Genomic DNA, 46,707 nt, shown 5'->3' on the forward strand with positions numbered 1-46,707 from the left:
CACCGGAGTTGATCGCCGAGTAGTGGGCGAAAACATCGGCGCTGCCGTCTTCGGGAGCGATGAAACCAAAGCCCTTTTCGGAGTTAAACCATTTGACGGTACCTGTAGCCATTTTTGTATATCTTTCCGTAATACGGATCCTCCGACTGCCGGAGAATCCCAGCTGCAATGTTCATTTTGCCGCTTTTACAGAAAAAGCAGCTGGCCCGTTTGGGTTTCGCCGCTTGAAATTCAAATGCGCAACACTACAACTACGAATAGTCTACACGGGGATGCTCCCCGGCTTCAAATCGCCGGGGCCGCGCCCGGGTCGAACCCTTAAAGACGAGCGGGGCGGGAGTTTCCTCCCGCCCCGCCTGCCCGGTCCGAAGACCTAGGTCAGAGAATTAGCCGACCTGGATGTTGACTGCCTGAGGTCCCTTGGGGCCCTGCTCGGTCTCAAAGGTGACAACCTGGTTCTCTTCGAGGGAGCGGTAGCCACCGGAGTTGATCGCCGAGTAGTGGGCGAAAACATCGGCGCTGCCGTCTTCGGGAGCGATGAAACCAAAGCCCTTTTCGGAGTTAAACCATTTGACGGTACCTGTAGCCATTTTTGTATATCTTTCTGTAAGACGGACTCTCCGACTGCCGGAGTGCCTTAGCCGCGGTGTCCATTTCCGCTTTTACAGAAAAGCGGCTAGCCCTTTTGGGTTTCGCCGCTTGAACTTCAAAATGCGCAACACTACAACTTCCTCAAGCATACATAATTTTCACCATGGTTGCTACTGTTCCGTGCTACCAGGGTCCGGCGGATTATCACAAGGTAGTTGTTCAGCCCTGAGCAGATGGTCCAGGCCAAGAGGAGGGCAACGGATTTCTCCTGTGCTGAAGCGGCCGGCGGGTCGATCGAGCTGCACAACGGCGCGTTGCCCGATCCAGTCGACGACCGTGCCGGTCGCGCCGCGCAGGTAGAGCGGCCGGATGGCGTGGTTGATCCTGACTCGGTCGCCAAGTCTGATCCGGGCGGCGGCCCGGTTGGCCTCGATGCGCACGAGTTGTTGATGGCGGTGAGCGATCGCTACCGAGACAGTAGCGAGGTGCTCATCAAGGACGCCGGCGACGACGGCGCCGAGGAGATAGCGGATTTGGGCAGGGTCCAAGGGCGTCGGTGCACCCTCTGGCTCCTGCAGGGCAGCCGGGGTTTTCTTGGATACGGGAGTGGGTGCTGAGCGTGTGGCAGCCGGCGACGTCCCGGAGGCCAGCGCCGGCACTGAGCCTGTGGCAGCCGGCGTTGGTCTGGCGCGGGGCTTGGTGCGGCGGCGCTTGCTCATGGTGCATATCCGAACTTCATGCTCCATTTTCCGTCCGTGTCGGCAGCGAACAACCTCCCCAGCAAGGGATGTGGACATCGGGCGGACCGGATCGGTCTGTGGAGGAGTTGTAGTCGGTGTTCTCGTCTCAGCTGTGCCATGCGGCCCAAAGAAGTGGTCGGCCGGTGCAGGACGTCGGCATCGTTCGATCCTGGGCATAACGCTGCTGCCCAAGAGCGGAAGCCCAGCTGCCGGCGGCCGCCGGAGCGCGGAACCCCAGCGGCCGGGAGCCGAACGGCTGCTGTTAGCGGCCGCCGTCGATCTTCCGGCTTCGCTGTTCCTGGGCCGGCTGTCCGTAGGGATATATTCCGACCTGCGGCTCGCTGATCTCCGTGAGCTTTTCGGTTTCCTCGCTGCTCAGTTCAAGTTTCGCCGCGCCAAGGTTGTCCGCAAGCTGTTCGGTGGTGCGCGCGCCTAGAATCACCGAGGTGACCGCGCGCCTGCCGGCCAGCCACGCCAAGGCAACCTGGGAGGCGCTGGCGCCGTGGGCCCTCGCTACTTCCGTCACGGCCCCGATGACCCGCCAGGTGTGCTCGTCCGCGTTGCGCCGCTTCCAGGCTTCCATGCCGCGTTCCGGATTTTCCCCCAGACGGGTCGCACCGGTGGGCTCCTGGTTGCGACGGTATTTTCCGGACAGCCATCCTCCGGCCAGTGGTGACCACGGGAGTAGCCCAATATCCGCGTCAAGCGCGGCGGGGATAATTTCGGACTCGATCTCCCGCACCAGCAGGCTGTATTGCGGCTGGAGTGTGATCGGGGGAGCCCAATGGTGTCCGCGCGCAACATGGACGGCCTTGGTCAACTGCCATCCCATGAAATTGGAGAACCCGTAATAGCCGATCTTCCCACTGCTGACCGCATTGTCGAGAAACCGGAGGGTCTCCTCGATGGGAGTGAGCGGATCCCACGCGTGCATCTGGTACAGATCGATCTGCTCAACTCCGAGCCGGCGCAGCGAATCGTCCAGCGCACGCCGAAGATGCCGGCCCGAGGTGCCCACATCATTGGGCCCGGGCCCCATCGGGAACCGGCCCTTACTGGCGAGAACCACCTGGGCCTTCGCCGCAGGACGCTTCGCAAGCCAGCGTCCGATGATTTCCTCGGACGCTCCCGCGGTATAGACGTCGGCCGTGTCGATAAAATTACCCCCGGCGGCTGCGTAGTCGTCCAGGATCTGGTGGGAGGTTTCTTCCGTGGCTTCCGCGCCGAACGTCATAGTGCCCAATGCGTACTCCGAAACGGCGGTGCCACTGTTGCCCAAATTGCGATACTGCATGATTCTCCTTAACTCCAAAGCATCGAATATGCTCCGCTGCACTTAGTTGGTCGACGGGACACCGCAGCAGCAGTGCTCGGGAACCCTTGGCCGCGGCACACCGGTGTAACGCGGAGCACAATGGGTTTATTCTCTCCACTAAACCGCTCTAGTAGTGTGTGTGTCAGCCGCGCAGGAGGACGAGGCTATGCTGAAGGCAAGTTGCGCCAGCGAGGACTCAGCGGTTTGCTGATGGCAGCGAACCGCTCTGCATGCGGTGCGCCGGGCGGCAACACGGGAATCTTCCCCGGCATTGGGGAGGCCACATCCGCCAGCAATAGGCCGGTCGCCGGAGGCGCAGGATGCAGCTTGCCGAGGTCGGCGATGCGGTTCACGGCCGACGCCGGCAACGGCACACGTCAACTTCGAGGAACCAGTCGAACGAACAGCTAGGGAGCAACCATGGCATGGTCCGGCATTGAGAAGAGCACTCTGGTGGCAACCCTTCGGGCAGCTGACCCGGGTGCGGCCACCCTCTGCGCCGGCTGGACGGTTCGCCACTTGCTGGCGCATCTAGTCCTGCGGGAACAAGCTCCCCTCCAGGTGGCGGAAGATTTGTTGCGGCGTCCCGTAGCGGGACAGGAGCGGAACATGGGACATCTGGTTAGTTCGGCCCAAAGCACGGACGGCTTTGCGGCCCTGATCCAACGCTTCTGCGACGGACCGCCTCGCTGGTCTCCGTTTTCATGGCTGGGCGACGCTGTTTCCCTGGTGGAGTACGTGGTCCATCACGAGGACATCCGACGCGCCGGCCCGGATCCTGCCCCGCCGCGGGACCTGCCGGTCGCCGAACAGGACGCGGTTTGGCAGCGCGTGAAGATCATGGCCGGCATGGGCTACCGACGGAGTCCGGTGGGAGTTGAGCTGGCCTTGCCTGATGGTCGTGGGCGCCGGACCCACAGTGGCTCGGGAGCGGTCCTTATCACCGGAGAACCTGCCGAATTGGCTCTGCATGCGCTCGGGCGCCGTTCCGTGGCGAAAGTCAAAATCACCGGCGGACCAGAAGCCCTGGAGCGGTTCGAGATCTGGGCGGCAGGCTGATCACCGCCGGCTAACCCGTCGCGCGGGGCCAACCCGTAGTGCCGGGCCAACCCGTAGTGCCGGTCCAACCCGTCGCGCGGGGCCAACCCGTAGTGCCGGTCCGCCCCTGAGCGTATGCCCGCGAAGCGTGGATGCAGAAAGACCCGGAGAATCGTACGATTCTCCGGGTCTTGTTTCCGTGCGCGGAAAGGGACTTGAACCCTCACCCCGTTTCCAGGACTAGCACCTCAAGCTAGCGCGTCTGCCATTCCGCCACCCGCGCAGGTGAAGTTTGCGGTGTCCAGGCCGTTAGGAAATCGGCCTTGAAACTCACAAATGCAGCGAGAAAAACGATAGCACGACTTCGCCGGGAATCTTGAATCGGGCTGGAACCGCAGACCTTCGAGGACCGCTATTAGACGGGTCCGGCCGGGGCACAGCTGTAGGCTGTTGGGACAAGTCGCCTAACTCAAGGAGCCCGCCGTGAACCTCGTTCGGCCCGAAGATGAAGTCGTTGGAATCTGCCAGGACCTTATTTGCATTGATACCACGAATTATGGTGACAACCAAGGCCCGGGGGAGCGGAAGGCTGCAGAATATACGGCTGCGCTGATCGAGGAAGCGGGCCTGGAGACCACCGTTTTCGAGTCGGCACCGGGGCGGGCCAGCGTGGTGGCGCGGATGGCCGGCGAGGATCCCAGCGCCGGGGCGCTGATAGTGCATGGGCATCTGGATGTCGTGCCCGCGCTGAAGGAAGACTGGACCGTAGATCCCTTTGGCGGCGAGGAAAACGACGGGATGATCTGGGGCCGCGGTGCGGTGGACATGAAGGACATGGACGCCATGATCCTCTCCGTGCTCCGGGGCATGTCCAGGGAAGGCCGCAAGCCCAAACGGGATCTCATTTTTGCCTTCTTCGCCGATGAGGAGGCCGGCGGAAACTACGGCGCGTCCTGGGCCGTGGACAACAAGCCTGAACTCTTCGAGGGAGCAACCGAGGCCATTTCCGAGGTCGGTGGATTTTCGACCGAAATCGGGGGTCACCGGGCGTACCTGCTGCAGACGGCGGAAAAGGGCCTTTCCTGGCTTCGGTTGACGGCGCATGGACGGGCCGGGCACGGGTCCCAGATCAATACCGACAACGCGGTCACGCGCCTGGCCCGAGCGGTCACCCGGATCGGCGACTACAAATGGCCGGTGGAACTCACCGATACCACCCGGGCGTTCCTGGAGGGCGTGTCCGAACTGACGGGCGTCGAGCTGGACGAGAATAACCCGGAAAATCTGCTCCGAGAGCTGGGAACGGTGGCCCGCTTTGTCGGTGCCACGCTGCAGAATACAGCCAACCCCACGCTGCTCAAAAGCGGTTACAAGCACAATGTGATTCCCGGCAGCGCGGAGGCGCTCATAGACGTTCGGACCTTGCCCGGCCAACAGGAACAGGTCCTGGAAATCATCAAGGGACTGGCCGGGGAAGGGATCGATATCGGCTATGACCACAAGGACGTCTCGTTGGAAGTTCCCTTTGCCGGCAATCTGGTGGACCACATGGTGGAAGCGCTGCAGGCGGAAGATCCCGGCGCGAAGGTGCTGCCGTACACTCTCTCCGGCGGGACGGATAACAAGTCACTGAGCAGGCTGGGGATCACCGGCTACGGTTTTGCGCCACTGAGGCTACCGGCGGAGTTGGATTTCACCGGGATGTTCCACGGCGTCGACGAACGCGTGCCCACTGATTCGCTGAAATTCGGAACCCGTGTGCTGGACCGCCTGCTGAGTAACTATTAGGACGGGACGGATGATGTCGATCGAACAGCTGCTGCCCGATGAACTGCTCAACAGGTTCCGCAGCCGCGCCGGCGCCTACGACGAACGCAATGAGTTCTTCCACGAGGATTTGCAGGAGCTCAAGAACGCAGGGTACTTACGCGTTTTTGCCGCGGAGGACGACGGCGGCATGGGCTTTGGTCTGCGGCAGGTAGCCGCCGCGCAGCGGCGGCTGGCGACGGCGGCCCCGGCCACAGCATTGGGGGTCAATATGCATTTGGTGTGGACCGGCGTCGCCCATCTTTTGGCAGTCCGTGGTGATGACTCGCTGCGCTACGTGCTGCAGGAAGCCGTGGCGGGGGAGGTGTTTGCCTTCGGAAATTCGGAGGCCGGGAACGATTCCGTCCTTTTTGATTCCAGCACCGTCGCTGAGCCGAATGCCGACGGTTCCTATGCCTTTACCGGCACGAAAATTTTTACCAGTCTAAGCCCGGCGTGGACCCGGCTCGGGATCTTCGGTAAGGACAGTACGGGCGCGGAGCCGGCGCTGGTGCACGCGTTTATTACCCGGGACGCCCCTGGCTACACCATCGGAAACGACTGGGACACCCTGGGGATGCGTGCAAACCAGTCAAATACCACTGTCCTTTCCGGTGTGGTTGCCGCCGCAGACAGGGTCTTCCGGAAACTGCCGGTCGGGCCCAACGCTGATCCGCTGATCTTTGCCATCTTCGCCTGCTTTGAGACGCTGCTGGCGGCCGTATATGCCGGCATCGGTGAACGAGCCCTGCAGTTGGGCGTAGAGGCAGCCCACCGGCGGAAATCGCAGAAAAACGGCGGCAGGGAGTATTCCCAAGATCCGGATATCCGCTGGAAAATAGCCACTGCCGCCATCACCATGGACGGCCTTTACCCGCAACTGGAAGCGGTAGCACGCGACATCGATGACCAAGTTGAGCACGGGGCTCAATGGTTCCCGAGGCTGGTGGGACTAAAGGTCCGCGCAACGGAGACTGCCAAGGAGGTGGTGGACCTCGCCATCCGGGTTTCCGGCGGCGGAACGTACTTTGCCGGTAACGAGCTGGGCCGCTTATACCGCGACGTGCTGGCCGGGATGTTCCATCCTTCCGACGACGAATCTGCGCACAGCACCGTGGCCACCGCCTGGCTGGGCCCGTTGGAAGGCTAAACGGTGCGTTCCACGCGCATAATCTTGCGCCGAAGCCAGAACTGACGGCCGCCGCCAATATAGATACAGCTGCGTTCCAACTCCCACTTGCCGTACTCGGCGTGCTCGGTGAGCCGCTGACGCGCGACGGGTAGCGGTTCTGACGGAGCCACCGTCAGCACAAGATACTCATACTGGCGGAGGTAATCGCGTTCCCTGCTGACCGAGCCGGCACTGAATTGTTCCCTCATAGCACTCCATTCTTCCCACAAATCGGGCCGATTCCGGTATCTGCGTCGGGATTTGCACACCTTTTCTGCATCGGGCTGCTGCTCCTCGTCCGGGCTTACAACTTCCGCACACCACTGGTAGCGTTCACCCTATGAGTCTAGATCCGCACGCAGCGTTGCAGTCGTTGACGTCCGCCCTCGAGGAACATCTGGCTGCTGCTTCTGCTCGTCGAGGTGATGATGATCCGGCGGTGGAGGCGGCGTACCTGTCCATAGTTGATGCCTTCGAAATTTACGAGGAAGTACTCTTCGAGGCCTGCAACGAAGTCACACCGTTGGTCATCTACGAAGATGAAGAAGACGACGACGATCTGGACTCGATCGACGATGAGGACGAGGGCGATTTGGAACCGATCGACGACTAAGCGATCAGGAGAGTCCAGTAGACGCCGGCTAGTGTGCCCGGCTGGAAACCTCGTCCAAAACAGCTTCGATCTGTTCCGGCAGGCGCTCCAACGTGGCATCGAGGACCTGCCTAAGCTGCCCTGGTGTTCGGGCCCCGACGACCGCCCCCGCTACTGCGGGTCGTGCGAGGAGCCAACTGAGCGCCACGTCCAACGGCCTCCGGTCTAGCCCCTTGGCCGCAGCGACAACTGCCTCGGTAATTCGAGCGGGGAGGCCCGAAAGGTATGGCTGGACGTACCCGGCCAATACTTCGCTCGCACCGCGGGAATCGGAAGGAATCTTGCCGCGGTACTTACCGGTCAGCACGCCACGCCCCAAGGGAGCCCAACACAGTAACCCCGTTCCCAGATGTTCGGAGGCGGGCGTAATCTCCGCCTCTACGCTGCGGTGCAGCAGTGAATATTCCACCTGATTGGCCACCACGGACGTGCCTGACATCGTTGCCGCGCGGGCCAGCTGCCAGCCGGTGTAGTTGGAGACACCCGCGTAGCGCACCCTTCCGGACGTGACGGCGTAGTCCAAGGCGCTTAGCGTCTCCTCCAAGGGAACGTTGTCGTCCCAGGTGTGGGCCAGCCAGAGGTCTAAATGGTCAGTTCCGAGCCTGGCCAGGGAGGCGTCCAACGCAGTCAGCATCGCCCTGCGGGAGGTGTCCACCATGCGTTTGCCTTTGCGGCGGCTGATTCCAGCCTTGGATATCAGCACCACCTCGCTGCGGGCCACGACGTCGCCGATCATGGCGCCCAATAGTGCTTCGCTGCGGCCTTCACCATAGCTAACGGCCGTATCGACCGTGGTGCCGCCGGCACTGATGTAGGCGCGTAGCTGGTCCCGGGCAGCCTGTTCGTCCGTGTCTGTTCCCCAGGACATGGTGCCCAGGCCAATGGTGGAAACCCGCAATCCACTAGTCCCGACGTATCGTTGCTGCATAAGGCCAGCTTACGTGGCGAGGTTTATCTCCCGCGCAATTTTCGAGCACGCGCGGATAATCTATTGGCCGCAGATGGCCCGCATGTGGGGGCGCCTGTTATGCATTCTGCCGTTAGCGTCCCCGTTTATGCCATAGGGTCAGATGGTGAACTGGATTGAAGCTGCCTTCCTCGGCCTGGTACAAGGCCTAACCGAATTCCTCCCTATTTCTTCAAGCGCACACTTGTTCGTAGTCGGAAAGTTCCTACCGACCGGGACCGATCCAGGTGCCGCCTTTACGGCCGTAAGCCAGTTAGGTACGGAAACAGCCGTAGTGGTCTTTTTCTGGCGGGACATAGTGCGAATCATTAGGGCCTGGTTCGGTGCCCTACGGGGCAAGGTTCCGCACTCGGATCCGGATGCCCGGATGGGCTGGCTGGTCATAATCGGCAGCGTTCCGATTGTGGTCCTCGGTCTTGTTTTTCAGAACGCTATTGAGTCGTCGTTGCGTAACCTGTGGATTGTGGCCACCACGTTGATCGTTTTCGGCCTGATTTTGGCCGTTGCCGATGCCGTTGCGAAACGGGACCGCACGCTGAAGGACCTCAGCGTGAAACACGGCATTCTATTCGGCCTGGCGCAGGCGCTGGCGCTTATTCCCGGAGTATCACGCTCCGGAGGGACCATAACGGCGGGTCTGTTGATGGGTTACACCCGTGAAGCAGCTGCGCGGTATTCATTTTTGCTGGCGATTCCCGCTGTCTTTGGCAGCGGATTGTACGAGCTGTATAAAATCTTTGCGAAACATGAGGGCGCACAGGGGCCTTTTGGACTGGGTCAGACGGCCCTTGCAACGGTTATTGCCTTCGTGGTGGGATATCTGATCATCGGATGGTTCCTGAAGTATATTTCCAGTAATAGTTACCGGATATTCGTCTGGTATCGGATTGCGCTGGGTCTGCTGTTGTTCCTGCTGCTCGGTTTCGGCGTCATCAGTGCCTGACAGTAGGCTGTAGCGGTGAAGTCTTGGAAATCCCGTCCCGTCCCGCAACTCCCGGGAACGATGCCCGCCCTCAACCTGTATGAAAGCCGTGCAGCCACCCTGCTTGCGATGCCGGACCAGGCCTCATCGAGCATGTACGTGTGCGGCATCACGCCGTACGACGCCACGCATATGGGTCATGCCGCGACTTATGTCGCCTTCGATCTGCTCAACCGTGCCTGGCACGACGCGGGCCAGAACGTGCACTACGTGCAAAATGTGACTGACGTGGACGATCCGCTGCTGGAACGGGCGAGCCGGGACGGCATCGATTGGCGGGAACTGGCAAGGGAACAGACCGACTTGTTCCGCGCGGACATGGAAGCGCTCAATGTCCTTGCTCCCGAGCAGTACATCGGCGCGGTGGAGTCCGTGGAATGGATTGTTCCGCAGGTCGAACGGCTGGTCGAGGCCGGACTGGCTTACCGGGTTTCGGCCAGCGATACCGAGCCGGCCGGCGATATCTATTTCTCCGTCGACGCGGCGTCAGTGCCGGCGCCAGGAACGTCCGGTCTCAATGCGTCCATGCCCCGTCCCGGCAGCAGGCACGACGGCGGTGCCACGCACGACGGCGGCGACAAGCCCGGCAAGGGCGACGACGGAGCCTGGTGGTTGGGACAGATCAGCGGACTGACACGGCAGGAAATGCTTCCGGTTTTTGCCGAGCGTGGGGGAGATCCCGACCGGGCGGGCAAACGGAACGTACTGGATCCGTTGCTGTGGCGTGTTGCCCGGGCGGGGGAACCCAGCTGGGCGGGAGCCAGCCTTGGTGCCGGACGCCCTGGCTGGCACATCGAATGCACCGTTATTGCCCAGCGTTTCCTGCCGGCGCCTTTCACCGTTCAAGGTGGTGGCTCGGATCTGGTCTTTCCGCACCATGAGATGGGAGCTGGCCATGCCTATGCGCTCAGCGGGGTGGAAATGGCCCGGCATTATGTGCATACCGGCATGGTGGGGCTTGCCGGGGAAAAGATGAGCAAGTCCAAGGGCAACCTGGTGCTGGTATCCAAACTCCGGGCCGACGGGGTTGAACCCGCAGCCATTCGAACAGCCATATTGTCACATCATTACCGCAGCGATTGGTTCTGGACGGACGAGGTCCTCGAGCAGGCGCAGACGCGGCTCAAGCGCTGGCGCGAGGCACTGGATAGCGCATTGCCAGGATCCGCGCGCGCACTGATCTCCGAGATGCGGGCCGCCCTCGCCGCCGATCTGGACGGGCCGCGTGCGCTGGCCGCGGTGGATCAGTGGGCGGCGGCGCAAGGCTCCGGGGACAACAACAGCGGGCTGGACGGCGCCGAAACCGTCTCCTCCGAGCTGGACGCCGCTCTCGTGACGGACGGGCTGGAGGCGTTGTTCGGCATTGTTCTCTAATTGCTCTGTCCACCAAGCACGCGGTTCTCTCAACACGCTGTTCTCTGGGCATTTTTCTCTAGGGCATGTCCCGGCCACGGCGCTTGAGGTAGCGTTCAAATTCACGCGCAATGGATTCCCCGCTGGCCTCCGGTAACTCCGCTGTATCCTTGGCCTCTTCCAATTGGTGGACGTAAGCGGCGATTTCCGGGTCCTCGGTGGCAAGTTCGTTGACGCCGCGTTCCCAGGCCTGAGAGTCTTCGGTCATCTCGTGCGTGTCAAAGGTAACCTGCAGCAAGTCCTGAATCCTGTTCAGCAGGGCCAGCTGAGCCTTTGGTGAAGGGGCTTGGGCGACATAGTGCGGCACAGCGGCCCAGAGCGAGACGGTGGGCAGGCCGGCAAGCAAGGCAAGTTCGTCCAGTACTCCTACTATGCCGATCGGCCCCTCGTATTGCGAGGATTCCAGGTTCATCCGGGTCCGCAGTTCATCGTCATCGCTGGTAGCGGTAACCGGGATGGGCCGCGTGTGCGGGACATCGGCGAGCAGGGCTCCGACCAGGACGACGTAATTCACATTCAAAGCCGCGGCCTGGGCGAGCAGCTCGGCCGTATAGGCCCGCCATTTATACGAAGGTTCTATGCCATGCACGAAGACCACATCCAGGTTCGATTCGGGCACGGACGCCTTGGTGATTTTGGTCGTCGGCCACTTAATCTTGCGGGTGCCCGCGGTGTTGCGCCGCACGGAGGGCCTGGTGAACTGGAAGTCGTAGTACTCATCGGGGTTCAGCGTCGTAATTTTTTTGGCCCCCCAGAGCCGGTGCAGGTATTTAAGGCAATCGCTGGCAGCCTCACCGGCATCGTTCCAACCTTCGAAAGCCGCGAGCATGACGGTGACCCGTTCCCCTTCCGGGACGGGCACTATCAGCCGGCTTGCGGGGGCCGTGGCGTCTTCGTCGTTGCTCATCACCTCTCCAGCCTACGACGAGCGCTCGGCCATCAGCCTTAAATACCGCTATCAGCTTAGTGGGGGGCTACTGGCCCCTGACACCCCCCGTAGAATGGACCCATGTATTCCACGTCTGTTTCCAATGCCCGGGCCAGCAGCACGGAAGTGTCCGCGGTCGATCAGCAGGCGCCCCGGGCGGTAGGTCTCCGGGCGGCACTGTGGGACATGGACGGCACTCTGGTGGATACCGAACCGTATTGGATCGGCTCAGAATTCGCCCTGGTCCAGGCCCACGGCGGCGAATGGACCCACCAACAGGCCTTGGCCCTGGTGGGCCAGTCGCTGGTTCACTCGGCCGGGGTCCTGCAACGTGCCGGTGTTCGCCTGACGGTCCGAGAGATCATCGACCACTTGACGGCCGAAGTTATCCGCCAGGTCCGCCACGAGATCCCTTGGCGCCCTGGTGCGCGCGAACTGTTGCGCGCCCTTGTTGATTCGGGCGTCCGCTGTGCCTTAGTGACCATGAGTGAGGGTCCGCTGGCAGCGGAAATCGTCGCTGGTCTGCCCTCGGGTTACTTCGAATTCCTGGTCACGGGAGACGCCGTCCAACAGGGCAAGCCGCATCCGGAGCCTTACCTATCGGCCCTCCGGCGCCTGCAGTTGCTGGACCCGCTGTTGACTGTTCACGAATGCGTGGCACTGGAGGACTCGATCCCGGGCGTCGCGTCGGCACAAGCCTCCGGTGTGGTGACGGTGGCGATCCCGCACACGGTGCCGCTGCCCGAGGACGCGGGCCGTACCACCTGGCCGTCACTATCCGGGCGGACTGTGGCGGATCTTCGCGCTCTGGTCGCGGAACGGGCAGAAGCGCTCGGTTCCCGGGTCGCACCGGTCATGGGAACCCCGTAGTGAGTACACCGAGCGCGGGCGCGAAAATGATCCGCGACGGGATACCGCTGGGAAAAATTGCGGGTATTCCCATTGTGCTGGCGTATTCGTGGTTCCTGATCGCTGCCTTCACCGTGATTCTCTTTGGCCCGCAGCTTGCCAAGGGCTATCCGACGCTGGGCGCCGGAGCCTATCTGGTGGCGTTCATCTACGCGCTGTTACTGCTTTTTTCCGTTTTGGTGCACGAATTGGCGCATGCGCTGATGGCAAAGGCCTACCACTGGCCAACTCAGAAGATTGTCCTGAATCTCTGGGGCGGCCACACGCAGTTTGAGAACTTCACGGCCACGCCGGCCCGCTCGTTAATGGTGGCCTTTGCCGGCCCGGTGGCCAACATCGTGCTGGCTGGTCTGGGCTGGCTGCTGCTGAACGGGTTGGGCGCGCCGCAGACGTTAAACGCGGCTGTTTTGAGCACCTTGGTCAATATCTTCATGTGGGCCAACCTGCTGATCGGTGGTTTTAATGTTCTACCGGGCCTGCCGCTGGACGGTGGACGCCTGGTGGAGTCGATCGTCTGGAAAATCACCGGCAATCAGGAAAAAGGCACGGTGGCGGCGGGATGGGCGGGGCGTGTGATCGTGATTCTGCTTGTTTTCGCCGTCGTCGGCATTCCGCTGCTGGCCGGCAACCAGCCGGACACCACGAATGTCCTGGTGGTGATCTTCGTCGGCGGGTTCCTCTGGCTTGGTGCCAGCGGTGCCATCACCGACTCCCGAATGCGGCTGCGGTTGCCGCTGATCAGCGCCGGCCGGCTTAGCGACGGGGCGGTCGGGGTGCCGGTCGATTACTCGGTGGCGCAGTTACTGTCCGTCGTCGGAGCAGATCCGTGGCAGGGGATCGTCCTGTGCAGCCGCGAGGGTAGGCCGACGGCGATCGTTGACCGCGGCGTCCTGGCCACCGTTCCGGCTGCTGTTGCGGGCGAAACTCCGGCGACCGCCGTCGCCCGCAACCTTGCGGAAGGGGCTTATGTTCCGCAGACTGCGTCGGGACAGGAACTGGTGCAGTACCTGGCACAGCTGGCCGGCAGTGAATATGCGGTTATCGATCGGCACGGCCGCGTCACAGGTATCTTGACGCAGGCAGTGGTTGTCGCGGCCATTACCGGAAGGCCCGACCCACGGCTGAGCCGCTGAAATACTGAACCGGCGAACCACTGAGCCGGCGAACCACTGAATTGCCGAACAAGAGCGGCCGAAATACCGACCCGCCGGACCACTCCATCTGGTGACCAGCAATTCAGCGGCATGTGAATCATCATTCTTCTGTCCGCCCCACGGTGCGCAGAAGCCGTCATCTTTTCGAGTTAGGGACTTTGAATATGAGCCAGAGCAATGCCAAGCCGGCCGCCGGCAACCGCGCAGAACCGCACGGGGCGGCGGCACGGCGCGGGCCGTTTCGCGCCGGTGAGCGCGTCCAGCTGACAGACGAGCGGGCCCGGATGAACACCATCACCCTCACGCCAGGACAGGCCTATCACACGCACAAGGGCTTCCTCAATCACGATGCCGTCATCGGCCAGCCGGAAGGTTCGGTAGTGGCGAACAACGTCGGGCAGCTCTACCAGACATTGCGGCCGCTGCTGTCGGATTTTGTGCTGTCCATGCCGCGCGGCGCAGCCGTTGTCTACCCCAAGGACGCCGGTCAGATCATCACGATGGGGGACATCTACCCAGGCGCCCGGGTGGTCGAGGCCGGTGTCGGTTCGGGAGCTCTTTCCATCTCGCTGCTGCGGGCCGTGGGCGATGGAGGCTATCTGCATTCCTTTGAGCGCCGGGAGGAATTTGCCGATATTGCCCGCGGGAATGTGGAGACCATCTTTGGCGGGGAGCACCCGGCCTGGAAGATTTCGCTGGGGGACTTCCAAGACGAAGTAGTCCGGCAGGAACCGGCGGCCAGCATTGACCGCGTGGTACTGGATATGCTGGCGCCGTGGGAATGCGCCGACGCGGTCGCTACGGTCCTCGCCCCGGGTGGCGTGTGGATCAACTACGTGGCTACGGTGACGCAACTGTCCCGCACGGCCGAAGCCATCCGTGCGGACGGCCGGTTTACCGAACCGGACGCGTGGGAGTCCATGGTCCGCGGCTGGCATCTGGAGGGTTTGGCGGTCCGGCCGGATCATCGCATGGTGGCGCACACGGGCTTTCTGCTGACCGCACGCAGACTGGCCGACGGTGTCACGGGACTGACGCCCAAGCGCCGCCCGTCCAAAACAGAATTCAGCGCCGAGGATCTTAATGCGTGGACTCCGGCGAACGTCGGCGAACGGGACGTTTCCGCGAAGAAATTGCGCCGGGCAGCGCGCGAGGCAACTGCAACAGCGCCGGGGCCAGGCAGCGCCGGAAGTGACAGTAGCGACACATGACGGCCCGCAGCACGTCGAAAACGCCAAAGACGGCTAGTGTCTTAAACAAGGATTGAGGGCAGGCTCTGGCGAGTCCATTGCCACCTAACGGAAGGATGTGACGACCGTGAGCGAACCCACCAGCACCGCGGATCAGCAGGGCCATCAGCAGAATTCTGCTGCTGCGACCCAGCAACAGGCCGCCGTGGAGCGTCAGCTCAACGTGCTGCGGGACAAGCTTCGCTACGTCGACCGGCAATTGGCGGCCGCCACGGGGAACAACGCCAAGCTGGCCAGCACGCTGGAGAACGCTAAGGCGGAGATCGTCAGACTGCGCAGCGCGCTGGAAAAGGATGGACAGGCTCCTTTTAGCTTCGGGACCGTGGTGCAGGTCAATCCGCGGCGGATGGCGGCTGCGGATGCCACCGGTGTGGCACAGACGGAGGAAAGCGTTGACATTGTCAACGCCGGCCGGAAGATGCGGGTTGGCGTGAGCCCACTGGTCAACATCCGCTCCCTGAGTGCCGGTCAGGAGGTGCTGCTCAACGAATCGCTGACGGTGGTTGCAGGCCTGGGGTTTGAGCGCGTCGGCGAATTAGCCACGGTTAAGGAGTTATTGGGCCCAGACCGGGCCCTGGTCATCGGCAGGTCCGATGACGAGCGCGTCGTGCGGCTCTCGGGGGCGCTGCAGAGCGAGAAGCTGCGGGTGGGTGATGCGGTCTCCCTGGATAGCCGGACCGGGTACGCGCTGGAGAAGGTGCCCCGCTCAGAGGTGGAGAACCTCATTCTGGAGGAAGTCCCGGACATCTCCTATCAGGACATTGGCGGCCTGGGACCGCAGATCGAGCAGATCAGGGACGCCGTTGAGCTGCCGTTCCTGCATCCTGATCTGTACCGCGAGCACGGGCTCAAACCGCCGAAGGGTATTTTGCTCTATGGGCCTCCCGGCTGCGGCAAGACCCTGATTGCCAAGGCTGTGGCGAATTCGCTGGCGGCCCGGGCGGCGGAACGGTCTGGTTCCAAGGACCAGAAGAGCTACTTCCTGAACATCAAGGGACCCGAGCTGCTGGACAAGTATGTGGGAGAGACGGAGCGGCAGATCCGGATGATCTTCAGCCGCGCCCGTGAGAAGGCCTCTGACGGAAGCGCCGTCGTCGTCTTCTTCGACGAAATGGACTCGCTCTTCCGCACCCGAGGCACCGGCATCTCCTCCGATGTGGAGACCACCATCGTGCCGCAGCTGCTCAGCGAGATCGACGGCGTCGAACGGCTGGATAATGTGATTGTCATCGGTGCCTCCAACCGGGAAGACATGATCGACCCGGCGATTCTGCGGCCGGGCCGGCTGGATGTCAAGGTCAAAATCCAACGTCCGGACGTCGAGGCCGCGGCAGACATTTTCGCTAAATACATTACGGCGGACCTTCCCTTCCACGCCGATGATGTGGCGGCCAACGGTGGAGACCGGATCGCGACGGTGGAAGCGATGATCCAGCGGACCGTGGAGGCAATGTATTCCACCGAAAAGTCCAACGAGTACCTCGAGGTGACGTACGCAAACGGCGACACCGAAATGCTGTACTTCAAGGACTTCAACTCGGGCGCCGTGATTCAAAACGTGGTGGACCGGGCCAAGAAATATGCCATCAAGGACCTGCTCACCAGCGGCGAACGGGGGATTCGCATTGATCATCTGCTCCGGGCCGTGGTGGATGAATTCCGTGAGCATGAGGACATGCCCAACACCACCAACCCGGATGATTGGGCGCGGATCTCGGGCAAGAAGGGTGAACGCATCACCTACATCCGCACCATTGTCCAGGGCAAGGCGGGACAGGAACCGGGTAAGACGCTGGAGACAATGTCCAATACCGGTCAATATTTGTGACGGGCCTGCCATGAGGAGTCTGCCGTGACAGCCGTGCGGGTGATGGGCGCGGAGACGGAGTACGGGATCCATGCGCCCTCGGCCCCGGGAAGTAACGCGACGTGGCTGTCCAGCCAGGTCGTGCACGCGTATGCGCTGGTGACGGGCGAGCGGGCCGCGGGCGGAGCCGAGGCGCGCTGGGACTATACGGACGAGGATCCGCTGGCCGACGCGCGGGGCTGGTCGATGCCGCGGGAATCGGCGCATCCGTCGCAGCTGACCGATCGTCCCGATGAACTCACGGCCGCCCAGATTGCGCTGGAGGGCGGTGAACCGGATCCCGACCGCGATCCAGCCAACCGCGATCCAGCCTGCGGCGATACAGCTAGTACCGGGAATGGCCCGCTGATGATGAATATGGTGCTCGGTAACGGGGCCAGGCTCTACGTGGACCACGCCCACCCGGAGTACTCCAGTCCGGAAGTGACCAACCCGCGGGACGCAGTGGCGTGGGATGCGGCCGGGGACCAGGTGGCGCTGGCTGCGGTGCGCCAGATTGCGCGCACGCCCGGACTGCCGGAGGTCAGCCTCTACAAGAACAACACGGATAATAAGTCCGTTTCCTACGGCAGCCACGAAAACTACCTGATGCCCCGCCAGGTGCCATTTGGCGACATAGTCTCCGGACTGACACCGTTCTTTGTCACCCGTGCGCTGATCTGCGGGGCCGGCCGGGTAGGTCTGGGGCAGGACGGAGCCGGTGCCGGGTTCCAGCTGAGCCAGCGTGCCGATTTCTTCGAGGCGGAGGTGGGGCTGGAAACCACCATCCGCAGACCGATCATCAACACTCGGGATGAACCGCATGCGACGGCGGAGAAGTACCGCAGGCTGCATGTCATCATCGGCGACGCAAACCTCAGCCAGATCTCAAATTATTTGAAGTTCGGCACCACATCGCTGGTGCTGGACATGATCGAGCACGGCACGGTCCCGCAATTGCACATCCAGAACCCCGTGCTCTCCCTTCGCCGGGTCAGCCACGACACGGCGCTGACGGGCCTGCTCACATTGTCTGACGGACGCCGGGTAACGGCCCTGGATATCCAGTGGTTGTATTTGGAGGCCGCCAGCGGGCATGCGCTCCGTAGCGGTGCCGGGGCAGCCGACGGCGGTGACGGACAAACGCACGAGGTCCTGCGGCGCTGGGAGGAAGTGCTCACACAATTGGCGGCAGGTCCGGCGGCGGCGGCACGGTCAGTGGAGTGGGCGGCGAAACTTTCGCTCCTGCAGCAGTACCGGGAGCGGGACTCGCTTACGTGGCAAGACCCGCGGCTGGCCCTGATCGACCTGCAGTGGTCCGACGTCCGACCGGAAAAAGGTCTGTACTACCGGCTATTGTCCCGAGGCAGACTCGACCGGCTGGTTTCGGATGAAGACATCGCCCACGCGGTCGGCCATCCGCCGGACGATACCAGGGCCTATTTTCGTGGCCGGTGCATCCAGCGCTACGGCGCGAATGTCATCGGAGCCAGCTGGGACTCGGTCATCTTTGAGCTTCCGGGCCAACGCCGGCTGCAGCGCGTCCCCACGCGGGAGCCGCTGCGTGGCACTCGTGCGCTTACCGGTGCCCTGTTCGACCGTCACGCGCACGCTGCAGACTTCCTGTCGGAGCTGCTGGATACGCCCCGCTAGGACCTTGTTCATGGCAGGATGGAATCAGGACAAACGCTCGAAAGGGGATCACGATGGCTGGTCAGGAACAGAAGAACACTGCGGGGCGTACCGAAGAGGTTGAGGTCCCCGAGGCCCCGGCCCCGCCAAGCCCCGCTGCGGCGCAGTCCACCGCAGCTACGGAGGGATTGGATGACCTGCTGGATGAAATCGACGGCGTGCTGGAATCCAATGCCGAAGAGTTTGTCCGCGGTTTTGTCCAAAAGGGCGGACAGTAGGGACGAAGTGGCCGATACTTCTCGAGAAACCACTGCCGGGCGGGTATCCGCAGCGGCAACGTCATCCTTCAGCGAACATCTGGCCCAGTCCCGTCCCGACCTGCTGCCTTACGGTATGTCGCTGTCGGCGAAGAACCTGCCGGCAGGAAATCTGCCGGCCGTGCCGCATGCCACGACGATAGTCGCGCTCTCATTTGCCGGGGGAGTACTGATGGCAGGGGATCGCCGGGCCACCGTGGGATCGATGATTGCCAGCCGCCACATCGAGAAGGTGTTTCCAGCGGATCAGTACTCGGTGCTGGGGATCGCCGGGACGGCCGGAATTGCCATCGACATCACGCGGTTATTCCAGGTCGAATTGGAACACTACGAGAAGATTGAGGGGACGCTGCTCAGCCTGGAGGGGAAGGCCAACCGCCTCGGCGCAATGATCCGGGCAAATCTGCCGATGGCGATGCAGGGACTGGCCGTGATCCCGCTCTTTGCCGGCTTTGATGCCGGACGCTCCGTTGGCCGGTTATTCTCCTATGACGTCACCGGAGGGCGCTATGAGGAATTGGAGCACCACAGCGTCGGGTCCGGATCCGTCTTTGCCCGCGGCGCGTTGAAAAAGCTGTGGCGGCCGAATATGACCGAGGATGACGCGGTGCGCATAGCGGTGGAATCCCTCTATGACGCCTCCGATGATGATTCCGCGACCGGGGGACCGGACCTCGTGCGCCGGCTCTGGCCCATTGTGTACACGGTGACCAGGACCGGGTCCCGCAAGGTCAGCGAACGAGAGCTCGGTGCTGTGGTCGAGACCGTCGTCGCCTCTCGCGCGCTACTTGCCCGGGAGGCCTGAGATGACGCAGCAATTTTACGTTTCCCCCGAACAGATGATGAAAGATCGTGCGGATTTTGCGCGCAAGGGGATAGCGCGCGGGCGCTCCGTCGTTGTCATCAGCTGCTCGCAGGGGATTGCGCTGGTGGCGGAGAACCCATCGCCCTCGCTGCATAAAATCGGCGAAATCTACGACAAGATCGCCTTTGCTGCGGTGGGTAAGTACAACGAATTCGAAAGTCTGCGGCAGGCCGGAGTCCGCTACGCCGACGTGCGCGGCTACTCCTATGACCGCGAGGATGTCACCGCAAGGGGGCTGGCCAGCGTGTATGCGCAGAGTCTTGGGGCTGTGTTCACCGCAGAACAGAAACCGTTCGAGGTGGAACTGGCCGTGGCGGAGGTGGGCCGCAACCAGGCAGAAGACCACTTGTACCGGCTGACGTTCGACGGGTCCATCGCCGATGCCTACGGATTCGTGGTGATGGGGGGCCAGGCGGAGACGGTAGCCGAGGCAGTGGGCGGCAGTTGGGACGCGTCAGCGGGCTTTGGCGACACCATTCGGCGGGCCGTTGCGGCACTAAGGCTGGGCACTCTGGCACCGGCGGGAGAACAGGTAGGCGCCCCGGCGCTAAACCCTGCAGGCAGCCTGGAAGTGGCGGTGCTGGACCGGGATTCGGAGACCAACCGCGGCGTAAACCGGGCCTTCCGTCGGCTTAGCGAGCGCGATGTTCTTGGCCTATTGGAAGAAAGGGCGGCCAGATAACCATGGATAAGCGGATTTTCGGTATTGAAACAGAATTCGGTATCTCCTACTCCAGCCCTGGGGCGCGCCCGCTGTCTCCGGAAGAGGTCGCCCGCTACCTGTTCCGCAAGGTGGTCAGCTGGGGGAGGTCCTCCAATGTATTCCTGACCAACGGATCCCGGCTGTATCTGGACGTCGGATCACACCCGGAATATGCCACCGCCGAATGTGACGACATGGGAGCGCTGATAGCCCACGATCAGGCCGGCACGCTGATTCTTGATGACCTTGTGCAGGAAGCGCAGAACCGACTGCAGCAGGAGGGCTTCGATGGAAAGATCTTCCTGTTCAAGAACAACACCGATTCTGCCGGAAACTCCTACGGCAGCCATGAGAACTACCTGATTCCGCGCCGCGGCGAATTTGCCCGGCTTGCGGAGATCCTCATTCCGTTCCTGGTCACCCGGCAGCTGATTGCAGGGGCCGGCAAGGTCCTGAGCACCGGCCGCGGCGCTACTTTTGCATTCTCCCAACGGGCGGATCACATTTGGGAAGGCGTATCCTCGGCCACCACCCGGTCGCGTCCCATCATCAACACCCGCGACGAGCCGCACGCGGATGCCGAATTCTACCGTCGGCTGCACGTCATCGTGGGCGACTCCAACATGTCCGAGACGACGACTTTACTCAAGATCGGCACCGTGGACCTTATTCTGCGGATGGTGGAGAAGGGCGTCATTATGCGCGATATGCGGATGGAAAACCCCATCCGCAGCATCCGGGAGATCTCCCACGACCTTACCGGCCGGCAACCGGTCAAAATGGCAAATGGCCGCGAGCTGTCCGCACTGGAGATTCAGCGCGAATTTCTGACCGTTGTCACGGCATTCGTGGGCAGGGAAGGTGCCCACAATGATTACGTCCCACAGATTCTGGACCTCTGGGGCAGGGCCTTGGATGCGATCGAGTCTCAGGACTACAGCGGTATTGATACCGAAATTGACTGGGCGATCAAGAAGAAGCTGGTGGACGGCTACCGGATCCGGAACGGGCTTGACCTAAATTCACCCCGGATCGCCCAGCTGGACCTGACCTATCATGACATTTCCCCCCATCGCGGCCTGTTCAATATTCTCCGCGCCCGCGGATCGGCGGCCCGCCTCGTCAGCGACGCCGAGATCAAATCCGCAGTCGACGTTCCGCCGCAAAGTACCCGCGCCAAGCTGCGCGGGGACTTCGTCCGCAAGGCCCAGGAGGCGGGGCGGGATTACACCGTGGACTGGGTGCACCTGAAACTTAACGACCGCTCACACCAGACCGTGCTGTGCAAAGATCCCTTTGCCAGCACGGACGAGCGCGTCGATGCCTTGATCGCGTCCATCGACCGGGACGCGCAGTGACGCGCCCGCAGCGCAGCGAAACATATCGTGAGAGAACACTCAGGCAGGTCCGCTAAGCTGTTCGGGGTTCGCTGCGCCTAGGCGCTGACGTTCCCAGCACCATTTTCCATCTGTCATCGACGAAAGTGTCTCCGTGCGCCGACTTCTTGCATTTTTCCTACCAGCGCTGCTGCTGCTCAGCGCCTGCGGTGCGGCCGGCTCCACAGCCGGGGCGTCGTCGTCGCCGGCTGTCAGCGTACCGGCCGCCCACGCCGACGTCCTCTCATCGGTCAAGGTGACAGCGGGAGCGGCCGGCAAAGCGCCCACTGTGGACTTCGCCAAGCCGTTGAAGATCACGGACCAGTCCATCAGGGTGATTTCCGAGGGCGACGGCGCCAAGGTCACCGATGGCCAGTCCATGGTCCTCCGGTTGGCGGCGTTCAATGCCGAGGACGGCACCGCCTTGGGCGATTCTTACGCCGACCCCGCGGGGCAGTCCTATGTGGTTGATTCCAAGTTCCAACAGCAGTACCCGCTTATCTACGCCACCTTTGTGGGTGCCAAAGTCGGCTCAGACATCGCTTACGGAGTCCCCGCCACTGCGGCGGTGGCGGGCAGCACGGCGGCGCCGGCCCAACCGGCGGCCCCCGCCCAGCTGGTCATTTACCACATTGAGGCCGCCAAAGACGTGGCCAAGCCGCTGTCCAAGCCGGAGGGGGATACTGTGACCCCGCCGGCTGGCCTGCCCACTGTCAAGGACGATGACAAGGGCGTTCCGCAGATCACGATTCCGACTACTCCGGCCTCTACAACGCTCGTGTCACAGGATCTGATTAAGGGCAAGGGCCAGGAAGTTAAAGCGACCGACACCATCGTGGCCAACTACGTTGGTGTGACGTACAAGGACGGCAAAACCTTCGATTCCAGCTACGCGCGCGGCAAGACGGCCACTTTTGCCCTCAACCAGGTCATCCAGGGCTGGACGCAGGGCCTGACCGGCAAAACCGTAGGATCACGCGTGCTGCTGGTCATCCCCAAGGCGCTCGGTTACCCGACTCCCACTGCCGGCCAGCCGGATGGCGATCTGGTGTTTGTGGTCGACATCCTCGGCATCCAGTAGCGGCTATCCCTTTTTTCCGGGGTTGTCCCGGCACTCATCATCAACATCATCAAGAAGGAGCACCATGTCTTTTGGGCAGCGCGAATATGACCGCCAGAAGCCGGAAATCGATTTCCCGGATCACGAGGTCCCTGCGGATCTATTGATTGAGGATCTGATCGAGGGTTCCGGCCCCGAAGTCCAGGCGGGTAATACCGTCTCCGCACACTACGTGGGAGTGGCATTTTCCAGCGGCGAAGAATTTGATTCTTCCTGGGGCCGCGGCACGCCCCTGGACTTCAAGGCCGGTGTTGGCCAGGTCATCCAAGGCTGGGATCAGGGGCTGCTGGGCATGAAGGTCGGCGGCCGCCGCCGGCTGGAAATTCCCTCCGAGCTTGCCTATGGTGAGCGCGGCGCCGGAGGGGCCATCGGCCCCAATGAGGCATTGATTTTCGTGGTGGACCTCGTCGGACTGCGCGCCTGAGGCCAAGTCGTAGCGTCAAAGCGGCGTACAAAGCGGTGCTCCGGTCAGCCGGGGCGCCGCTTTTGTGCACTGGTCTAGTACTCTGACGGGTGTGCCTGTATCTTCCACTGAACGCCTGATGAATCTCGTAATCGCCCTGCTCGGTACCAAATACGGGCGCAGCCGCGATTTTCTGCGCAACCGGATCAACGGCTACGACCCGCAGGCCACCGATGATGCCTTCGGCCGGATGTTTGAACGCGATAAGACGCACCTGAAGAACCTCGGAATTCCGATCACCAGTCTGCGCGATCCGCATGGTGAGGGAGATGACGCCTGGAAGTATCTGATCCGGCCGCAGGATTACCGGTTGCCGCAGATCCGGCTGGATCCTGAAGGCCTGGCCGTCCTTTCGCTGGCTGCCCGTGTCTGGGAGCAAGCATCGCTGGGCTCGGCGGCGGCTCGTGCGGTCCGCAAACTCGAGACGGTTGCCCCAGCTCTGCCGGCGGCCTCGGCTCCGGTCATTGCACCACGGATGCGCACCACGGAGGCTGCCTTCGATCCGCTGTGGGAAGCCCTGCTCAATCATCAACGGGTGAGCTTTTCCTACCGGCGCTCCCAAGATGTCCGGACTGTTCAGCGGCAGGTGGAGCCCTGGGGACTTGGCAACAAATACGGTCAGTGGTATTTGAGCGGACGGGACATCCGGCAGGGCGAACAACGGCTCTACCGTTTGGCCCGAATCACCTCGGACGTCAGCATTGACCGCAAGGCAACGTTTAGCCGGCCGGAGAATTTTGACATGGCAGCGGTCCTGGACTCGTTGGGCACCGGACCGCTGAGCGAGGCCGTCCTTGCGCTGCCGGCCGGGCGCGGCCAGCTGCTGCGCGAAATGGCCGCCGGGCATCCAGCCAGTCGTCCGAAGAGTCACTCAACGAGCCAGCCAGCAGATCATCCAGCGAGTCAGCCAACCGAAACCGGGGAGCCCGCGCAGCGGCAAGGCTGGGACCGGGTCACGGTGCCCTACCGTGACCCGGAGCTGTTGGCCGACGACCTTGCCGCCATGGGTGCCGCCGTCGTCGTTCTTGCTCCACCGGTTCTGCGGGCCGCGGTGCTGCGTCGGCTCCAAGGTGCCGCAGCAGTCGCGGCCGGCTTCGCTCCGGCGGCCGATTTTACCCGGCCGTTGGTCCCGCGCCGGCCAAAGCCAAACAGCGAAGACCGGCTTCGCAGGCTATTGGATCTGGTGCCCTTTTTGGTGCAGAACTCCGGCATCGAAGCGGACGCCGTCGCTGAGGAATTCGGTATAAGCCTTTCTGAGCTGGAGGCGGATCTGGCGCTGCTCTCGGTCTGCGGCCTGCCCGGATACCAGCACGGGGAGTTGATTGACGTGCGCTGGGATGAGGGGACGGTCTTCATCCGGGACGCCGACGAACTGGCTAGACCACTGCGGCTAACGCAGGAGGAAGCCTGCGCTCTGTTGGTTGGGCTGGAGTCATTGCAATCGCTTCCCGACGACGGCGCGCTTCCGGACGACGGCGGCGATCAGACACTGCGGTCGGTGCTGGAGAGCGTGCGGAGCGTTGCCGGCTCGGACGCGTGGCTTGCCGACGTGGTGCAGGCACGGATTACCCCACAAGCCTCCCTGCAGATGCTGTCCGTCCTGCAGCGGGCGGTGACGGGCAGTGCGCGGGTGCGGATCAGCTACTTTGTTCCCCTCCGCGACGAAGTGACGGACAGAGTGATCGAGCCGTTACGGCTCTTTTCGCTCGATTCGCACTGGTATGTGGAGGCGTGGTGCACCTTGGCCTGCGGGATGCGCAATTTCCGTCTGGACAACATCCGGACCGCTTATCCCACCGGGGAAGCTGCCGTTGTGCATCAGCTGCCGGTGGACGCGCCGTTGCCGGAGAGCGCCTTTACGCCGGGGGCAGCGGACCTGGACGTAGTGATCGCCTTGGACGGCTCCTCGCAATGGGTCACAGAGGCTTACGGTGCCAGGGAGCAGGCCATCCTGCCCGACGGCCGGATCGCAGTCCGCCTCAATATGGGGCGCGCCGCGGCGGTTCCTGCGCTGATGGCACGCCTTGCCGGGGGAGGCCAGGTGTTGGAGCCGGCAGATCTGCGGGAGGAAACCGCGGCTTTTCTCGCGGAAGCTCTACTGGGGTATGCCCGGGCCGTGGAGGTGGACGGGGCCGGGGCCGGGGCCGGGGACACCTGCGCGGACACGGACCGATAGACTGCCGGTATGCCTTGGTGGTCATGGATTGTTATCTGGATTGCGCTGATCGCGCTGTCGTTGCTGTACGTGCTGCTGCTCGGCATTAGGACGTGGCGAGGATTTTCGGCAACCGTCGATGCTTTCCATCATGCAGGTGCGGAGTTGTCCCGATACCGCGCCGGTGCGGAACAAAGGCTCAGCGCCGAGCGCAGCGTGATAGAAGAGCGCGGTGCCGTTGAAAGAGGCGGTGCTATAGAAGAGTACGGTGACGTTGAAGGCGACGGTCGCACGCAGCTTGCGGCCCGGGGCCGGGCAGTAGGCGGGCTACCGGGCTGGGCGGTTTTTGCTTCGCCGGAGCAAATGAAGGACGAATACACCGCGGCGAAGGCCGAACGGGTCAGCAGACGCCGTCGGGTACGCGTGGCCCGCAGGAGCGAACGGGGTCAACTTCAATCCTGGCGCGACATCGAATCGCTGCGGGACTGACTTCAGTGCAGCACAGACCTCTCATTAGACGTAGGATGTATCAAAAGGAAGGGACGTATCGTGGGCAAATTATTTGAGAACCCTTGGGTTGTTCTCATTATCATCATCGTGATTGTGCTGCTCTTTGCGGCCCCCAAGCTTCCGGGCATGGCCCGCAGCCTAGGCCAGTCCATGCGGATCATTAAATCCGAGGTCAAGGAAATGAAGACGGATGGGAAATCGGACGCTCCCAACCCCGCACCGCATGCTGCGCCTACGGTGCCGTCCGAGCCGCCGGTAGAAGGCAGGATTGTCAACAACCCGCCGCAACCCGGGGGACAGTACAGCCCCGATGGCCATTACAGTGCCGAGGGTCAATACAAAGGTGACGGCCGTACGCCGGGCACCGGTAATCCCTCCTAGCTAGCGCCGGTGAGCTCAAAGACGGGGCGCAAATCCAACCCTGAGGGTCGGATGGCCCTCAAAGAGCATCTGATTGAGCTGCGCAATCGGCTGATCAAATGCGCCATTGCCCTCGTCATCGGTGCCGTTGTTGGCTGGATTCTATACGACCGGCTTTTTACCGACGTTGCACAGCCGCTGATGGAAATCAGCAAACAGCGCGGTGTTGTGGCGTCGCTGAACTTTGATGGTGTGTCCACATCCTTCGACCTGAAAATCCAGAGTGCGTTCTTCCTCGGGGCAATCTTTTCCTCGCCGGTATGGATCTACCAGCTCTGGGCCTTCATCACGCCGGGGCTGACGAGCAAAGAGCGCCGGTACACGCTTGGCTATATGTTCTCGGCGATTCCGTTGTTCTTGGCCGGTATCTGGACCGGCTGGCTGATTCTGCCCAATATCGTCGTTGCGCTGACTTCTTTCACGCCGGTTGGCGGATCCAATATTATCCATGCCACCGACTATTTGACCTTCGTCATGCAGTTGATGCTGTTCATGGGAATCGCGTTCTTGGTCCCGGTGGTGCTGGTGGCAGTGAACATGGCAGGAATTATTGCCGGCAGGACGATGCTGAAGGCCTGGCGGATCACGATTTTGGGGGTCACTGTTGTCTCAGCGATGGCAGCACCGGGCTCCGACGCATTCTCCATGTTCTTTCTAGGCGCCCCCTTGCTGGTGCTATATTTTGGCGCCATTGGACTGTGCATCCTTAACGACAAACGCCGCGATAGGAAGACTGCCAAGCGGGTGGCGGAAACCGAAGCCACCGCCGATACGGCGACTCCTTTCCAGGAACTAGGGACGGATCTGGAGCAGCTCTAGCTACCGTAGGCTAGGGATATGTCCTCGCCAGCACAGAGATACCAGGCGGCCATGGCCCGTTCAGCACGAGCCCGGACCCGGTTGGGTGAATTCCAGCGCACCTTAGAGTTCGAGCTTGATGAATTCCAGCTGCAGGGCTGTGCCGCACTGGAGGCCGGCCGCGGAGTACTGGTGGCCGCGCCAACCGGTTCCGGCAAGACCATTGTCGGCGAGTTCGCCGTCTATCTCGCGCTTGCCCGCGGACTGAAAGCCTTTTACACCACCCCGATCAAGGCACTGAGCAACCAGAAATACAGCGATCTTGCCGACAAGTACGGGTCTGAAAATGTCGGGCTGCTCACCGGCGACACGAATATCAACCCGGACGCACCGGTGATCGTGATGACCACGGAGGTGCTGCGCAATATGTTGTATGCCGGCTCTCAGGCTCTGGACGACCTGGCTTATGTGGTGATGGACGAGGTGCATTACCTGGCGGACAGGTTCCGCGGGGCCGTCTGGGAAGAGGTAATCATTCACCTGCCCAGCGAAGTGCAACTGGCCTCACTCAGCGCAACGGTCTCCAACGCTGAGGAGTTCGGAGCATGGCTGGACACAGTGCGCGGGGATACGGATGTGATCGTCACCGAGCACCGGCCGGTGCCCCTTTGGCAGCACGTCATGGTCGGCCGGGATATTGTGGACCTCTTCGCCTCCGATGTTCCGTTCGATCAGCTTCCGGACGCCGCACCCGGCCCGTCCGGCCCCGATGCCTTTGAGGTCAATCCCGAGCTGGCCCGGCTGGCCAGATCCGAAGCCGGCACGGGGCGCGGACGCTATGCCCACGGCGCGGGGCGCAACGGCCAACGCCGGGGCAGGCTGCGGGATTCGGACCTGCGGGACCAGGACCGACGAATGCAGCCCGGCAGCGCAGCTGCGGCGCGGGGGCAGCAGGTTTCGGTGGTGCGCAGGGCCAGCCGGTCACAGGTTATTACCGCCCTGGACCGGCAGGGCCTGCTGCCGGCGATCACGTTCATCTTTTCCCGGGCCGGCTGCGATGCCGCCGTGAAGCAGTGCGCCGAGTCCGGGCTGTGGCTGACCACTGAGACCGAACAGCGGGAAATCGGCCGCCGCGTTGATGAGGCCTGCCGGGACGTCCCGGCGGACGATCTGGAAATCCTGGGGTACTGGAGCTGGCGGGACGGGCTGATCCGGGGCCTGGCTGCGCACCACGCCGGCATGCTGCCGACCTTCAAGGAAGTCGTCGAGCAGCTCTTCGTGGACGGTTTGGTCCGGGCGGTATTCGCCACTGAGACCCTGGCACTGGGGGTCAATATGCCCGCACGCTCGGTGGTACTGGAAAAACTGGATAAATTCAATGGCGAGGCCCATGTCGCCATCACCGCAGGGGAGTACACCCAGCTGACGGGGCGCGCAGGCCGCCGCGGCATCGATGTGGAAGGCCACGCCGTCGTCCTCTGGCAGCCCGGTACGGATCCCGCCGCCGTAGCCGGACTCGCTTCCCGGCGCACCTATCCACTCAACTCCAGCTTCCGGCCCACGTACAACATGAGCATGAATCTACTCGCGCAGTTCGGCCGCCCGCGGGCACGGGAGATCCTGGAATCGTCCTTTGCACAATTCCAGGCCGACCGTTCCGTCGTCGGGCTGGCCAGGCAGGTCCGGTCCCGGCAAGAGTCACTCGCCGGCTATGCGGAGTCGATGACCTGCCATCTGGGAGATTTCAGTGACTATGCGCGGCTGCGCCGCGAACTGACGGACCTGGAGAATGCCGCGGACCGGCGGAAGTCCCAGGTGCGCCGTTCGGCGGCTGAAGAGTCGCTGGAGCGGCTCCGTCCCGGTGACGTCGTGGCTGTCCCCGGCGGCGGCACACCGGGGACCGCCGTCGTCGTCAGCGCCGACACGTCAGCTCACGTTCCGAGGCCGACCATTTTGACGCTGGAGAAACAGATACGGCGGCTGAGCATTCACGATCTGGCCGGTCCGATAACTCCCGTGACAAGGATCCGGATCCCGAAGGCGTTCAACGTCAAGCTGGCCAAGGACCGACGGGACTTGTGTGCAGCGGTGCGCCATGCCCTGGCCCCATCGAACGAGCGCACACCGGAGCAAAGCGCCCAAGCGGGTCGCAGGGCACCTGCATTCCAGCTCTCCGAAGCGGCGACCGGGCAGGAGCAGGCCATTACCGACCTGCAGCGCAGGTTGCGGGCACACCCGTGCCATGGCTGCAGCGAGCGTGAGAGTCATGCGCGCTGGTCGGAGCGGTGGTGGACACTGCGCCGCGAAACCGATGCCCTGGAGCGGCAGATTCAGGGCCGCACGAACACGATTGCAAAAACGTTTGATCGGGTCTGTGACGTGCTCAGCGGTTACGACTATTTGGAGCCGACGCCCGACGGCGGTCTGCGGCCGAGCACCGACGGACAGCGGCTGCGGCGCATCTATGGCGAAAAAGACCTGCTCGTCTCGCTCTGCCTTCGGGACGGCGCCTTGGACGACCTTGACGCGGCGGAGCTGGCCACGCTGGCCTGCACCTTGGTGTACCAGGCCAAGCGGGACGATCGGGGTCTGCGTCCGCGGATGCCCAGCGTCAGCTTGGAGACCGCTGTCGACGCCGTGATCCGTCAGTGGTCAGTCCTGGAAGACGTGGAGGAAGCCCACAAATTGCCGCTCACCGGCGAGCCGGAGCTGGGTCTGGTCTGGCCGATGTACAAGTGGGCCACGGGCCGTGGACTCCAGGATGTGCTGTCCGGGACGGATCTGGCCGCCGGGGACTTTGTCCGTTGGGCCAAACAGGTCATCGACTTGCTCGATCAGCTGGCGAAGGTGCCGGCCCTGGACCCGGCGTTTGCGCGGTTGTGCGTCGCGGCCATCAACTCCGTACGCCGCGGCGTGGTGGCGTATTCGGCCGTGGTCGAATAGCACGGTCCAGTGCTTCACCCGCACCCTGGCATTTTGCCGATCTCCCGTGAAAGGACCAACCCCGATGCCCCTGACCCTTTACCGCAACGGTTCCGTCTACAGTGCCGCCGACCCGTTCGCCACTGCCATGCTGGTGGATTCGGGCACCGTAGCCTGGGTCGGTACCGAACACGCTGCCGCGTCGCTGGCTGATCAGCGCATGCGCCAGGTGGATTTGGGCGGAGCACTAATTACCCCCGGATTCGTCGATTCGCATGTTCATATCACGGAGACCGGCATTGCGCTGGCCTCCGTTGACCTGACCCCGGCCCTTTCGCTGGCCGAAGCGCTGGCCCTGCTTGCCGCTGCCGCCACACCCTCAGGGACGACCGGTGCCGGCGCCGCGGCCAGGCGAACGTCCGCGGCTGCGGCAGGTTCCGGCGCGGGTCCGATCCTCGGACACGGCTGGGATGAAACGAAATGGCCGGAAGGACGACCCCCGACCGCCGATGAGCTGGACCGCGCCAGCGGCGGCCGCGAGGTCTACCTGTCCCGCATCGACGTTCATTCCGGCGTCGTTTCATCGGCCCTCGCGGCACGGGCACACCTGCACGGCCTGGATGGCTGGCTTGGCGAGGGCCTGGTGGCCCGCACTGCCCATGCCGCGGCCAGGGATGCCACCCGGACGTTTTCGACGGCGCAGCGGACCGCCTACCAGCTGCGGGCGCTGCATGCCGCTGCGGCAGCCGGCTACGTGGCAGTGGCGGAAATGAGCGCACCCCACGTCGGCTCCGCGGAAGACCTGCAACTGCTTGCCGCCCTTGCGGCCGGTTCGGGGGGCCCGTCGGGTACACAGCCGGATAGTCGGCCGGGAGCGGGGCCGGCCCTGCCGCAGGTGCTGCCCTATTGGGGGCAGGCCGTCAGCACGGCCGAGGAGGCGCGCAGCGTGCTGGCCGGCCTAGGCACCGAAGTACTCGGCCTCGCCGGAGACCTGAATATTGATGGTTCGATCGGCTCCCACTCGGCGCTGCTGCGCGAACCTTATGCGGATGCTCCTGGCAACAGGGGAACCCAGTACCTCTGCGTTGAACAGGTCACTGACCATCTGGCTGCGGCCTCGGAGCTCGGTATCCAGGCGGGTTTCCATCTGATTGGCGACGGCGCCATGGACATTGCCGTCGAAGGCCTGCGGCGGGCCGCCGCACGGGTAGGGATAGAAAAGGTCCGCGCTGCCGGCCATCGTTTTGAGCATGTGGAGATGGCTGACGACGACGCAATTGCTGCCCTCGCGGCGCATTCGGTTACCGTCTCGGTACAGCCTTACTTTGACGCGCTCTGGGGCGGGCCGGGGGGCCTCTATCAGACGCGGCTGGGTGCGGCACGGGCTGCTGCGCTCAATCCGATCGCAGCGTTCTACGCCGCAGGTGTCCCCGTTTGTTTTGGCTCGGACGCCCCCGTTACACCGATGAACCCCTGGGCCAGCGTGCGGGCAGCGCTTTCACATCACCAAAGCGCTGCCCGTATTTCGGCCCGTGCCGCTTTCCTCGGTCACAGCCGGGCCGGCTGGCGGGCGGCGCGGGCGCGCGATCCGTTGTTGGGCCAGTTGGTGCCCGGAGCACCCGCAAGCTTTGCCGTCTGGGACGTTGCCGAGCTGATGGTGCAGGTAGCCGATGACCGGGTGCAGTCCTGGAGTACGGACCCTCGAGCGCGAACGCCGCTGCTCCCGGCACTGGATGCAGGAGAAGACCCGCGGTGCCTGCAGACAGTGCACCGCGGGGTGCAGCTGTACTCGGTTCCAGGGTTCGGCGCCGAAGCGCCCGGGGTCGAACCTTCCGATGGGCCGTGATTCTGCACATACCGGTGCGGCCTCAGACGTCCGGCAATTTCAGCGGATAATTATAACTATTTGTTATCAACCGCTCCCGCGCTGACCTGCACAAACGTCAGAAGCTGCAGGTCAGAGCTCGATTGACACCTCCTCCACAGGACGTAGGCTGTTATCTCAACGGGTTCTTCCGTCCAAGAGGGAAAGACTTGGCCTGCATCGCCATGCGGGGGTGCACGGCCACACACCGCTGAACGGCACGGCCGTTTGAATGCAGTGTGCCGTGAAGAGAACGGGCCCAAGGCGGCTCCAGCAGTGGGTAGGTTCACGCGTCAGTAGAAAACAGTTTTGTGGTCACCGCGACGGTGCGTGCATGGCTGGCCCGAAGGCGCGTGAACCTACCCTTTTTCTTCCCGCGTATAATGGACCTTTGCGCACGGCGCGTTCAACACGCCCATGCACGCATCGTCCCGAATGCTGGTTCGCCGGCAACCCCTGCAAGGAAAGGCACTCATTAGTGCGTGTCCTCACCATCATTCCCACTTACAACGAGCTCGAGTCGCTGCCGAAGACGCTGCGCCGGCTGCGCGCCGCGGTACCAGACTCGGACGTCCTGATAGCAGATGACAACAGCCCTGACGGTACGGGGCAGCTGGCCGACGGTTTCGCGGCGGAAGACCCGGCGGTCCACGTCCTGCACCGGGCCGGCAAAGAGGGCCTGGGTGCGGCCTACCTCGCAGGATTCGGCTGGGGCCTGGCAGCCGGCTATGACGTATTCGTGGAGATGGATGCGGATGGTTCCCACCAACCGGAGCAGCTTCCAACGCTCCTTGCAGCGTTGGAGGATGGTGCGGATCTGGTGCTCGGCTCCCGCTGGGTGCAGGGCGGCGAGGTTGTCAACTGGCCGCTGCAGCGCAAGCTGATCTCACTCGGCGGCAGCTTCTATTCCCGCGTGCTGCTGGGCGTGCGGATCAAGGACATCACCGGCGGATACCGGGCCTTCCGCCGCAGCACACTTGAGGCCCTAGACCTGAGCCAGGTCGACTCGGTCGGATATGGCTTTCAGGTCGACATGCTCTGGCGGGTAGCGCAACTCGGATTGAAGATCGTCGAAGTCCCGATCACCTTCGTGGAGCGTGAGTTCGGAGCGTCCAAGATGAGCGGCAACATCGTCCAGGAGGCGATGATCAATGTCACCAAGTGGGGCCTGACCGCCCGGTGGAAGAAGCTGACCGGGAAGAGCTAGGTCCCGGGTAAAAACCTCGGGAGCCGGTGACCATGGTGGTCGCCGGCTCCCGAGGTTTAAGCCGCTGTGGCTTCGTGGTTAGTGATGTCCCTAGGCGCTGCGGCGTTCTCCGCGGCGTTCCCGGAGGATAGTCAGTCGGTCGGCCAGAATAGTTTCCAGCTCCGGTAAGGATCGGCGCTCCAGCAGCATGTCCCAGTGCGTACGGACCGGCTTTTCGTTCGAATCAACCGGTTTCTCGCCGTCGACCAGCAATGCTTCCTTGCCCGTCTTGGAAACCCAGACGGCGGGAATTTCCGCCTCGGCGGAAAAGGTCACGAAGACCTGTTCGCCGTCCGTGCACCGGTATTCCACACGCTGGCGCGGTGCTGGTTCGACACCGGATTCGGTTTCCATGCTCTGGGCACCCAGACGCATGCCCCGCAGGCTGCGATCGCTCATAATTTCTCCCTTTTTGTGTCTGCTCCCGGTCGATTCACGGGAAGTAAGTTCATCGGGTACAACGCGCCGCCGGGCGGCATTGTTCCCAACGCACTAGTCTACCCGCTTGTGCTGCCGGCGTCAGCCCGGTCAAGTCCTACAGCGTTCAGGCGGGCGTAGATACCGCCGGAGGCCAGGAGCTGCCGGTGGCTGCCCTGTTCGGCCAAGCTGCCGCGGTCCAGAACAAAGATCCGGTCCGCGGAGACTACGGTGGAGAGGCGGTGCGCAATGGCGATGGTGGTCCGCCCGGCCATCACTGCTTCCAGTGCACTTTGCACCAGACGCTCGCCCGTGGTGTCCAAGGCACTCGTCGCCTCATCCAGAATGAGCAGGGGTGGATTCTTCAATACCACGCGGGCAATGGCCAGACGTTGCTTCTCGCCCCCGGAGAGACGGTATCCGCGCTCTCCAACCACGCTTTCGTAGCCGGCCTCGAAGCTCATGATCCGTTCGTGGATATTGGCCACTTTGGCGGCGCGGATCAGCTCGGCATCCGTCGCCCCAGGCCGGGCGTACCGCAGGTTTTCCGCGATGGTGCTGTGAAAAAGATACGTCTCCTGCGTCACCATCCCGATGTTCTGGCGCAGCGATTCCATCGTCAGGTCCTGGATATCATGGCCGTCGAGCAAGATCCGCCCGCGCGTGGCCTCGTAGAGACGGGGGATCAGGTAGGACAATGTGGTCTTCCCCGCCCCTGATGCGCCCACAAAAGCAACAAACTGGCCGGACTCAATGTGCAGAGAGACCTCGTCCAGGGCCCACGTCACCGGTGCGGCGCGGGGGGCGTATGAGAAGGAGACGTTGTCAAGCGTCAGGGCGCCGCGGACAGCGCCCTGCACTAGGCTCCGGGCCCCGGGTCGGTCGACAATGGCAGGTTGAAGGTCCAGGTATTCAAAGATACGTGCAAAGAGGGCCTTGGAGGTCTGCACATCCAGCGCTACACGCATGAGCGACAGGATCGGCATGCTGATCCTCGCCTGCAAGGTGGTAAATGCGACCAGCGTTCCGGCGGTGATCGGCCAGTTTTGCGTCAGCAGCCACCCGGCGCTCAGGTAGACGATGGCCGGGGTAACACTCATGACAATCTGCACGGAACCGAAAAACCACTGCCCGGTCATCTGCTGCTTGATCTGCAATTTCAGCTGTTTGTCATTCTCCCGCCGGTAGCGCGCAGTTTCCCCGCTTTCCTGATTGAAGACCTTGCTGAGCACTATCCCGGAAACCGAGAGGGCCTCCTGCGTGATCGATGTCATGTCCGACAGCGATTCTTGGGTCCGCCGCGCAATTCCCTGCCGCACCCGCCCGATCCGGATCTGCAGGAATATCAGGAACGGCAGGAGGATCAGGGCTACGGCAGTCAGCTGCCAGGACAGCAGCAGCATGGCGGCCAGGGATGAGATGACGGTTACCGTGTTGGCCAGAATTGAGGGCACCGTGTTGGTCAGAACGCTGGCCACCCCACCAACATCATTAGCCAGCCGGGATTGGATCACCCCCGTTTTAGTCCGGGTAAAGAAGGCTAGTTCCATCTTCTGCAGATGCGAAAACAGCTCGCTGCGGACATCAGCCATGACATTGTTCCCGACGCTGGTCGTCAGGTACGTTCGCCAGACATTCAGCACTGAAACCAGGATGCTCAACAGAATCATCAGCGCAACCAGCTGTGCCAGCAGCGGCAGTCTCACGCCGCCGTCGTGCGGGAAGAGCGCTTCATCGAAGGCCCGCTGGGTGAGCAGCGGAACCGCCACGCCCAAGGATGAACCCAGCAGCACCAGAACCGACGTGCCGGCAAGTTTGCCGCGGTAGTCAGCCAGGAGACCCCAGATGCGGCGTCCCAAATGACCGATTTCCGGGGAATTAAGATCCCCCGGACCGCTGAGGAGGCGGCCGCCGCGGCCGCCTCCTGCCGTACCTGCGGTGATGCTAGAGACCCGTAGCGGTTTCGGTGCCCGCCGTGGCCAGATTCACCGGCGGAGTTGCTGCGGGCTCATCCGGGGTGCTCCTGCCCAGAACATCCCCGATGCCCTTGAGTGCCTCACCGATTTCGCTCGGGATAATCCACAGCTTGTTTGCCGAACCGTTGGCCAGTTTCGGCAGCGTCTGCAGGTACTGGTACGCCAGCAGTTTCTGCGTCGGATTTCCCTTGTGGATGGCGTCGAAGACCTTCTGGATCGCCTGCGACTCGCCGTCGGCCCGCAGGATCGCGGCCTTCGCATCACCCTCAGCCTTCAGGATGGCGGACTGCCGTTCACCCTCAGCCGTCAGAATGGCGGACTGCTTGGTGCCCTCTGCGGTCAGAATCGCTGCACGCCGATCCCTTTCGGCGCGCATCTGCTTTTCCATCGAATCCTGGATCGACAGGGGCGGATCAATTGCCTTGAGCTCAACCCGGCTGACCCGGATACCCCACCGGCCGGTGGCCTCGTCAAGCACCCCGCGCAGCTGGCCGTTGATCTGGTCCCGGCTCGTCAACGCCTCTTCGAGGTTCAGGCCGCCGACGACGTTACGCAGTGTCGTCGTCGTCAGCTGCTCCACTGCCTGAATGTAGTTGGCGATTTCATACGTGGCCGCGCGCGGATCCGTGACCTGGAAATAAACCACGGTATCTATGGAAACCACCAGGTTATCCTCGGTGATCACCGGCTGCGGCGGGAAAGAGACCACCTGTTCGCGCAGGTCCAGCAGCGGCAGCAGCCGGTCGACGAACGGAATCAGCAGCGTGAGCCCAGGGTTGAGCGTCCGGGCGTATTTCCCGAGACGTTCCACGACTCCGGCGCGAGCCTGCGGAATAATGCGGACCGACCGGACCAGGACGATGATCACAAAGATAATTAGGACGACCAGCACGATCGACAGTGCGACGGCCCCTGCGGACTCACCCATAGTTCCCCTCTTTTCATTTCTTCAAGACTCGAGCGTGTTGGTTCAGACGGACGGTGGCTGCGCCGCAGCGGTCAGTGGCCGGCAGCCGCGCTGGGAGAGCCGGGCGAAAAAGAGGTTCCCGGGAGCGAGACGACGGCGGTGGCACCCTCGATGGCTCCGACGACAACCGCCTGTCCGGCCGAAAGTTCCGCCGGACCGCGTGTGCGGGCGGTCCACGTGTCCCCGCCGATTTTCACCAGCCCGGAGTGTTCGGTCACGGCTTGAACTACAACGGCGCTGTGACCGATCAACCTGTCGATGTTCGTGCTGTGCTCATCGTGGTCTTTGTGCAGGTGGTTGAGGGCAACCGGTCTAATAAAGACGATCATGGCCAGGGCTACTACGCAGAACACAATGATTTGCAGCCAGAGCTGTGCGCCCATAAATGAACTGGCGAGCGCCGCGAGCGCCCCCGCGGACATCATGATGAAGAATAGATCTAGGGTCAGCATCTCAATGCCGGCGAGGATAAGGAAGACGACGAGCCAAAGCGCCCAGCCGTTTTGCACCAACCAGTCAAACATTGCAGCCCCCTTGAAAGTGAACGTAGTTTCAGCCTACTACCCTTAGCGATTTTCTGACCCCGCCACGGTCCACCGGGGGCCGCGGCGCAGCTTTCGCCCGCGCGGGAGTCTTCTGGTCAATAATCGATGGCGGAAGGCAGACGTGAGGTGCTTTTCAATTGTTTCTGTCCTTCGATGAATGGTTACCGATGAAAGCCTTCCTGACCACGGATAACGTTTCCGCGCGTGTGCTGCGTTTGTCTGCAGGCCTGTTCGCCTACGGCGTGGCGATCGCCCTGATGATCCGCGGGAATATCGGCGCTTCACCGTGGGACGTTTTCGGCCAGGGCGTTGCCCTGAGCACCTCGCTGAGCTTCGGTCTGTGCACCATCATCATCAGTGCGGCGGTGCTCTTGCTGTGGATTCCGCTGCGCCAGCGGCCCGGCGTGGGCACAGTCGCCAACGCCGTTCTCATCGGCGTCTTTGCCGATGTGGGGCTGGCTTTCATCCCTCGACCAGCGCACCTTGCCCTGCAGGCCCTGATGTTCTCCGCCGGGCTGTTCCTCCTGGCGCTGGCGACGGCTCTGTACATTGGCGCCGGGATGGGGCCGGGGCCGCGGGACGGCCTGATGACGGGGCTCGTGCGCGTCACCGGCAGGCCCGTCTGGCAGATCCGCACCGGCCTTGAGCTCATCGTCGTCGTCATCGGTTTCTTCTTGGGCGGGGTTGTCGGCCTTGGCACCCTGGCCTTTGCCGTCGCCGTCGGGCCGTTGACCCAACTGACCCTCAAATGGCTTCATGTCGATCTGCATCAACCCACGATCCGGCGCGCACGAGCACCGCGGGAAAGGGCATCGCGTGCACAGGCATCGCGTGCACGGCTCCGGCGGCCTCAGCCGCGGCGCCGGAAAGCGAATCGCCGCGCCAAGGCACGGCCGGTCAGTGCGCCGGAGTGTGGTGGGGGTAAAAAGTGCTGATCCGGAACCTGGCCGTGACGTCCGTGTGCTCCGGCAGTGCGGCCACCCGGTCCCGCAGCTGCGCCGGATCCAGATGATGGCCGGCCGGCCCCATCAGGGCAATCCGGAAAACATCTGCGGGGCTCAGCGACATCTGATGCTCAACGTCAGTGAACCCACCGGGAGCAAAATGTGTTGCCACGGATGCCTGGAGAACATTCTGCTTGTCTTCCTGCAGGGCCAGCAGCCCGGCCACGCCGGCGATCTCGGCCAAGTGTCCGGGCAGCGGGGTGGCCACCACCAGTACGCCTCGCGGCGTCAGGATGCGGGCAAACTCGGCGGGGTTGCGGGGCGCAAAGACGACGACGACGACGTCTGCCGTGACCGCGGCAATCGGCAACGGCTGCCACACATCCCAGACAAGGTTCAGCGTCTCCGGATTCAGCCTGGCCGCCCGGCGAAGGGCAAATTTGGAGATATCCAGCCCGATCGATGCCAGCGCCGGACCGGTCGGCCCTTGGGCAAGGCCCGCGGAAGGTCTCCGCTGGGCGGCGGCACGGTGCAGCTGATGCAGGTAGTAGCCCGTCCCGGTTCCCGCATCCACCACCAAAGAGTCGCCGTTGTCAGGGGAGTGAGCCAGGACGGTGGTGGCCAACGCCTGCGCCAGCGGAAGGTAATGCCCCGCCGCCAGGAATTCTTCGCGTGCGGCAACCATTGCAGCGCTGTCTGCAACGAAGCGTGTCCCGGCTCCGGTAAGGAAGTTAATGTAGCCCTGTTTGGCAATGTCAAAGCTATGGCCGGAATCGCACACGAGGGCGCTGGGCTTCGGCGTCGTAGCGCAGTCGATGCCAAAAGACCCGGCACACAATGGGCACAAGAGTGCGGAAACTCCGGAGCGGTTCATGGTGACAGTCTAAATGGCGTGTCTCGGGCAGCCCGTAGGAGACGTCTTAACACACTCGTGGTGAATTGCTATCTGACAGCTATTAGCTCGGGCACGTTAATACCGAAGTTCGCCATAGGCAGCCGGGTGGGAAGGTCACTGGCCTGGTACCTGAGCTGCTGCCTGGTGCCGCTTGGCAACGGTCAGCACGACGACGGAGTCCTGCTCCGCTTTTAGGGCATGACGCGCGTCAGGCATCGGGAGTAAATCTCCGGCGGAGCCGTCCCATTCCGCGGCTTCGGACGTCAGTAGCACCCGACCGGACAGCACGTAGACCGTCGCCTCGCCGGGATTGACATGCTCGTTAAGGACGGATCCGGCGCGTAGCGCGATCATCGTCTGGCGCAGGACCCGCTCGTGGCCGCCGTAGACCGTTTCCGCGCTGCGGCCGCTCGGGGCCTGCCGGGCGATATCCAGTTGATGCCGTGCCAACGCGGTCAAAGAAGTCTTTTGCACGATGTGTCTCCCTCATGGCCGGTCCTTATCCGTTAAACAGTAGAGGATGCCGCGCTCCTGCGGCACCCTTGCGGCGCCAGGAGGAGGTGGCCAGGTTGATGACGGCAGAAGACGGCGGAGCAGGTCCATGATCCGCGGTACTTTTGCCAATCCGCTGCCGGGCGAGGTCACCGTCAGGATTGAGGCGGATGAATTGCTGAACAGGTGAGTCAGATGGACTGCCGGTAACCGAAGAATTCGTGGTCATTGTTGTAGCCGCCCTGGCCTCCACCTACCTCGGAGAAGTGTTCCACGAACTCGATGCCCTTGATCCATTTGACCAGCTTAAAGCCCAGCTGAACTTCGTTGCGCAGCCGCAGCGGCGCACCGTGGCCGAAGGACAACGGTTGATCATTCATCTCATATGCGAGCATCGTCAGCCGGTAAGACATTTGCCCGATCGGCTGCGCATCATAGTAGATCCCCGTGTCCGGTCCCTCTGCAAAGGAGTAGAAGATAACCCACTTCGCCGCCGGCTTCGGCTTCGCCAGGTCCACGATGGTCTGCATCGAAATGCCGCCCCATTTGGCCACGCCTGACCACCCTTGAATGCAGAAATGTTGCGTGATTTGTTCGTGCCGGGGGAGCGCGTGGAGTTGTTCCAGATCCAGCTCCACCGGATTCTCCACCAGGCCGTTGATCCGGAGCCGGTAATCGCGGAAATCCCCGGCGCGCAACTGCTGATACTCCTGCGACTCCGGGTACTTTCCGTTGTGCCAAAAATAGGGCGAAATATTTTTCTCGCTGTACTGCCCAGGATTGGAGTCGATGTGTTCAAAAAGCCGCTCCGCAGGCCCGATCAGGGAGGAGCCGACTTTCTGTACCTTGCGTGGGTAACGGTAGGTCAGGGGAGTGGCGGCCACCCAGGCCACAATGACAACCATCATGGAGACGGCGAAAATTGAGAATCCGAGCCAGGACTCGTTATCGGCAGCGGCGTACATGTGGTTGAGATTTCGAAGGGCCCCCGTAGTCAGCACCAGCGTCACATGCACCAGGATAAACAAAACAAACCAGCACAATACGAGAAAATGCAGCGACCGAGCAGCCTGAATGCTGAACAAGGAGCTGATGCGGCGGAATCTGGTGGAAAGCGCCGGGGACATTCCCAAGCCGGTCAGCAGGGCAGCCGGCGCGGCGATGAAAACCGTCAGGAAGTAGGCGATCAGCTGCAGGCTGTTGTAATTGACCCAGCCCGATTCCACCGGCCAGTCCAGCGAAAGGTACTGGATGGTCACGGAAATAGCGTTCGGAATCACATCCCAGCTCATCGGTACCAGCCGCTTCCATTGCCCGGTGCTGAAGATCAGGACGAAAAAGACAATCCCGTTCAACAGCCAGAGGGTATCGATGCCCAGATGCCACCAGCGTGCCAGCCCGATTGAATGCCGCCGGCCGGGCAGGCCGACTCCGTCCGGAAGCGTGATGGAATCCTGCTTTGCTGTATACAGCGGATCCGGGGGAACGGGTTTCTGCATCCGGAACCAGTCCCGGCCCGGCGTCGAATGCCGGGTCCAGTAGAACCGCGGGTGGTCGGCCATTATGGTCACGCCGGAGCGGATGAGAAAAGTCATCAGGAACAAGTTCAGGAAATGCTGCCAGCCAAGCCAGGCCGGAAATCCCACCGGGGCATCGTTCGGCAGTTGCGACATGCCCGGATAGCGCTGCATAAAGGACTGAACACCCGGCAAGTCCCGGATACCCTTCGCGACGGCAATGCCAATAATCAACAGCAGAAGACCAATGGGAATCAACCAGAGCAGGTTAAACCACTTCGTACGTCCCAGCCGGACGCGTGGCGCCACGCCATACTGCGCCGGAATACCTCCTGCCCAGGCAGCATCGACCGTGTCGCCTTCCTTCTTGACCAGCTCGGTCCGGAAGCTCCTGAGCACTCGCGGCCCGCTAACGGGGGAGGAGCCCTCGGGGATGTTCCGTTCCGTACCTGTGGGGTCCATGCTGCGGAGCCTAGCAGTGCTTCGGGCCTGGCCCGGCATTGGCCGCCCACAGGTGGCGAAGCCTTAGAACCGCAGCCCCTCCCGGGCGAGGGAAATGCCAGGCTCGGCCCAGCGCTGGCTGTACTCCGTATCGTCGGCAAGCGAACGCGTCAAGGCCTTATCGATATACAGAGTTCCATGCAAATGGTCGGTTTCGTGCGCCACAATGCGCGCTGCCCACCCGCTAAACTCCCGATGGCACGCGAGTCCAGTAGCGTCGTCGTACGTCAAACGCACCCGCGACGGACGTTCGACGACGGCCTGCCAGCCGCGCATCGATAGGCACCCTTCGTAAAAAGAGGCGGTCCCGGAGCCGATCGCCTGATAGCGGGGGTTGAGCAGCGCCAGAAACTCCAACGGCGAACGTGCGCGTTCCTCTGCAATTTCCGCCGGCAGCTCATACAGATCCTCCACTACGGCCAGCTGCAGCGGCAGTCCGATCTGCGGAGCCGCCAGCCCGACCCCGGGGGCTTCATGCATGGTGCGGCGCATCAGCTCGATGAGCGCCTCGAGCTCGCTGGCGCTCACTTGGCCGGCAACCGGCTTTGCCGGGCTGCGGAGCACCGGATCCCCGGCTTGGACAATCGGCGGCAGCTCCCCGGACCCCAACATCGTTAGCACCATGTCCCGGATCCCGGCATCGGAGTACCCGGTACCGGATAATCCGGCATCGCACAACGGGGCGCCGCTGGAGCCCGACGGGAGTGGGAAAAAGTCGGGGGAGGGGGAATCGCTCATGCTCATGAATCCAGTTTAGGTGCCCGTCACAGCCGCCCCGGGGCGAACCCTCAATTGGCCGGGCCGCACCGGGCTGGCGTTGTAGCATGGCTGATGAACTAATACTTAAGAAGATCGCGTTTGTGGTTGCCCCAGCGGAGTGGAGCAGGTCGAGTAGATCCGTCCGTGGCAGGCCGTTGTCGATGCCGGCGGCAGCCCCGGGCTGGTATCCACCGAATCCAGCAAGGCACCGGCGGTTCATAACGAGCCTACAGACGGACATCCGCAACGTGAGCGGCAGCTTGATGAAGACTCATTCACCTGCACCGAAAAGGGCTGCACCCTGGTGACCGGCGTCATCAACTATCACGTGGGGAAGGGCGGTCCTTTTTTCGTAGCGGGCCAGCGCGTCCTGGACCACGCACCGCTGGCCCGCCGCAGTGAAGTATTCGTCGCCGCGAAGGGGTTCCCATGGGCCCAGAAACTCCCGATTCACTCGTAGCAATTCGGCCAGAGCCGGTACATCGCTGCGGGTTATATGTCTGGTGGAGATCACCGGTCAATGATCGCATGGGCGCCGGCGCAGAGACATAAAATGAACCATGGCCCGAGAACTGTTCTTGGTTATGGGACGTGCCGCTCGGTGCGGAATTGATCGGGCCACACGGCACCGGGCAGAACGAAGGCAGCTTCCCCTAGCAGAAAAGAGACAGCATGAGCTCGGACATCAGGACGGAACTGGAGTCGGCTGTGCGGCACGTTGGTGACAGCCACGATCTGATCCGGGTGCAGGGCGCACGCGTCAACAACCTCAAGGACGTCAGCGTCGAGCTCCCAAAGCGTCGGCTCACGGTCTTTACCGGCGTCTCCGGTTCGGGCAAGAGCTCCCTCGTTTTCGGCACGATTGCCGCCGAATCGCAGCGGATGATCAACGAGACCTACAGCGCCTTTGTGCAGGGCTTCATGCCGACACTGGCACGTCCAGACGTCGACGTGCTGGACGGGCTGACGACGGCGATCCTGGTTGACCAGGAGCGGATGGGCGCCAATCCGCGGTCCACCGTCGGCACGGTCACCGATGCAAACGCGATGTTGCGGATCGTCTTCAGCCGGCTCGGGAAGCCTTACATCGGCTCGCCCCAGGCGTTTTCCTTCAACGTCGCCTCGATCTCCGGCGCCGGGGCAGTGAGCATCGAGCGCGGCGGCCGAATGACTAAGGAGAAGCGAAGCTTCAGCGTCCTGGGCGGGATGTGCCCGCGCTGCGAGGGCCGGGGCTCGGTGAACGACATCGATCTGACCGAGCTCTACGATGACGGCAAATCGCTCAATGCGGGTGCGCTCACGATCCCGGGCTACAGCATGGACGGCTGGTACGGGCGGATCTTCGGCGGCTGTGGCTTCTTCGACCCGGACAAGGCGATCAAAAAGTTCACCAAGAAGGAGCTCGACGATCTCCTCTACAAGGAGCCCACCAAAATCAAGGTCGACGGCATCAACCTGACCTATGAAGGTCTGATCCCGAAGATCCAGAAGTCGATGCTATCCAAAGGCGTTGACTCGTTGCAGCCGCACATCCGGGCCTTCGTGGAGCGGGCGGTCACCTTTACCACGTGCCCCGAATGCGACGGAACAAGGCTCAGCGCGGAGGCCCGGTCGTCGAAGATCAAGGGGATCAACATCGCCGAAGCCTGCGCGATGCAGATCAGCGATCTGGCCGGCTGGGCAGGCGGAATCGATGAACCGTCGGTGGCACCGTTGCTTAAGGCGCTCGGTGACACCCTCGACTCTTTCGTGGACATCGGGTTGGGGTACCTCAGTCTTAGCCGCCCGGCCAGCACGCTCTCCGGTGGTGAATCGCAGCGGACCAAAATGATCCGGCACCTCGGTTCCTCACTCACCGACGTCACCTACGTCTTCGACGAACCGACGATCGGGCTGCACCCCCATGACATCGCACGGATGAACAATCTTTTGCTGCAACTGCGCGACAAGGGCAACACCGTGCTGGTCGTGGAACATAAACCTGAGCTGATCGCGATAGCCGATCACGTCGTCGACCTCGGTCCGCGCGCCGGCTCAGAAGGTGGCCAGGTGATGTTCGAGGGCACCGTTGAGGGGCTGCGGGCCACCGACACTATCACCGGACGGCACCTGGACGACCGCGCATCTCTGAAGGAACAGGTGCGCAAACCTTCCGGGACGCTGGACGTGCGTGGTGCCAACGCCAACAACCTTGTGAACGTCGACGTCGACATCCCCCTCGGGGTCCTTACCGTCATCACCGGGGTGGCCGGCTCGGGTAAGAGCTCGCTGATCCGCGGCTCGGTATCCGGACGGGACGGTGTGGTGTCAATTGACCAAGGGGCAATCCGCGGTTCGCGCCGGAGCAACCCGGCAACGTACACCGGGCTCCTGGACCCGATCCGCAAGGCCTTCGCCAAGGAGAACGGCGTGAAGCCGGCGCTGTTCAGCGCCAATTCGGAGGGCGCCTGCCCCAACTGCAACGGCGCCGGTGTCATCTACACGGACCTGGCAATGATGGCCGGTGTCGCCGCTCCCTGTGAGGTCTGCGATGGAAAGCGGTTCCAGGCGCCGGTGCTCGAGTACCGGCTCGCCGGCAAGGACATCAGCGAAGTGCTCGCGATGCCCGTCGCCGAAGCTGCGGCCTTCTTCGGCGACGGCGGGGCGAATCTGCCGGCCGCCCACAAGATCCTCGTACGGCTCGCCGACGTCGGACTTGGCTACCTCACCCTCGGCCAGCCACTCACCACGCTGTCCGGAGGTGAGCGACAGCGGATCAAGCTGGCCACGCATCTGGGGGAGAAGGGCGGGGTCTACGTACTTGATGAGCCGACCGCCGGACTTCACCTCGCTGACGTCGAAAACCTTCTCGGCCTAGTCGACCGGCTCGTTGACTCCGGCAAGTCGGTCGTCGTCGTCGAGCACCACCAGGCTGTCATGGCGCACGCCGACTGGATCATCGATATCGGCCCCGGTGCGGGCCATGACGGCGGCCACATCGTCTTCGAGGGCACGCCCGCCGACCTCGTCGCCGCCCGTTCGACGCTGACGGGCCAGTACCTCGCGGAATACGTCAGCGCCTAAGCAGGGCTGAACTGCGGAAACGTAAAAATCGTCATGCAACGGGAGTTCTTGCAGCTACTGCTACTCTCGTGGGTTGAGCGCCGATAATCAACATTATGTCAAGTAGAAGTACTCTGTGGGTTGCATTGGATGAATCGCAAGTGATGATCGGCGCTGCTCCCTCCCCTGTGGCGCTGACACTGGATGGAGCACAATTTGCGGAGGTTTCGATGCAGCTACACGGCCCTGAACGGGTGCACCTGGCGCAATCGTTGCCCGTCCTTCTCAAACGGCGCATGGGCCGCACTCCCCTACCGCGTTGCGGGCATCCTTCTACTGCTCAACGCCCCAACGGCCATCAGTTTTTTCCTACCTGAATCGTCCCGTGTTTTATGCCGTTTTCTATTGAGAGAATGGATAGCATGCCCAAGCAGTACACTCCCGAAGTTAAGAGCCGTGCCGTGTCCTACGTGATGGACCGGTTGGATCGTTATAAGTCTGTCTATGCTGCGTGTGCTGAGATGGCGCCGAATCTCAATGTTGGTAAAGAAGCGTTGCGACGCTGGGTTCTCCAAGCACAGGTTGATGCCGGTGACAGGACAGGGCCAAGCAGTGATGAACTCGCCGAGATCAAAGCACTCAAATCCAAGGTCAAGGACCTTGAAGAAGTGAATGAAATCCTGAAACAGTCAGCGATTTTCTTCGCGAGGGAGCTGGACCCTCGCCGTCACTAATTACTGAGTTCATCGATCAGCAACGTGAACGTGGCTACGCAGTCCAGCAGATCTGCCAGGCCCTGAATATTCAGGGCGTGAAGGTCTCTGCCCGCACGTATCGCAGCTGGAAAGCAGATGAGCCCGCACCGCGCGTTGTTACCGACGCGTTGATCCTCAACAAACTCTATGACCTGCAGAAACCTGATCAGAAGACGCTCAAGCTGAACCCTGAAGTGCTTTATGGTCGACGGAAAATGCGTGTCTGGTTGCAGCGTAACGGGTTCGCCGATATCTCCAAGCACACCGTGGACCGGCTGATGCGTGTTGCTGGAATGAAGGGTTTGGTGCGGGGGCGCAGGACGACTACGACGATCCGTTCCAAGGACAAAATCCGGGCCAAGGACCTGTTGAACAGGAACTTCTTCACCGATGCCCCGAACAAGGATTGGGTCACGGATTTTACGTATGTTCCGATTCGTGGCGGGTTTGCTTATGTGTCCTTCGTGATCGACTTGTTCTCCCGCAGAATCTTGTCGTGGGCGTCCTCCACATCGCATGACACCGCGTTCGTGGAGGAGGCTCTGAAGCTGGCTCTCTGGCAGCGCCGCACTGAACGACACCCGCTGGCCAGGCCTGTGCTCGGCACCGTCCACCATAGCGATTATGCCGAGGAAAACGTTAAGCCGAGCTTGGTGCGCTTGCCCTGGTGATTCGGGGGTCTCCGTCCCGTTCCTCGGCTTAACGTTTCCTGCTATCTCAGTGAGTAGAGTAGCTGAAGTTTGT

43 protein-coding genes, 1 tRNA gene and 1 pseudogene are annotated in these 46,707 nt (G+C 62.5%); 28 read left to right on the forward strand and 17 right to left on the reverse strand.

Annotated features, from left to right (window positions below):
• From OS914_RS15780 to OS914_RS15795, 4 genes are all read right to left on the reverse strand, one after another.
• The coding region (locus OS914_RS15780; RefSeq protein ID WP_267547047.1) for a cold-shock protein at window positions 1–112 on the reverse strand (112 nt) is incomplete at its 3' end.
• Window positions 113–386: 274 nt separating this feature from the next.
• Window positions 387–590, reverse strand: a complete 204-nt coding sequence (locus OS914_RS15785; protein ID WP_196396538.1) for a cold-shock protein — start codon at window positions 588–590, stop codon at window positions 387–389.
• A 171-nt stretch (window positions 591–761) separates the two neighbouring features.
• Window positions 762–1,310 carry a hypothetical protein gene (locus OS914_RS15790; RefSeq protein WP_267547014.1) on the reverse strand — a complete coding sequence of 183 codons (549 nt, stop codon included), beginning with the start codon at window positions 1,308–1,310 and terminating at the stop codon, window positions 762–764.
• 283 nt (window positions 1,311–1,593) lie between these two features.
• On the reverse strand, window positions 1,594–2,625 hold the full coding sequence (locus tag OS914_RS15795; RefSeq protein WP_267547015.1) for an aldo/keto reductase: 1,032 nt from the start codon (window positions 2,623–2,625) through the stop codon (window positions 1,594–1,596).
• 441 nt (window positions 2,626–3,066) lie between these two features.
• Here OS914_RS15795 and OS914_RS15800 point away from each other — a divergent pair, with 441 nt between their 5' ends.
• On the forward strand, window positions 3,067–3,705 hold the full coding sequence (locus OS914_RS15800; protein WP_267547016.1) for a TIGR03085 family metal-binding protein: 639 nt from the start codon (window positions 3,067–3,069) through the stop codon (window positions 3,703–3,705).
• Window positions 3,706–3,884: 179 nt separating this feature from the next.
• Here the strand turns inward: OS914_RS15800 and OS914_RS15805 are convergent.
• A tRNA-Leu gene (locus OS914_RS15805) sits at window positions 3,885–3,967 on the reverse strand.
• 200 nt (window positions 3,968–4,167) lie between these two features.
• Between OS914_RS15805 and OS914_RS15810 the strand changes: the two genes are divergently transcribed.
• Together OS914_RS15810 and OS914_RS15815 are read left to right on the forward strand one after the other, a co-directional pair.
• Window positions 4,168–5,472 (forward strand): M20/M25/M40 family metallo-hydrolase, encoded by a 1,305-nt coding sequence (locus tag OS914_RS15810; RefSeq protein ID WP_267547017.1) that lies wholly within the window; start codon window positions 4,168–4,170, stop codon window positions 5,470–5,472.
• Window positions 5,473–5,485: 13 nt separating this feature from the next.
• Window positions 5,486–6,640, forward strand: a complete 1,155-nt coding sequence (locus OS914_RS15815; protein WP_267547048.1) for an acyl-CoA dehydrogenase family protein — start codon at window positions 5,486–5,488, stop codon at window positions 6,638–6,640.
• Here OS914_RS15815 and OS914_RS15820 read toward each other — a convergent pair.
• The gene (locus OS914_RS15820) at window positions 6,637–6,870 is read right to left on the reverse strand and encodes a DUF5703 family protein (RefSeq protein ID WP_267547018.1); all 234 of its coding nucleotides are present in this window, start codon (window positions 6,868–6,870) and stop codon (window positions 6,637–6,639) included. The genes OS914_RS15815 and OS914_RS15820 overlap by 4 nt on opposite strands.
• A 131-nt stretch (window positions 6,871–7,001) precedes the next feature.
• Between OS914_RS15820 and OS914_RS15825 the strand changes: the two genes are divergently transcribed.
• Complete coding sequence (locus tag OS914_RS15825) at window positions 7,002–7,274, forward strand: hypothetical protein (RefSeq protein ID WP_267547019.1); 273 nt, start codon at window positions 7,002–7,004, stop codon at window positions 7,272–7,274.
• Between the two features lie 28 nt (window positions 7,275–7,302).
• Here OS914_RS15825 and OS914_RS15830 read toward each other — a convergent pair whose 3' ends face one another.
• Entirely contained in the window at window positions 7,303–8,241 is a 939-nt protein-coding gene (locus OS914_RS15830) for an aldo/keto reductase (protein ID WP_267547020.1), read from the reverse strand.
• A gap of 145 nt (window positions 8,242–8,386) precedes the next feature.
• Between OS914_RS15830 and OS914_RS15835 the strand changes: the two genes are divergently transcribed.
• A complete protein-coding gene (locus OS914_RS15835) occupies window positions 8,387–9,223 on the forward strand; it encodes an undecaprenyl-diphosphate phosphatase (RefSeq protein WP_267547049.1) in 837 nt (278 codons plus the stop codon).
• Between the two features lie 15 nt (window positions 9,224–9,238).
• Window positions 9,239–10,636, forward strand: a complete 1,398-nt coding sequence (mshC, locus tag OS914_RS15840) for a cysteine--1-D-myo-inosityl 2-amino-2-deoxy-alpha-D-glucopyranoside ligase (protein WP_267547021.1) — start codon at window positions 9,239–9,241, stop codon at window positions 10,634–10,636.
• A 58-nt stretch (window positions 10,637–10,694) separates the two neighbouring features.
• On the opposite strand, the gene OS914_RS15845 is transcribed toward mshC, so the two are convergent.
• On the reverse strand, window positions 10,695–11,582 hold the full coding sequence (locus OS914_RS15845) for a PAC2 family protein (protein ID WP_267547022.1): 888 nt from the start codon (window positions 11,580–11,582) through the stop codon (window positions 10,695–10,697).
• A gap of 102 nt (window positions 11,583–11,684) precedes the next feature.
• Here OS914_RS15845 and OS914_RS15850 point away from each other — a divergent pair, with 102 nt between their 5' ends.
• From OS914_RS15850 to OS914_RS15935, 18 genes and pseudogenes are all read left to right on the forward strand, one after another.
• On the forward strand, window positions 11,685–12,473 hold the full coding sequence (locus tag OS914_RS15850) for an HAD family hydrolase (RefSeq protein ID WP_267547023.1): 789 nt from the start codon (window positions 11,685–11,687) through the stop codon (window positions 12,471–12,473).
• 26 nt (window positions 12,474–12,499) lie between these two features.
• Window positions 12,500–13,645, forward strand: coding sequence for a site-2 protease family protein (locus tag OS914_RS15855; RefSeq protein ID WP_267547050.1), 1,146 nt, complete (start codon window positions 12,500–12,502; stop codon window positions 13,643–13,645).
• A gap of 185 nt (window positions 13,646–13,830) precedes the next feature.
• Window positions 13,831–14,877 (forward strand): tRNA (adenine-N1)-methyltransferase, encoded by a 1,047-nt coding sequence (locus OS914_RS15860; RefSeq protein WP_267547024.1) that lies wholly within the window; start codon window positions 13,831–13,833, stop codon window positions 14,875–14,877.
• A gap of 184 nt (window positions 14,878–15,061) precedes the next feature.
• Window positions 15,062–16,744: pseudogene (gene arc, locus OS914_RS15865) on the forward strand (proteasome ATPase); the annotation flags it as partial.
• A gap of 42 nt (window positions 16,745–16,786) precedes the next feature.
• Entirely contained in the window at window positions 16,787–18,415 is a 1,629-nt protein-coding gene (dop, locus tag OS914_RS15870; RefSeq protein WP_267547051.1) for a depupylase/deamidase Dop, read from the forward strand.
• A gap of 53 nt (window positions 18,416–18,468) precedes the next feature.
• Window positions 18,469–18,672, forward strand: coding sequence for a ubiquitin-like protein Pup (locus tag OS914_RS15875; protein WP_267547025.1), 204 nt, complete (start codon window positions 18,469–18,471; stop codon window positions 18,670–18,672).
• A gap of 7 nt (window positions 18,673–18,679) precedes the next feature.
• A complete protein-coding gene (gene prcB, locus OS914_RS15880) occupies window positions 18,680–19,516 on the forward strand; it encodes a proteasome subunit beta (protein ID WP_267547026.1) in 837 nt (278 codons plus the stop codon).
• A 1-nt stretch (window position 19,517) separates the two neighbouring features.
• The gene (gene prcA, locus OS914_RS15885) at window positions 19,518–20,258 is read left to right on the forward strand and encodes a proteasome subunit alpha (protein ID WP_267547027.1); all 741 of its coding nucleotides are present in this window, start codon (window positions 19,518–19,520) and stop codon (window positions 20,256–20,258) included.
• Between the two features lie 2 nt (window positions 20,259–20,260).
• Window positions 20,261–21,637 carry a Pup--protein ligase gene (pafA, locus tag OS914_RS15890; protein WP_267547028.1) on the forward strand — a complete coding sequence of 459 codons (1,377 nt, stop codon included), beginning with the start codon at window positions 20,261–20,263 and terminating at the stop codon, window positions 21,635–21,637.
• Between the two features lie 133 nt (window positions 21,638–21,770).
• The gene (locus tag OS914_RS15895) at window positions 21,771–22,736 is read left to right on the forward strand and encodes an FKBP-type peptidyl-prolyl cis-trans isomerase (protein WP_267547029.1); all 966 of its coding nucleotides are present in this window, start codon (window positions 21,771–21,773) and stop codon (window positions 22,734–22,736) included.
• A 64-nt stretch (window positions 22,737–22,800) separates the two neighbouring features.
• A complete protein-coding gene (locus OS914_RS15900) occupies window positions 22,801–23,199 on the forward strand; it encodes an FKBP-type peptidyl-prolyl cis-trans isomerase (protein ID WP_267547030.1) in 399 nt (132 codons plus the stop codon).
• Window positions 23,200–23,317: 118 nt separating this feature from the next.
• On the forward strand, window positions 23,318–25,414 hold the full coding sequence (locus OS914_RS15905) for a helix-turn-helix transcriptional regulator (protein WP_267547031.1): 2,097 nt from the start codon (window positions 23,318–23,320) through the stop codon (window positions 25,412–25,414).
• 9 nt (window positions 25,415–25,423) lie between these two features.
• Entirely contained in the window at window positions 25,424–25,882 is a 459-nt protein-coding gene (locus OS914_RS15910) for a hypothetical protein (RefSeq protein WP_267547032.1), read from the forward strand.
• A 60-nt stretch (window positions 25,883–25,942) separates the two neighbouring features.
• On the forward strand, window positions 25,943–26,284 hold the full coding sequence (tatA, locus tag OS914_RS15915; RefSeq protein ID WP_267547033.1) for a Sec-independent protein translocase subunit TatA: 342 nt from the start codon (window positions 25,943–25,945) through the stop codon (window positions 26,282–26,284).
• A gap of 51 nt (window positions 26,285–26,335) precedes the next feature.
• A complete protein-coding gene (gene tatC, locus OS914_RS15920; RefSeq protein WP_267547052.1) occupies window positions 26,336–27,142 on the forward strand; it encodes a twin-arginine translocase subunit TatC in 807 nt (268 codons plus the stop codon).
• Between the two features lie 18 nt (window positions 27,143–27,160).
• On the forward strand, window positions 27,161–30,064 hold the full coding sequence (locus tag OS914_RS15925) for a DEAD/DEAH box helicase (protein WP_267547034.1): 2,904 nt from the start codon (window positions 27,161–27,163) through the stop codon (window positions 30,062–30,064).
• Window positions 30,065–30,128: 64 nt separating this feature from the next.
• Complete coding sequence (locus tag OS914_RS15930) at window positions 30,129–31,889, forward strand: amidohydrolase (protein ID WP_267547035.1); 1,761 nt, start codon at window positions 30,129–30,131, stop codon at window positions 31,887–31,889.
• A gap of 496 nt (window positions 31,890–32,385) precedes the next feature.
• Window positions 32,386–33,114 carry a polyprenol monophosphomannose synthase gene (locus OS914_RS15935; protein WP_267547036.1) on the forward strand — a complete coding sequence of 243 codons (729 nt, stop codon included), beginning with the start codon at window positions 32,386–32,388 and terminating at the stop codon, window positions 33,112–33,114.
• Between the two features lie 90 nt (window positions 33,115–33,204).
• On the opposite strand, the gene OS914_RS15940 is transcribed toward OS914_RS15935, so the two are convergent.
• From OS914_RS15940 to OS914_RS15955, 4 genes are all read right to left on the reverse strand, one after another.
• Window positions 33,205–33,552 (reverse strand): RNA polymerase-binding protein RbpA, encoded by a 348-nt coding sequence (locus OS914_RS15940; protein WP_196396514.1) that lies wholly within the window; start codon window positions 33,550–33,552, stop codon window positions 33,205–33,207.
• 98 nt (window positions 33,553–33,650) lie between these two features.
• A complete protein-coding gene (locus OS914_RS15945; RefSeq protein ID WP_267547053.1) occupies window positions 33,651–35,513 on the reverse strand; it encodes an ABC transporter ATP-binding protein in 1,863 nt (620 codons plus the stop codon).
• A 1-nt stretch (window position 35,514) separates the two neighbouring features.
• The gene (locus OS914_RS15950; RefSeq protein ID WP_267547037.1) at window positions 35,515–36,474 is read right to left on the reverse strand and encodes an SPFH domain-containing protein; all 960 of its coding nucleotides are present in this window, start codon (window positions 36,472–36,474) and stop codon (window positions 35,515–35,517) included.
• A gap of 71 nt (window positions 36,475–36,545) precedes the next feature.
• Complete coding sequence (locus OS914_RS15955; RefSeq protein ID WP_267547038.1) at window positions 36,546–37,037, reverse strand: NfeD family protein; 492 nt, start codon at window positions 37,035–37,037, stop codon at window positions 36,546–36,548.
• A 188-nt stretch (window positions 37,038–37,225) separates the two neighbouring features.
• Here OS914_RS15955 and yczE point away from each other — a divergent pair, with 188 nt between their 5' ends.
• Complete coding sequence (gene yczE / locus OS914_RS15960) at window positions 37,226–37,993, forward strand: membrane protein YczE (RefSeq protein WP_267547039.1); 768 nt, start codon at window positions 37,226–37,228, stop codon at window positions 37,991–37,993.
• On the opposite strand, the gene OS914_RS15965 is transcribed toward yczE, so the two are convergent.
• From OS914_RS15965 to OS914_RS15985, 5 genes are all read right to left on the reverse strand, one after another.
• Window positions 37,956–38,876 (reverse strand): putative RNA methyltransferase, encoded by a 921-nt coding sequence (locus OS914_RS15965; RefSeq protein ID WP_267547040.1) that lies wholly within the window; start codon window positions 38,874–38,876, stop codon window positions 37,956–37,958. The genes yczE and OS914_RS15965 overlap by 38 nt on opposite strands.
• 135 nt (window positions 38,877–39,011) lie before the next feature.
• On the reverse strand, window positions 39,012–39,371 hold the full coding sequence (locus OS914_RS15970) for a cupin domain-containing protein (protein ID WP_267547041.1): 360 nt from the start codon (window positions 39,369–39,371) through the stop codon (window positions 39,012–39,014).
• A 209-nt stretch (window positions 39,372–39,580) separates the two neighbouring features.
• Window positions 39,581–41,368, reverse strand: a complete 1,788-nt coding sequence (locus OS914_RS15975; protein ID WP_267547042.1) for a molybdopterin-dependent oxidoreductase — start codon at window positions 41,366–41,368, stop codon at window positions 39,581–39,583.
• A 63-nt stretch (window positions 41,369–41,431) separates the two neighbouring features.
• A complete protein-coding gene (locus tag OS914_RS15980; RefSeq protein WP_324290671.1) occupies window positions 41,432–42,151 on the reverse strand; it encodes a peptide deformylase in 720 nt (239 codons plus the stop codon).
• 286 nt (window positions 42,152–42,437) lie between these two features.
• Window positions 42,438–42,680, reverse strand: a complete 243-nt coding sequence (locus OS914_RS15985) for a hypothetical protein (protein ID WP_267547043.1) — start codon at window positions 42,678–42,680, stop codon at window positions 42,438–42,440.
• Window positions 42,681–42,838: 158 nt separating this feature from the next.
• Between OS914_RS15985 and OS914_RS15990 the strand changes: the two genes are divergently transcribed.
• The 3 genes from OS914_RS15990 (at window position 42,839) to OS914_RS16000 (ending at window position 46,634) form a co-directional block, all read left to right on the forward strand.
• Window positions 42,839–45,229: an excinuclease ABC subunit UvrA gene (locus tag OS914_RS15990; protein WP_267547044.1), complete on the forward strand. Its 2,391-nt coding sequence runs from the start codon at window positions 42,839–42,841 to the stop codon at window positions 45,227–45,229.
• 401 nt (window positions 45,230–45,630) lie between these two features.
• Window positions 45,631–45,942 carry a transposase gene (locus tag OS914_RS15995; RefSeq protein ID WP_267547045.1) on the forward strand — a complete coding sequence of 104 codons (312 nt, stop codon included), beginning with the start codon at window positions 45,631–45,633 and terminating at the stop codon, window positions 45,940–45,942.
• Between the two features lie 77 nt (window positions 45,943–46,019).
• Window positions 46,020–46,634 carry a DDE-type integrase/transposase/recombinase gene (locus OS914_RS16000; RefSeq protein ID WP_267547046.1) on the forward strand — a complete coding sequence of 205 codons (615 nt, stop codon included), beginning with the start codon at window positions 46,020–46,022 and terminating at the stop codon, window positions 46,632–46,634.
• Window positions 46,635–46,707: the final 73 nt, after the last annotated feature.

The sequence above is a fragment of the Arthrobacter endolithicus genome, from assembly GCF_026627425.1.
Classification (GTDB): Bacteria; Actinomycetota; Actinomycetes; order Actinomycetales; family Micrococcaceae; genus Arthrobacter_M.

Excerpts from the sequence above, each read along its gene's own strand:
- OS914_RS15785 (WP_196396538.1), bottom strand. The coding sequence starts at position 590 with ATGGCTACAGGTACCGTCAAATGGTTTAACTCCGAAAAGGGCTTTGGT.
- OS914_RS15790 (WP_267547014.1), bottom strand. The coding sequence starts at position 1,310 with ATGAGCAAGCGCCGCCGCACCAAGCCCCGCGCCAGACCAACGCCGGCT.
- OS914_RS15795 (WP_267547015.1), bottom strand. The coding sequence starts at position 2,625 with ATGCAGTATCGCAATTTGGGCAACAGTGGCACCGCCGTTTCGGAGTAC.
- OS914_RS15800 (WP_267547016.1), top strand. The coding sequence starts at position 3,067 with ATGGCATGGTCCGGCATTGAGAAGAGCACTCTGGTGGCAACCCTTCGG.
- OS914_RS15815 (WP_267547048.1), top strand. The coding sequence starts at position 5,486 with ATGTCGATCGAACAGCTGCTGCCCGATGAACTGCTCAACAGGTTCCGC.
- OS914_RS15820 (WP_267547018.1), bottom strand. The coding sequence starts at position 6,870 with ATGAGGGAACAATTCAGTGCCGGCTCGGTCAGCAGGGAACGCGATTAC.
- OS914_RS15825 (WP_267547019.1), top strand. The coding sequence starts at position 7,002 with ATGAGTCTAGATCCGCACGCAGCGTTGCAGTCGTTGACGTCCGCCCTC.
- OS914_RS15830 (WP_267547020.1), bottom strand. The coding sequence starts at position 8,241 with ATGCAGCAACGATACGTCGGGACTAGTGGATTGCGGGTTTCCACCATT.
- OS914_RS15845 (WP_267547022.1), bottom strand. The coding sequence starts at position 11,582 with ATGAGCAACGACGAAGACGCCACGGCCCCCGCAAGCCGGCTGATAGTG.
- OS914_RS15850 (WP_267547023.1), top strand. The coding sequence starts at position 11,685 with ATGTATTCCACGTCTGTTTCCAATGCCCGGGCCAGCAGCACGGAAGTG.
- OS914_RS15855 (WP_267547050.1), top strand. The coding sequence starts at position 12,500 with ATGATCCGCGACGGGATACCGCTGGGAAAAATTGCGGGTATTCCCATT.
- OS914_RS15860 (WP_267547024.1), top strand. The coding sequence starts at position 13,831 with ATGAGCCAGAGCAATGCCAAGCCGGCCGCCGGCAACCGCGCAGAACCG.
- dop (WP_267547051.1), top strand. The coding sequence starts at position 16,787 with ATGGGCGCGGAGACGGAGTACGGGATCCATGCGCCCTCGGCCCCGGGA.
- OS914_RS15875 (WP_267547025.1), top strand. The coding sequence starts at position 18,469 with ATGGCTGGTCAGGAACAGAAGAACACTGCGGGGCGTACCGAAGAGGTT.
- prcA (WP_267547027.1), top strand. The coding sequence starts at position 19,518 with ATGACGCAGCAATTTTACGTTTCCCCCGAACAGATGATGAAAGATCGT.
- pafA (WP_267547028.1), top strand. The coding sequence starts at position 20,261 with ATGGATAAGCGGATTTTCGGTATTGAAACAGAATTCGGTATCTCCTAC.
- OS914_RS15900 (WP_267547030.1), top strand. The coding sequence starts at position 22,801 with ATGTCTTTTGGGCAGCGCGAATATGACCGCCAGAAGCCGGAAATCGAT.
- OS914_RS15905 (WP_267547031.1), top strand. The coding sequence starts at position 23,318 with ATGAATCTCGTAATCGCCCTGCTCGGTACCAAATACGGGCGCAGCCGC.
- OS914_RS15910 (WP_267547032.1), top strand. The coding sequence starts at position 25,424 with ATGCCTTGGTGGTCATGGATTGTTATCTGGATTGCGCTGATCGCGCTG.
- tatC (WP_267547052.1), top strand. The coding sequence starts at position 26,336 with ATGGCCCTCAAAGAGCATCTGATTGAGCTGCGCAATCGGCTGATCAAA.
- OS914_RS15925 (WP_267547034.1), top strand. The coding sequence starts at position 27,161 with ATGTCCTCGCCAGCACAGAGATACCAGGCGGCCATGGCCCGTTCAGCA.
- OS914_RS15930 (WP_267547035.1), top strand. The coding sequence starts at position 30,129 with ATGCCCCTGACCCTTTACCGCAACGGTTCCGTCTACAGTGCCGCCGAC.
- OS914_RS15940 (WP_196396514.1), bottom strand. The coding sequence starts at position 33,552 with ATGAGCGATCGCAGCCTGCGGGGCATGCGTCTGGGTGCCCAGAGCATG.
- OS914_RS15950 (WP_267547037.1), bottom strand. The coding sequence starts at position 36,474 with ATGGGTGAGTCCGCAGGGGCCGTCGCACTGTCGATCGTGCTGGTCGTC.
- OS914_RS15955 (WP_267547038.1), bottom strand. The coding sequence starts at position 37,037 with ATGTTTGACTGGTTGGTGCAAAACGGCTGGGCGCTTTGGCTCGTCGTC.
- yczE (WP_267547039.1), top strand. The coding sequence starts at position 37,226 with ATGAAAGCCTTCCTGACCACGGATAACGTTTCCGCGCGTGTGCTGCGT.
- OS914_RS15965 (WP_267547040.1), bottom strand. The coding sequence starts at position 38,876 with ATGAACCGCTCCGGAGTTTCCGCACTCTTGTGCCCATTGTGTGCCGGG.
- OS914_RS15975 (WP_267547042.1), bottom strand. The coding sequence starts at position 41,368 with ATGGACCCCACAGGTACGGAACGGAACATCCCCGAGGGCTCCTCCCCC.
- OS914_RS15980 (WP_324290671.1), bottom strand. The coding sequence starts at position 42,151 with ATGAGCATGAGCGATTCCCCCTCCCCCGACTTTTTCCCACTCCCGTCG.
- OS914_RS15990 (WP_267547044.1), top strand. The coding sequence starts at position 42,839 with ATGAGCTCGGACATCAGGACGGAACTGGAGTCGGCTGTGCGGCACGTT.
- OS914_RS15995 (WP_267547045.1), top strand. The coding sequence starts at position 45,631 with ATGCCCAAGCAGTACACTCCCGAAGTTAAGAGCCGTGCCGTGTCCTAC.